Below are 56312 nucleotides of genomic sequence, written 5' to 3'. Positions count from 1 at the left end.
ACGTTGAAGGAGTACCAGTCGTAGGCCGGCGCCAGCGGCTTGGCGATGCGGGAGAATTCCAGCACCAGCAGCTTGCCGCCCGGCTTGAGCACGCGGGTCATCTCGGCCAGCGCGCGGTCCTTGTGGGTCATGTTGCGCAGGCCGAAGGCCACGCTGACGCGGTCGAAATACCCCGTCGGGAACGGCAGGCGCTCGGCGTCACAGACGGCCGTGGGCACCAGCAGGCCGGCGTCGGCCAGGCGGTCGCGGCCGACCCGCAGCATGGAATCGTTGATGTCGGTCAGCCAGACCTCGCCGGTGGGGCCGGCGCGCTTGGCGAAAGCCTTGGCCAGGTCGCCGGTGCCGCCGGCGATGTCCAGCACCTTCATGCCGGGGCGGATGGCGGCGCGGCCGATGGTGAAGGCCTTCCAGACGCGGTGCAGGCCGGCCGACATGAAATCGTTCATGATGTCGTAGCGCTGCGCCACCGAATGGAAGACTTCGGCGACTTTGCGGGCTTTTTCGCTTTCCGGCACCGATTGGAAGCCGAAATGCGTCGATTGGGACGCGGAATCCGCGGAATGTTGCGATTCGGAGGGGTTTTGCATGGTGAATTCCCGATATATCGTCCAATGGTAGCCTATCGGGGCCCGCCGGATGCCGCCCGCGGGCGGCGCAAGGCACCGTGCGGTCACATACCTGAAATATTGCGGCCATACTATCGCAATGTTCGCGCCGCGCCGGCGCTCCGAAGCGTGCCCTATCCGCCATGTCCAGCACCATCCTCGTCGTCGAAGACGAACCCGCAATCCAGGAACTGATCGCCGTCAACCTGTCCTTCGCCGGCCACAAAGTGCTGCGCGCCTTCGACGCCGACCAGGCCCAGACGCTGATCCGCGCCGAGCTGCCCGACCTGATCCTGCTGGACTGGATGCTGCCCGGCACCTCCGGCCTGGCCATGGCGCGCAAGCTGCGCAACGACGAGCGCACCCGCGCCGTGCCGGTCATCATGCTGACCGCCAAGGGTTCCGAGCAGGACAAGGTCGACGGCCTCGAAGCCGGCGCCGACGACTACATCACCAAGCCCTTCTCGCCCAAGGAGCTGATGGCCCGCATCAAGGCCGTGCTGCGCCGCCGCGCGCCGCAACTGACCGACGACGTGATCGACGTGGGCGGCCTCAAGCTGGACCCCGTCACGCACCGCCTGTCGGGCAACAGCCTGTCGCTGCAGATCGGCCCCACCGAATTCCGCCTGCTGCACTTCTTCATGACCCACCCGGAACGCGTGTTCTCGCGCTCGCAACTGCTGGACCAGGTCTGGGGCGATCATGTCTTCGTCGAGGAACGCACCGTCGACGTGCATATCCGCCGGCTGCGCAAGGCGCTGGAGCCCAGCGGCCACGACGCCCATGTGGAAACGGTGCGCGGCAGCGGCTACCGGTTTACGGCACAGGTCCCGGCGCGGTAAAACTCCCGCACGATGATCTGGCTGCGCACCCTTATCCTGGTCGCCCTGTGGGCGGCGATCGCGCTATTGGCGCAATGGCTCATTGGAGATCCGGCCGGTTGGGTGCTGTTCAGCGCCGCGCTGGCCACCATGCTGCTGTGGCGAAGTTGGCGCCTGCACCTGGTGTCGCACTGGGCCAGGCATCCCGACACCTCGCCGCCCGCCTCGGTCGGCCCCTGGGACGATATCCTCGCCCCCCTCTACCGCTACACCCGGGCCCGCGCCCGCGAGCTGGCCGAGACACGCGACACCATGCAGGGCATGCTGGCGGCCGCCCAGGCCCTGCCCGACGGCGCGGTCACGCTCAATGAAGACTTCCAGATCGACTGGTGCAACCGCATGGCGCGCCAGCACCTGGGCCTGCGCCTGCCGGCCGACCGCGGCCACAACCTGCTGAACCTGCTGCGCGCGCCGGAATTCGTCGAGTACGCCCACCGTTCCTCGTGGCCCGACCCGATCCTGGTGCGCCTGGGCCAGAACGGCCAGGAACGGCTGATGATGATGCAACTGACGGCCTACGCCAGCAACCAGCGCCTGCTCATCACCCGCGACGTCACCCAGATCGAGCGCCTGGAAACCACGCGCCGCGACTTCGTCGCCAACGTCTCGCACGAACTGCGCACGCCGCTGACGGTGCTGGCCGGCTTCCTGGAAACGCTGCGCGACATGCCCGCCGACGCCCTGCCGCCCGAGCAGCGCGCGCAGTACCTGGATATGATGCACGAGCAGGCCCAGCGCATGCAGGCCATCGTCGAGGATCTGCTGACGCTGTCGACGCTGGAATCGTCGCCGGGCAGCGACCCGCGCGCGGTCAACATGGGCGCGCTGCTGCAGAAGGCGCGCCAGCAGATCGAGGCCCTGTCCGGCGGGCGCCATGTCATCGAATGGCACATCGACGAAACGCTCGACGTGCTGGGCGCCGAGACCGAGCTGACCTCGGCGCTGTCGAACCTGTTGACCAACGCCGTGCGCTACACGCCCGACGGCGGCACCATCACCGTGCGCTGGGAACGCGAGGCCGATGGCAGCGGCCGCTACAGCGTGCAGGACACCGGCATCGGCATTCCCGCCCGCCATATCCCGCGCCTGACCGAACGCTTCTACCGCGTCGACCGCGGCCGCTCGCGCGCCGTCGGCGGCACCGGGCTGGGGCTGGCGATCACCAAGCACATCGCCATGCGCCACGACGCGGAACTGCTCATCACCAGCGAACCCGGCAAGGGCAGCGTGTTCGCGCTGCGCTTCCCGCCAGACCGCATCGCCGTCGATCCGTCCGCCTGAACGCTACACGCGCAACGCGCGCAGCGGGCAGGATCCGCGCCGCAATCGCGGCGCGGATGGTAAATTTCCCGCCATGCGCATCCTGGTCATCGAAGACGAACCCAAGCTGGCCGATTACCTCAAGAAAGGGTTGTCGGAGCAAAGCCACGTCGTCGACCTGGCGCGCGACGGCGTCAACGGCCTGCACCTGGCGCTGGAAGGCGCCCACGACCTGATCGTGCTGGACGTGATGCTGCCCGGCGTGGACGGCTTCGGCATCCTGGCCGCGGTGCGCGCCAACAAGGACACGCCGATCCTGATGCTGACCGCGCGCGACGCCGTCGAGGACCGCGTGCGCGGACTCGAAGGCGGCGCCGACGACTACCTGGTCAAGCCTTTCGCCTTCTCCGAGTTGCTGGCGCGCGTGCAGGCCCTGCTGCGGCGCGGCCGTTCGCAGGAGCCCACCGTGTTCCGCCTGGCCGACCTGGAACTGGACCTGGCGCGCCGCAAGGCCGCGCGCGGCGGCCGCCGCCTGGACCTGACCGCCAAGGAATTCAACCTGCTGGCCCTGCTGCTGCGGCGCCAGGGCCAGGTGCTGTCGCGCACCACGCTGGCCGAACAGGTCTGGGACATGAACTTCGACAGCGACACCAACGTCATCGACGTGGCCGTGCGGCGCCTGCGCAGCAAGCTGGACGACCCGTTCGAGGCCAAGCTGCTGCACACCGTGCGCGGCATGGGCTACGTGCTCGAATCGCGGCCGGAGCCGGCGCGCGAATGAAAGCGCCGCGCGTGCGCTCGATGCAGGCGCGCCTGACCCTGCTGCTGGGCGCCATCGCCCTGCTGGTCTCCAGCCTGGCCGGCGCCACCCTGTTCTGGGCCCTCAAGCGCGAGGTCGAACGCCAGGAGATCACCGAGGTCAGCGGCAAGCTGGAGCTCATCAACCACCTGATCGACATGCAGAACAACGCGCGCGGCCTGCACGACCTGGCCGCCACGTTCGACGACATGCGCACCGGCCAGAGCCAGCTAGGCATCTGGATCGTCGATGCGCAAGGCCATCCGGTCTACGGCGGCGATGCGCCCGAGACGCTGCAGACGCTGCCCGGCCGGCAGGTGCTGCTGCAACTGGCCGACGGCAGCCGCATGCGCGGCCTGCGCGTCGCGGTCGACGACCGCATCCTGCCGGGCGCGCACCTGACGGTGGCGGTCAGCACCCGCACCAGCTCGCAATTCCTGTACGCCTACGGCACGGCGCTGGCGTTGATCTGCGCGCTGTGGGTGGGCGCCACGGTGGTCCTGGCGGCCTGGGCCGTGCGCCGCAGCATGGCGCCCACCCGGCGGCTGTCGGAACAGGCCGCCCGCATCCAGCCCGACAACCTGGCCGTGCGCCTGCCGCTGCGCGACACCGACCGCGAGCTGCACGAGCTGGTGCTGTCGTTCAACCGCACGCTGGAGCGCCTGCAGGCCGCCTACCAGCAGATGGAAGGCTTCAACGCCGACGTCGCGCACGAGCTGCGCACGCCGCTGGCCACGCTGATCAACGGCACCCAGGTAACCCTGTCCAGCGGCCGCGACGCGGCCGAGCTGCGCGATGCGCTGGAATCCAACCTGGAGACGCTAGAAGACCTGAAGACGCTGGTCAACGACATGCTGTTCCTGGCGCGCGCCGACCGCGGCGAACGCGCCGCCGACCTGGCGCCGGTGTCGCTGGCCGCCGAGGCCCGGCGCGTCGCCGACTTCTACGAGGCGGCGCTGGAAGACAGGGGCGTCACGTTGCGTTGCGACGGCGACGCCGTCGTCGCCGCCAATCCCGGGCTGGTGCGCCGCGCGCTGGCCAACCTGATCTCCAACGCCATCAAGGCCACGCCGCGCGGCGGCGAGATCGTGCTGGCCTGCCAGCCGCAGCCGGCCGGCGCGCGGGTCGAGGTGCGCAACCCCGGCGCGCCGATCCCCGAGGCCGACCTGCCGCGCATCTTCGACCGCTTCTTCCGCTCGGGCCAGGCGCGCGCGCCGCGCAGCGAGGGCCACGGCCTGGGGCTGGCGATCGTGCGCGCCATCGCCCGCATGCACGGCGGCGAGGTCGATGCGGCCTCCGGCCCCGAGGGCACGGTGGTCGGCATCACCCTGCGCGGGCCCGCGCCCACGACCGTCGGCGCCAACATTACAAAGAAGTAATCTTCGCGACAGAACCGGGTCACCCCGGTTTTCCTAAAGTGCCTCCCATGGTCAACCCCCATCAAGGGAACAGCATGAACGGCACTTTGCTCCGCATCACCCAGATCACCGTCCTGGCCGCCCTGCTGGGCACCGGCACCGCCTTCGCGGCCGGCGCCCATGGCGAACACGCCGGCCACGCCATGCCGGCGGCCTCCGCCCCCATCGGCACGCCCGGCGACGCCGCCCGCGTCACCCGCAGCATCGACATCGACATGACCGACGCCATGCGCTTCACGCCCGCGCAGGTGCAGGTCAAGGCCGGCGAGACCGTGCGCTTCAACGTGCGCAACTCGGGCCGCATCCGCCATGAAATGGTGCTGGGCAGCGACGCCGACCTGCAGGCCCACTACGCCATGATGATGAAGGACCCCGGCATGCGCCACGAAGAGGCCAACGCCGTGTCGCTGGACGGCGGCAAGAGCGGCCAGATCGTCTGGAAGTTCGACCGCGCCGGCACCGTGTCCTTCGGCTGCCTGGAGCCCGGCCACTACGCCGCCGGCATGAAGGGCGCGGTGTCGGTCCAGTAATTCCGCCGCGGATCCGTCATGAAAGTCCTCCCCATTCCCGCCCGCCGCCGCTTCGTGCAGGGGCTGGCCGCCGGTGGCGCGCTCGCGGCGCTGGGCGGCTGGCGCGCCGCCGGCGCGGGCCAGCGCGCGGCGCAGGCCGCGGCCGCCGGGCCCGCCGAACTGCGCGGCACCGAATTCCACCTGGAGATCGGCGAGACGCCGGTCAACTACACCGGCGCGGCCCGCATCGCCACCACCGTCAATGGCCAGGTGCCGGCCCCGCTGCTGCGCTGGCGCGAGGGCGACACGGTCACGCTGCACGTCACCAACCGCCTGCGCGAACAGACCTCGATCCACTGGCACGGCATCCTGCTGCCCACGGAAATGGACGGCGTGCCGGGCCTGAGCTTCCCGGGCATCGATCCGGGCCAGACCTTCACCTACCGCTTCGACGTGCGCCAGAGCGGCACCTACTGGTATCACAGCCATTCGGGTTTCCAGGAGCAGACCGGCCTGTATGGCGCCATCGTCATCGACCCGAAGCGGCGCGACCCCATCGCCGCGGACCGCGACTACACCGTGCTGCTGTCGGACTGGACGGACGAAGACCCGATGCGGGTGTTCGACAAGCTCAAGGCCATGCCCGACTACTACAACCGCAACCAGCCCAGCGTCGAGAGCCTGATCCGCGAGGCCGGCGAGAAGGGGTGGCGGGCGGCGCTGTCCGAGCGCCTGATGTGGGAACGGATGCGCATGAACCCGTCCGACCTGGCGGACGTCTCCGGCGCCACGTACACCTTCCTGACCAACGGCGCGACGCCCGCCGGCAACTGGACCGGCCTGTTCAAGCCGGGTGAGCGCGTGCGGCTGCGCTTCATCAACGGCTCGGCCATGACGTACTTCGACGTGCGCATCCCCGGCCTGAAGATGACGGTGGTGGCGGCCGACGGCCAGGACGTGCGGCCGGTCGACGTGGAGGAATTCCGCATCGCCGTGGCCGAGACCTACGACGTGATCGTCGAACCCGCCGAAGACCGCGCCTACACCATCTTCTCGCAGGCCATGGACCGTTCCGGCTACGCCCGCGCCACCCTGGCGCCGCGCCCCGGCATGCAGGCCGAGGTGCCCGCGGTCGATCGCGCGCAGTTGCTCGGCATGATGGACATGGGCATGAAGCACGACATGGGCGGCATGGATCATGGCGCCGCGCCGAAGGCGACCACCGGCGCGATGGCCGGCATGAACCATGGCGCCATGCCCGGCATGGACCACGGCAGGTCCCACGGCGGCGGCGCGGACCAGGGCGGCATCGTCGAGGTCAGGCACCCCTATCCCGAGGAACGCGGCCCCGGCAATTCGATGCTGCCCGAAGTGGTCTCCACCCGCCTGGACGACCCCGGCATCGGCCTGCGCGACAACGGCCGCCGCGTGCTGACCTACGCCGACCTGCGCTCGATCCGCGAACCCGACGACAACCGCGCGCCGACCCGCGAGATCGAGCTGCACCTGACCTGCAACATGGAACGCTACATGTGGTCGTTCAACGGCGTGAAGTTCTCCGACGCCAGGCCCATCGTGCTGCGCCATGGCGAGCGCGTGCGCTTCGTGCTGGTCAACGACACCATGATGACCCACCCCATCCACCTGCACGGCCTGTGGAGCGACCTGGAATCGCCCGACGGCGCCTTCCAGGTGCGCAAGCACACCCTGTCGCTCAATCCGGCGCAGCGCCTGAGCTACCGCGTCAGCGCCGATGCGCGCGGCAACTGGGCCTACCACTGCCACCTGCTGTACCACATGGAGGCCGGCATGTTCAGGGCGGTCGTGGTGGAGTAGGCGATGAGAAACCGGACTATGCGCACTTCCCTTCCCCCGTTCCGCCATGCCGTGCTGGCCATCGCCCTGCTGGCGGCCCTGGCCAGCCAGCCGGCCCTCGGCCAGGCCACGGGCGACCACGCCGGCATGGATCATGGCTCGATGCCGGACATGAACCACGGCGGCGCCACGCCCCAGCCCGCGATGCCACCCGGCATGGACCATTCCTCCATGCCAGGCATGAATCACGACGGCGCCAAGCCACAGCCCGCGATGCCGCCCGCCATGGATCATTCCGCCATGCCCGGCATGGACCACGGCGCGCCCGCCGCCGCCCCGCCGGTCGGCAGCCTGCCGTCCAGCGACGGCGCCGGTCCGCGCGGCTACGACAGCTACGGCATCCATCCGCACATGATGGACAAGGACGCTTCATCGCGGCTGCTGTTCGACAAGTTCGGCCGGTCGCGCAACCGCGACGGCCAGAACGCGCTGGAATGGGATGGCCGCTTCTGGTGGGGCACCGCCACCGACCGGCTGGTGATCAAGAGCGAAGGCGCGCGCGAAAGCGGCGGCGGCTCCGAAGCCAAGGTCGAAGCCTTCTGGAGCCACGCCATCTCGCCGTTCTGGGACCTGCAACTGGGCGCGCGGCGCGACTTCGGCACCGGCCCCAAGCGCAACTGGGCCGCGCTCGGGATCGAGGGCGTGATGCCCTACAACATCGAGTTCGAGACCACCGCCTACGCCGGGCCGTCCGGCCGCACCGCGCTGGGCATGAAGGCCGAGTATGACCTGCTGCTTACCCAACGTCTGATTTTCACGCCCGAAATCGAGGCCAGCGCCTACGGCCGCAACGACCCCGAGCGCGGCATCGGCTCGGGCCTGTCCAGCGGTTCGCTGTCGCTGCGGCTGCGCTACGAGGTCACGCGCCAGTTCGCGCCCTACGTCGGGGTATCCTTTGAACGTAAGTTCGGCCGCACCGCGGACTATGCGTCCGCCGCCGGCCAAGGTCGCTCGCAGGCCGCCGTGCTGGCCGGCGTGAGCTTCTGGTTCTGATCTTTCTCGCGGAGACCCATGAAAACACCTCTCATCCCCGCCCGTCGCCTGCTGCTGGCGGCCGCGCTATCCCTGCCCCTGTACGCGCCGCTCCTCGCGCAGGCCCAGTCCGCGCCCAAGGTGCAGGTCTGGAAGACCCCCACCTGCGGCTGCTGTGAAGACTGGGTCAAGCACATGCGCGACAACGGCTTCGAGGTCACCACCCACGACGTGCAGGACACCGGCGCGGTGCGCCGCAACGCCGGCATGGCCGACTATGGCTCCTGCCACACGGCCGTGGTGGACGGCTATGCCATCGAGGGCCACGTGCCGGCCAGCGACGTGCGCCGCCTGCTGCTCGAAAAGCCCGATGCCGCCGGCCTGGCCGCCCCCGGCATGCCGCTGGGTTCACCCGGCATGGACGGCCCCGAATACGGCGGCCGCAAGACCCCGCATGATGTCCTGCTGGTGGACAAGCGCGGCGGCGCCAAGGTGTTCCAGGCGTATCGTTGAAGCACCGGGCCGGGGCAAGCCCCGGCCACCCGCCTGAAACAATTCATCCCCACCCGGGCAATGGGTACCTCTTGCACCGCAGCAAAAATGCGCCACAATAAATAAAACGCATTCTTCACCCGACCCCTGGCAGTCATGGCACACATCGTCCTGTTCGAGAACATCCACCCGAGCGCCCGCGCCGTCTTCGAAGCCGCCGGCTACACCGACATCGTCACGCATGCCGCGGCCCTGCCGCCGGCGCAGTTGCAGGACGCCCTGCGCGGCGCCCACGTCGCGGGCATCCGTTCTCGTACCCACCTGGATGCCGCCCTGCTGTCCGGCAGCCCCGACCTGCGCGTGGTCGGCTGCTTCTGCATCGGCACCAACCAGGTCGACCTCGACACCGCCATGCAGCGAGGCATCCCGGTGTTCAACGCGCCGTTCTCCAACACCCGCTCGGTCGCCGAGCTGGTGCTGGGCGAAGCCATCCTGCTGTTGCGCCGCATTCCCGAGAAGAACGCCCGCGTCCATCTCGGCCACTGGGACAAGAGCGCCGCCGGCGCCTTCGAGACCCGCGGCAAGACGCTCGGCATCGTCGGCTACGGCAACATCGGCTCGCAGATCAGCACGCTGGCCGAAAGCCTCGGCATGCGCGTCATCTACCACGACGTCGAAGCCAAGCTGCCGCTGGGCAACGCGCGTCCGGCCGGCTCGCTCAACGACCTGCTGGAACAGGCCGACGTGGTCACCCTGCACGTGCCCGGCGGCAAGTCGACCGAAAACATCATGAATGCGGAGACCATCGCGCGCATGCGCCGCGGCGCCATCCTCATCAACGCCTCGCGCGGCACCGTGGTCGACATCGACGCCCTGCACGCCGCGCTCAAGTCCGGCCACCTGGCGGGCGCCGCCCTCGATGTGTTCCCCACCGAACCCAAGGGCGCCGACGAACCCCTGGCCAGCCCGCTGATCGGCCTGCCCAACGTCATCCTGACTCCGCACATCGGCGGCAGCACGCAGGAATCGCAAGAGAACATCGGCCGCGAAGTGGCCGAGAAGCTGGTGCGCTTCCTGCAGGCCGGCACCACCAAGGGCGCGGTCAACTTCCCCGAGCTGCCCTACCTGGAGCCGGCCGGCGCCACCCGCATCCTGCACGTGCACCGCAACGCCCCCGGCGCGCTCGGCACGCTGGACAACCTGATGGCGCAGCACGGCCTGAACATCGTCAGCCAGACGCTGCAGACCAAGGGCCAGATCGGCTACGTGATCACCGACGTCGAAGGCCAGGTCGACGACCTGGTCATGACGACGCTGCGCGATCACCCGATCACGGTACGTTGCGACCGGCTGTAAAAGGCGCTCTGGACAAAAACAGGCCCGCTCGCGCGGGCCTTTTTCATGGGTCGCGGCGGCTGCGTCAGGCGGGCCGGGGTCTGCCGGCATTGCGCGACCTATCGGACTTCAGTTATAAACGATAACCATTCCTATCCATATTGAAATAGGCGTCCTCCCACGCCTGGGTCTGTCCGATGTCCGCCGCCGATCTCCCCGTGCAGCAAGACCTGTACGCTCTTTACAGCGATCATCACGGCTGGCTGCTGGGATGGCTGCGGCGCCGCCTCGGCAATGCGGCGGATGCCGCCGACCTGGCACACGACGCTTTCCTGCGCCTGATCGTCCGGCCCGCGCCCGATGGCTTCGCCAGCGCCGGCGCCGCCCGCGCCTACCTGCGCACCATGGCGCAGGGCCTGTGTACCGACCTCTGGCGCCGCCGACAGGTGGAACAGGCCTGGCTGGACAGCCTGGCCGCGCAGCCCGCTGCCTATGCGCCGTCGCCGGAGCACCAGGCGCTGGTCATCGAGACCCTGCTGGAAGTCGGCGAGTGGCTCGGCCGCCTGCCGGACAAAGCCCGCATGGCCTTTATCCAGGCACAGATACACGGGCTGTCCACCCGCGAGATCGCCGACCACATGAGCGTGTCACCGCGGATGGTGCAGAAGTACCTGGCCCAGGCCATGCTGCATCTGGCGCTGATCGACGCCGGGTTGAACTAGCCATGGCGGCAGCGATCCAGCCCGCACCGCCCCTTCCGGTCCGGGCGGATTATGAAAGCCTGAAGGTCGCGGCCGAATGGTACGCGCGCCTGCAGAACGCCGATACCAGCGCGCAACAACGCCTCGCCTGGCAGCATTGGCTCGACGCACGCCCCGAACACCGCAGTGCGTGGGCACACGTCGAGGCCGTGAGCCGCCGCTTCGCCGTGCTACGCCTGGATGGCGAGCGCGACGCCGCCGAGCAAGCCGTGCAGATCGCCTCGCGGCGGCCTTCCACCCGCCGCCGGGCGGCAGGCCGCATCCTCGCCCTGGGTGGCGTCGGCGTGCTGGGCTGGCTGGGTTGGCGCTTCACGCCCCTGCCCGGGGTCGTGACCGCTTGGCGCTCCGACTACGCCACGGGTATCGGCGAGCAACGCCAACTGGTCCTGGCCGACGACACCCGCGTCTGGCTCAACACCCGCAGCGCCATCAACGTACGCCTGGACCCGACGCAGCGCCTGGTGGCGCTGGCCGGCGGCGAGATCCTGATCGACACCGCCAAGGACGCGCGGCAACGCCCGTTCTTCGTCGACACCCGCCTCGGCCGGCTGCAGGCCCTCGGCACCCGCTTCACGGTCAGGCAGGCCGACGACGACATCCTGCTGGCGGTCTACGGGGGTCAGGTGCGGATCCACACCCTCTCCGGGCAGGAAGCGCTGGTACGCAGCGGCGAACAGGCGCGCTACCGCGCCGACGCGATCTCCGAGGCCGTGCCGGCCGATCCGGCCCGCGAGGCCTGGTCCCGCGGCGTGATCCTGGCCGAAAACCTGTCGCTGGCCGATCTGGTGGCGGAACTGGGCCGCTATCACCGCGGCTACACGGGCGTGGACCCCCGCATCGCCGGCCTGCGCGTGGTGGGCCGCTATCCCGCCAACGACCTGCCGCGCGCGCTGGCGATGCTCGAGCGCGAATTGCCGGTCCGCATCCAGCGCACCTTGCCATGGTGGGTGACGCTCGAACCGAAATAAGGTTCTCAAAAAAATTCACGCCAAGGTTCGCTTTTCCGCTGCTCGTCCGATCAACAGGGAAAGAGGACCGCGCAAACCCGTGCCGCGTCCCGGCCGCCCGGCCCGCCCCGGGCAGCCAGACGGCGCCCCGCGCGCGCAAGCCGCGGCCCTCTCCTTGCCCATCCCTGCTCCAAGGAAGACCGCTCCATGCGCCGCCCGCAACACCCCGCCCGTCCCGGGCCGTCCACTCCCTCATCGCCCCAGCCCGTTGCCCTCCAGCGCGTATTGCGCAAGACCGTGCTCGGCGCGCTCCTGATGACCGCGCTGGCCCCGGCGGCCCATGCCCAGGACGCGACCCGCGCCGTCAGCGCCACTCATGCGTATGACGTGCCCGCGGGCCCACTGGCGGGCGCCCTGAGCCGCTTTGCCGAACAGGCCAACATCCTACTCAGCGTGCCGGCCGACATGACCGCCGGCAAGACCAGCCCCGGCGTGCGCGGCGCCCACAACGTCGACAGCGCGTTCCGCGCCCTGCTCGCCAACACCGGCCTGGAAGCCGTGCGCCGGGCCGAGGGCGGCTACGCGCTGCGGCCCGCCCCGGCGACATCCGCCACCACCACCCTGCCCGCCGTGGTGGTGAGCGGCGCCAGTGCCTCGGCGCTGCCCGAGGCGTACGCGGGCGGCGACGTGGCGCGCGGCGCGCGCATCGGCCTGCTGGGCAACCGTGACTTCCTGGACACCCCGTTCAGCGCGACGTCGTACACGGCCAAGCTGATCGAAGACCAGCAGGCGCAGAACATTGGCGACGTACTGGTCAACGACCCTTCGGTCCGCAACACCTATTCGCGCGGCGCGGGTCGCGACGAATTCAATGTCCGCGGCTTCACGCTGTTCAACTACGACGTCGCCTACAACGGCCTGTACGGCATCTCGCCGCGCAACGCCACGTCATTGATCGGCATCGAACGCGTCGAGGTGCTGCGTGGACCCAATGCGCTGCTCAATGGCATGGCCCCGTTCGGCTCGATCGGCGGCTCCATCAACCTGGTGCCCAAGCGCGCGGGTGATGAACCGCTTAACCGCATGACGCTGTCGTACATCGAGAACAACCAGTTCGGCGCGCAGGCGGATATCGCCCGCCGCTTCGGCGAGGACGAGCGCACCGGCGTGCGGCTGAACGTGCTGCGCAGCGGCGGCGACATGAACATCTCCGGCGCCGGCGAAGACCTGGGTGCCGTCTCGCTCGGCCTAGACTATCGCGGCAACCGCTTGCGCATCGATGGCGACATCAACTACCAGAACCGCGTGACCGATGCCCGCAGCGGCCTGCTGTTCCCACCCGGCGGCGGCCAGGAAATCGGCCGGGCGCCGGACCCAAAGCGCAACTTCTTCCCCGACTGGACCTACTGGAAGGCCAAGGAATGGAGCGGCGACGTCCGCGCCGAGTATGACCTTTCCGATGACTGGACCGTCTATGGCGCGCTGGGCGCCCGCAAGCACGACTTCGAAAGCCTGCAAACCACCTGGCTGATGCTCGACTCGGCCGGCCGCATCGGATCCGTGCCCGCCCGCCTCAACGAACGGCTGCTAAGCAAGACCGGCGAGGTCGGCATCCGCGGCCGCTTCGATACCGGCCCGGTCAAGCACGAGCCGACGCTGTCCGCCAGCTTCCTCGACATCGACTATTCATCGGCGCGGGTGCGCTCGTCCACGGTGTTCTCGGACCTGTACGATCCCGTCGACCTGGCCAAGCCGAACATCGCCAGGCCCACCGACCTGGGCAAGACGAGCGAAACGCGGCTGTACAGCGTGGCGCTGGCCGATACGCTGTCCGTGATGGACGACGCGGTGCAATTGACCGCCGGCCTGCGCCAGCAGCGCGTCCAGTCGGTCAACTACAACCCGGCCACCGGCGACCGAACCTCGGACTACGGCAAGTCGGCCGTCACGCCAGCCATCGCGCTCGTGGTCAAACCGACCCGGCGCCTGTCGCTGTACGGCAACTACATCGAAGGCCTGAGCCAGGGCGGCACGGCGCCAGCGGAAGCCGTGAACGCCGGCGAGACCTTCAAGCCCGACGTCTCCAAGCAGTACGAGATCGGCGCCAAGTACGACTTCGGCACGGTCGCGGCGACCTTGAGCGCGTTCCAGATCGAGCAACCCAGCGCCTACGTCGACCCGGATACCCTGCGCTACCAGGCCGACGGCCGGCAGCGCAACCGCGGCGTCGAATTCCTGCTGCAGGGAGAACTGATGCCGCGCGTGCGCCTGCTGGGCGGCGTGGCGTACACCAATGGCGTGCTGACCAAGACCGAAGGCGGCCTGAACGATGGCCGCACCGCGCCAGCGGTGCCGCGCTGGCAGTTCAACGCGGCGGCGGAATGGGACACGCCGTTCGTACAGGGCCTTACCCTGACCGCACGCATGCTGCGCACCAGCACCCAGTACGTGGACGCGGCCAACACCCAGCAACTGCCCGGCTGGACCCGTTTCGACGTGGGCGCGCGCTACGCCATGAACATCAACCGCACGCCGGTGACGTTGCGGGCGACGGTGGAAAACGTGTTCAACAAGCACTACTGGCAATCGGCCGCGCGCGAAGGGCTGACGGTTGCCGCGCCGCGCACCCTGCTGCTGTCCGTGACCGCGGAATTCTAGTGCGGCCGCAAGCCCGCGCCACGCCCGGCGCGCGACCGCCGGCGTCCCCATCGCGGCGCGCGCCGGCGGGGCGCGGCAAAGCCTGGTATCGGATCCACAAATGGTCCAGCCTGGCCTGTACGCTGTTCCTGCTGGTGGTCTGCCTCTCGGGCCTGCCATTGATCTTCGATGAAGAGATCGTGACCTGGCTCGACCCCTCTCCGCCCTGGCCCACGCTCGCGCCGGGCACGCCGGCGCCATCGCTCGACGCCATCATCGATGCGGCGCGGGCGCGCCATCGCGCGCACCGGGTCGTCGACGTGGAAGTGTTGCGCGATCCGCCCCGCGTCACGCTCGGGCTCGCCCCCGGGCCACAGGCCGCCGCCGGGACGCCGTCGCTGCGCCTGGAGTTCGATGCGCGCGACGGCACCCCGCGAGCCGCCATCGCCGACTCGGACGAAGGGCTGGGCAGCCGCATCGTGACGCTCATGACGCGCCTGCACATCGATCTCTATGGCGGTTTGCCCGGTCAGTTGTTCCTGGGCGCCATGGCCCTGCTGTTCTCGCTGGCGGTGATATCGGGCGTGGCGCTGTATCACCCGTACATGAAAAAACTGCCCTTCGGCACCGTCCGCGCCCACCGCGCGCGCCGCCTGAAATGGCTGGACCTGCACAACCTGCTGGGCATCGTTACCGTGGCCTGGGCGCTGATGATGGGCCTGACCGGCGCCCTGCACGAACTGGCGGTTCCCTTCTTCCGCCATTGGCTGTCGAACGAGGTCCAGGTCGCGATTTCGCCCCGGATCGATACCCCCCCGGCCAGCGCCACGGCCTGGGCCTCGGTGCAGCAGGCCTATGCCACCGCGCGGGCCGCCGTGCCGGGCAGGCAGGTCGAATCGCTGCGCTTTCCCGATGCCAGCCTGGGCCTGCCCCGCCACTATCTGCTGTGGGCCAAAGGTGACACCGCTCTCGGCGCGCACCTGTTCGACGCCGTCCTGGTCGATGCCCCCACGGGCAAGCTGACTGCAGTCCTGGACATGCCCTGGTATCTGCGCGCCCTGCAGTTCTCGCGGCCGCTGCACTATGGCGACACCGCCGGCCTGCCGCTCAAACTGATCTGGGCCGCGCTCGACCTGATCATGATCGTGATCCTTGGAAGCGGCCTCTATCTCTGGCGCCGGCGCGCCGGGCAATAGCGACTTCCAGCCGTGGGCCCCGGCGGCCGGCTCAATCCGCCGCGTCGCGCGCCGCCGGCGCACTTCCCGCGAAATGCGCCGCCACCCATCGTTCACAGACGTCCCACAATCGCGGCGCGCCACGCTGGATCACCGGACCGTAGCGAGCCAGCACCTGCTCGCGCGACACGCCGTTCTCGGTCCAGGTACCGCCGCCCGTGAACACGTTGATCAGCAGCGGCTGGAAGCGGTCCAGCGCCTTGGCGAAGCGCGCGTCCTCGCTCTCGGCCTGCTCGAATTCGCGCCACAGCGCCAGGAACTCTTCGCCCTGTGGCGGGGGCAGCAAGCCGAACAGCCGTTCGGCCGCCTTGTCCTCCTGCTCGGCCTGCCACGCCGCCGACGAACCGCCATGGATCGGATGGTCGCCGACGTCGATCTCGACCACGTCGTGCAGCAGCAGCATCCGCATGACCCGCTGGGTATCCACCGGACCGCTGGCGTATTCACTCAGCACCAGCGCGTACAGCGCCAGGTGCCAGGAGTGCTCGGCGGAATTCTCCTTGCGGCTGCGGTCCAGCAGCGGCGATTGCCGGACGACGGTCTTGAGCCGGTCGATTTCGCGGAGGAATTGCAGCTGTTTTTCCAGTGAGGTCGATGCCATGGTGTCCTGCGTGGGTGGCGGTCCTGGCGCGAATGCCGATCGCGTTCCCGACACTGTACCCCCCTGACAGGCTCAGGGCGCCAACGTGGCCCCCGCCGCCCGCGCCAGGCACTCGGCCATCTTGCCGCGGACGCTGCCGGCGTCGAACGGCAACCGCCCGATGAGGCCGATCTCGCGATGAAACGCCGCATCGCCCAGCGACACCAGCCGCAGGCCATCCGTATCCAGGCCGCGCAAGCGCGGCAGCAGCGCCACGCCCAGTCCGTGGCGCACCATGTTGGCGATGGCCTCGATCTCGTCCAGCTCCACGGCCTCGTGCACCGTGATGCGCTGCTTCTTCAGGAACAGGTCCACCACGCGCCCGCCGAACGACGCGCGGTCGTAGCGGATGAAGGGCTGCGACGCCAACACCTCGCGCCACGGCGCCAACGCCATCGCGGCCGGCATGGCCAGCACCACTTCCTCGCGCAGCAACGGCTGCCAGCCCAATTCCGGCGGCAGCGCGAACGGCGGCCGGATCAGCAGCGCCATGTCGACCTCGCCGGCGTCGACCTGCCCCAGCAGCGACAGCGACACCCCTGGCACGATGCGCACCCGCACGTCGGGATAGCCGGCGCGGAACTCGCCCAGCGCCCGCACCAGCAGGTCCTGCTGCACCGACGCGATGGCGCCGATGCGCAGCGAGCCGCTGACATGGCCGGCCCCGGCCGAGGACGCCATGCGCTCGGCCATGGCCACCAGTTCCTCGGCCTGCGGCAGCATCTCGCGGCCATGGTCGTTCAGCACGGCGGCGCGCGCGCTGCGGTCGAACAGCGCCACGCCCAGGTAGTCTTCCAGGCGCTTGATCTGGGCGCTGACCGCGGACTGGGTCAGGCCCAACTGAGCGCCCGCCCCGGTGAAGGTGCCGTCGCGCGCCACGGCGATGAAGGTCTTGAATTCTTTGATCACGATCAATATTTTCGATGCTAAGACACAAAAAATATCGTTTTTCAATCAAAAAAACAATTCATAAACTATCGACTCCGGACACGCCCCGATGGTGACGGTCCGCATTCTGAATTACCTTTTCCGCCTTATCCGGAGCTTTTCATGACCGCTCAAACCAACCTGCCGCCGTTCCACCTGGCCTTCCCGGTCCGCGACCTGGCCGAAGCCCGCGCCTTCTACGGCGAAAAGCTGGGCTGTCCGGAGGGCCGCAGCTCGCCCGACTGGATCGACTTCAACTTCTACGGCCACCAGATCGTCGCCCACCTGGCCCCCAGCGAGTGCGGCCACAAGGCCACCAGCGCGGTCGATTCGCACAATGTGCCCGTGCGCCATTTCGGCGCGGTGCTTTCCATGGAACAATGGGAAGCCATGGCCAAGCGCCTGACCGATGCCGGCACCGAGTTCGTCATCGAGCCCTACATCCGCTTCAAGGGCGAAGTCGGCGAACAGGCCACCATGTTCTTCCTGGACCCGTCGGGCAACGCGCTGGAATTCAAGGCGTTCAAGAACCTGGATTCGTTGTTCGCCAAGTAATCCGTCTCTACAGGTTTCGTGCCGTTGAACGCTACATCAGACACTTCTTCTCCGGCCGAAACCGCCTGGCGCATCCAGCCCCAGGGCGACCGCTGCCTGATCGTCTCTTTCGGTGACCAGATCGACGCCGCCATCGGCCGCACCTGCCTGGCGGCGGCGCGCAAGCTGCGCGACGCCGGCCTGCCGGGCGTGACCGACGTGGTGCCATCGTTCGTGGCGGTGGCGGTGCATTACCGGCCCGACGGCCTGGGCAACGGTCCCACCTACGCCGACCTGGCCGCGCGCATCGAGGCACTGCTGGGCGACGGCATCCAGGCCGACGCCGCCGCCGGCCGCGAGGTCGACGTGCCGGTCTGCTACGGCGGCGAGCACGGGCCCGACCTCGACGACGTCGCCCGCGCCGCCGGCCTGACCCCCGACGACGTCATCGCGCTGCACAGCGGGCCGCGTAGCATGGTGTTCATGCTGGGCTTCGCCCCCGGCCACGCCTACCTGGGCGTGCACGACGAAAAACTGAACCTGCCGCGGCGCGCCTCGCCGCGCACCGCCGTGCCGCCCGGCGCGGTGGCCATCGCCAACCGCCAGACCGTGATCTACCCCAACCGCCTGCCCGGCGGCTGGCACATCATTGGCGCCACCCCGCTGACCATGTTCGACCCCGCGCGCGACCCCGCCGCCTATTTGCAACCGGGCGACTCGGTGCGCTTCGTGCCCATCACCCCCGATGAATTCGAACGCCTGCGGGAGGGCCGGCCGTGAGCCTCACCGTCATCAAGCCGGGCATGCTGTCCAGCTTCCAGAACCGCGGCCGCGAGGGCTACCAGCACCAGGGCATCCCGGCCGCCGGCGCCATGGACGAACGCGCCCATCGCCTGGCCAACGCGCTCGCCGGCAACACCGGCGATCCCGCCACGCTGGAAATGACCCTGACCGGCCCGACGCTGCGCTTCGACGCGCCGGCCTGCTTCGCGCTGGCGGGCGCCGACCTGGGCGCCACGCTCAACGGTCAGGACATCCCCCAGCACCGGCCGCTGGTCGCCCGCGCCGGCGACACGCTGGCCTTTGGCGCGCGGCCAGCCAACGGCGTGCGCGCCTATCTGGCGGTGCACGGCGGCTTTGCGTTGGCGCCGGTGATGGGCAGCGAAACCACCTATCTGCGCAGCGGCTTCGGCGGCTTCGAAGGCCGCGCGCTGGCCAAGGGCGACCAGGTCGGCCTGCGCCACACGCTTGCCGGCCGCGACCTCGATGCGTTGCAAAAGGCCCTGTGGGACCTGCGCATCTACCTGCCCGGCGCGCTCGGCAACAAGCAACGCGACACCATCCGCTTCCTGCCCGGCATGCAGTGGCAGGAATTCTCCGAAGCCTCCCGCCATGCCTTCGGCGGCGCGGAATTCCGCATCAGCCCGCAGTCCGACCGCATGGGCTACCGCCTGCAGGGCCCGGCGCTGTCCATGAGCCAGCCGCGCCAGATGCTGTCGGAGGCCGCCAGTTTCGGCACCGTGCAGGTGCCCTCTGGCGGCGAGGCCATCATTCTCATGGCCGACCGTCAGACCACCGGGGGCTACCCCAAGATCGCGCAGATCGCCACCGTCGACCTGCCCTTGCTAGCGCAGTATGCGCCGGGACGCGCGCTGCGGTTCGCCATGATCGAACTCGACGAGGCGCAACGCCTGGACGGCGAGCGCGAACGCGCCTTCGCCCAGTTGCTGGACGCGCTGGCGCCGCTGCGCGCGCTGCTGGGACCTGGCCACCCGTGAGGCCAGCTCGCACGCGCCCCCCGAATAACAGCCCGAACCTCCACAGGAACCTCATCATGAGCACAAGCATCGACCTGAACTGCGACATGGGCGAAAGCTATGGCGCCTGGAGCATGGGTAACGACGCCGCGGTGCTGGCCTTCGTCAGCTCGGCCAACATTGCCTGCGGCTTTCATGGCGGCGATCCCGCCACCATGCGCAAGACCGTGGCCGCCGCCCTCAAGCAAGGCGTGGCGCTGGGCGCGCACCCCAGCCTGCACGACCTGGTCGGCTTCGGCCGCCGCGCGATTCCGATCACGCCGGACGAGGCCTACGACATCACGGTCTACCAGATCGGTGCGCTGGCCGGCGTGGCCGCCTCGCAAGGCGCGCGGCTGCACCACGTCAAGGCGCATGGCGCGCTCTACAACATGGCCGCCAAGGACGAGGGCCTGGCGCGCGCCATCTGCCAGGCGGTCAAGGACGTCGACGCCTCGCTGCTCCTGTACGGGCTGGCCGGTAGCAAGCTGGTCGACGCCGCGCGCGCCATCGGGTTGGCGGCGGCCAACGAGGTCTTCGCCGACCGTTCCTACCAGGACGACGGCTCGCTCACGCCGCGCACCCGCGCCGGCGCCATGATCGAGGATGTCGACCAGGCGGTCGCGCAAGTGGTGCGCATGGTCCGGGAAGGCAAGGTGCGTTCGGTCGACGGCAAGGACGTGCCCGTGCAGGCCGACACGCTCTGTATCCACGGCGACCAGCCCAATGCGCTGGTGTTCGCCCGCGCCATCCGCGAAGCGCTAGAACGGGCCGGCATCGCCGTGCGCACGCCGGCGCGCGGCTAAGCCGCCCTAGCCGCGCCCGAAGCGCGGCGCCGACTCTTCCGCATCCTGCTGCGAGGCCTCGTGGTAGGCCCGCAGGATGCCTGGCAGCACATCGATCACGTAGTTGCGCGTCAGCTCGGCGGCGCGGTCGAAATCGCGCTTGTCCAGCGCCTGCGTGATGCCCTGGGTGTAGGTCTGCAGGTTGTTCGACGCCATCGTCTGCCGGGCCAGCAGGTAGCGCAGCGGCTCGACCTGCTCGTACAGCTTGGTCAGCACGTCCGCCAGCGGCGCATTGCCGGTGAAACGGGCGCCGGCCAGGTAGAACTCGCGCAGCGCGGCGATATAGGCGCGCACGTCGCGCTTGGCCATGGCGGCGGCGATCGCCTCGTCATAGCTGCGCAGCTCGGCCACCAGGGGCGAGATGTCGTCGATCTCGGCAACCTGGCGGATGCAATAGGCTTCCAGTTCCGCGCGCAACTTGTAGAGGTGGCGGATCTGGGTCTCGGAATACAGGGTGACCCGGAAGCCCTTGCGCTGGACATGCGTCACCAGGCCGCTCAGTTCCAGCAGACGCAGCGCTTCCCGGATGGGACTGCGGCTGGTGCCGAAACGCTGCTCCAGTTCCTGTTCCCGCAACGGCTGCCCGGGCCTGATAGTGCCATCCACTATCAACTCACGAATCTGTTCCTGTAGGAAGTACGGAATCGTGGCGGGCGCTTTGACGTCCAATCGGCTCCCCTTGTACTGCGTGATGCAAGTATTGCGACAGCGACAAGATACTAGAAATTTATTGAAACACAAATAGGAAAATTGTTGCAGGAAATCGCGCGCGGTCCGCTCAGTGCCAGTCGTCCCGATAGACAAACTTCGGCATCTGCCAATTGAAGCGCAGGGCCAGCAGGCGCAGCGCCAGACCGACCGCCAGCGCCACGGGCACTGCCGCGTTGGCCGGCATTCCCAGAGCCTGCGCGCCCAGGTAGAGCCCGCCGGTCACCACCGACACGCTGGCGTACAGTTCCTTGCGGAACAGCAGCGGCACCTCGTTGCAGAGCACGTCGCGCAATACCCCGCCGGCGCAGCCGGTGATCATGCCGCTGATCAGCACGACCGTGATCGGCAGTTGCATCAGTTGCGCCACCTGGCAGCCGATGACCGTGAACGCCACCAGGCCCAGCGCGTCCGCCAGCAGGAACACGCTGCGCAGACGCCGCATCACCGGCGCGATCAGGGCGGTCAGCAAGGCCGCGCCCGCCGTCATCCACAGGTATTCGGGATGCACCACCCAGGTCAGCGGATAGTGGCCCAGCAGCACGTCGCGCAGCGAGCCTCCGCCCAGCGCGGTGACGCAGGCGATGATGCAGACGCCCATCCAGTCCATGTCGCGCCGGCCGGCCGATAGCGCCGCCGTCATCGCTTCGGCCACGATGGCGACCAGGTACAGGGTGTGCAGCAGGGCAGGAGAAAGGTCGTAGAACATGAAACAGGTGGGCGATGGACGAAGCCGCGGCGCGGCAGGCCCCATTGTATTGACAGCCCACGGCCCGGGCGATTGCTCCCCGCCGGATCCTCCCTTACCCTGGAAGCGCGTTGATATCGGTCAAGCCCCTGTCCATGCCCCGGCGGGACAATGGGGATGTGCCCGCAAGGGCGATTTCGGCCACCGGCGGGCTAGCGGGAGCCACCGGCGGGCCCCATATCGGGAGAAACGTATGTCGCAACAACCTGGCCCCATCCTACTGGCCACGGACCTCAGCGCGCGGGGCGATCGCGCCCTCGATCGCGCGCTGCAACTGGCCAAGGAACTCGATACCAAGCTGGTCGTGCTGCACGTGATGGAAAGTCACGGCGTGTCGCCGCGCCTGACCACGCCGGTCTGGCGCCGCCTGGCCGCCGACCACAAGGCGGTGGCCGAACGCGAGCTGGCCGAGGACCTCGCCAACGCCGGCGTCGCCACCGAAGTCGTGGTGGTCTCGGGTGATCCGCTGGCGCGCATCATGGAAACCGCCGACAGCTTCGGCTGCTCGCTGATCATCGCCGGCATCGCCCGCGACGAGACCCTCGGCCGTCTGCTGCTGGGCACCACGGTAGAGAAGCTGGCGCGCCAGGCGCGCCAGCCGGTGCTGGTGGTCAAGAACCGGCCGCGCAAGCCGTACCGCGACGTGCTGGTGGCTACCGACTTCTCGGCCGGCTCGCGCCGGGCGCTGCGCGCCGCACTGCAACTGGTGCCCAACGCCGACCTGACGCTGTTCCATGCCTACGATGTGCCGTTCCAGGGCAAGAACGTGCCGGACGATGCGGTGACCCGCAGCTTTTATCACGCGGCCGAGCAGAGCTCGCGCGAATTCATCGCCGAAACGCCGGAACTGGCCAACGTGGCGCCGCCCAAGGTGGTGCTGGAATGCGGCCAGCCGGAGACGGTGCTGTCGGAATACTCGTTCAACCACCGTTCCGACCTGGTCGTCACGGGCACCCATGGCCGCACCGGCCTGCTGCGCACGGCCATCGGCAGCGTTGCCGAGCGCCTGCTGGAAGCCCTGCCGAGCGACGTGCTGATCGTGCGCCTGACCGAAGAGGCGTAACCCCCGCCCTGGCGCCGGGCCCAGGCGGGCCCGGCGTCAGGCGTCGCCGTCCTGCATCATGGCCTCGATGCGGCCGCGCAGCAGATACAGCAGCAACAGCCCCGGCAGCGCGATGACCACCGTCACCAGGAAGAACCCGGGCCAGCCCAGGTGCTCCACCAGTGGCGGCGTCAATGGCCCGGCCAGATAGGTCCGGCCCACGGCCGACAAGGCCGACAGCAGCGCGAACTGCGTGGCCGAGAAACGCTGACGGCACAGGGCCATCAGGAGCCCGACGAACGCCGCCGTGCCCAGGCCGCCGCACAGGTTTTCCAGCCCGACCGCCGCGCCCATCAGCCAGATGCTCTTGGGGCTGACCGCGATCAGCCAGTAGCCCAGGTTGGACACCGCCTGCAGCAGGCCGAACACCATCAGCGAGCGGTACAGCGTCCAGCGCGACATGATGAGTCCGCCGGCCAGCGCGCCGACCACGGTCGCGGCCATGCCCATGACCTTGTTGACCGCGCCGACCTCGGTGGGCGTGTAGCCGGCGCCGCGGATCAGGAAAGTGGTCGAGAGCGCGCCGGCAAAGGCGTCGCCCAGCTTGTACAGCACGATCAGCAGCAGCACCGCCAGGGCGCCGCGCCGGGTGAAGAATTCCTGCAAGGGCGCCGACACGGCCTCGCCCAGGCTGCGCGGCGGCTTGGCCACGTGCTCCGGCTCGGGCGCCCACAGCGTCGCCAGCGCGCACAGCAGCATCAGGCCGCCCATCACCACATAGGTATTGCCCCAGCCGATCCACTGGTCGGCCAGGATCAGCGCCAGACCGCCCGAGACGATCATCGCCACCCGGTAGCCCATGACCTTGATGGCGGCGCCGGCGCCGCGCTCTTCCTTGCGCAGCACGTCGGTGCAATAGGCGTCGAAGGCGATGTCCTGGGTGGCCGACAGGAACGCCACCAGCACCGCCAGCAGGGCCAGCGTCTGCAGCGCCGAAGACGGCGACAGCGTGCCCATGACCATGATCGCCAGCGCCAGCAGCACCTGTGTCACCAGCATCCAGCCGCGGCGCCGGCCCAGCAGCGGCGGCGCATAGCGGTCCACCAGCGGCGCCCACAGGAACTTGAGCGTGTAGGCGGTGCCCACCAGGGTCAGGAAACCGATCTGCTGCAAGGGCACGCCGGCCACCGTGGCCCAGGCCTGCAGGGTGCCGCTGGTCAGGGCCAGCGGCAATCCGCTGGCGAACCCCAGGACCAGCAGGGGCGCGACGCGGGGACTGGTGTAGACGTTGGATACAGCGGTAATGACGGTCTCCTGAAACGGCCCGGCCGGGCGCACGGGCGGGCACGGCGGGCTTGCGGCATTTTAGGCGCTGGCGCCCGGGCCGTCAGCCTGCGTTTCAGAATGTCAGGGCGAAGCGAAGCGGTACACCGCCAGCGTGCTGCGCCAGCTCGGAAAGGCCTTGATCTCGCGCCCCTCGTTGAAGGTGGCGCGCTCCAGGATGCGCAGGCCGAGTTCGCCGGCCAACTGCTCGAAATCGCGCAGCGTGCACAGGTGGATGTTGGGCGTGTTGTACCACTGGTACGGCATCTGGCCCGTCACCGGCATGCGCCCGCGCAGGATGGCCCAGCCGTGCGGCCAGTAGCCGAAGTTGGGAAACGACACCACGCCGTAGCGCGCCACCCGCGCCATTTCGCGCAGGATGTGCTCGGTGCGATGCATCGACTGCAGCGTCTGCGACAGCACCACGGTATCGAATTGCTTGTCGTCGAACAGCGCCAGGCCGTCTTCCAGGTTCTGCTGGATCACCTCGACACCGCGCCGCACGCAGGCGATGACGCAGGTGTCGTCCAGTTCGACGCCGGCGCCGCGCACCTGGCGATGGTCGCGCAGGTGCGCCAGCAGCGCGCCGTCGCCGCAGCCCAGGTCCAGCACCCGGCTGCCGGGTTCGATCCAACTGGCGATGCGCGCCAGGTCGGGACGCAGCGCAACGAGGGCCGGACGGGGAGTCACAGGAGTCATGCGGAGCGTCCTTCGGTCTGGGTGGCGCCGGTCAACGCCAGCTCGCGGGCGATGCGCTCGTAATAGCCGCGCACCACGGCATGGTAGCGCGCGTCGTCCAGCAGGAAGGCGTCGTGTCCGTGCGGCGCGTCGATCTCGGCATAGGTGACCGGGCTGCCGTTCTTGAGCAGGGCGCGCACGATCTCGCGCGAGCGCTCCGGCGGGAAACGCCAGTCGGTGCTGAACGACACCAGCAGGAAGTCGGCCTTGGCCGGCGCCAGCGCGCGCGCCAGGTCGCCGCCGGTCTTGCGCGCCGGATCGAAATAATCCAGCGCGCGGGTGATCAGCAGGTAGGTGTTGGCGTCGAAATAGCGGGTGAACTTCTCGCCCTGGTAACGCAGATACGACTCGACCTCGAACTCGACGTCGTAGCCGTAGCGGTAGGCGCCGTTGGCGGCGGGTTCGCGCTGGGCGCGGCCGAATTTCTCGGCCATGTCGTCGTCGGACAGGTAGGTGATGTGGCCGATCATGCGCGCCACCGACAGGCCGCGGCGCGGCACGGTTTCCTGCGCGTAATAGTCGCCGCCATGGAAATCCGGATCCGTGATGATGGCGCGCCGCGCCACTTCGTTAAAGCCGATGTTCTGCGCCGACAGGCGCGGCGTGCTGGCGATGACCACGCAATGGGCCACGCGCTCGGGCAGCGTGATGGCCCAGCTCAGGGCCTGCATGCCGCCCAGCGACCCGCCCATCACGGCGGCGAAGCGTTCGATGCCGAAGTGGTCCGCGACCCGCGCCTGCGCCTGCACCCAGTCCTCCACCGTCAGCACCGGAAAGGCGGCGCCCCAGGGCTTGCCGGTCTCCGGATTAATGCTGGCCGGGCCGGTCGAGCCGAAGCACGAGCCCAGGTTGTTGACGCCGATGACGAAGAACACGTTGGTGTCGACCGGCTTGCCGGGACCCACCATGTTGTCCCACCAGCCGACGTCGCTGGGGCTGTCGGCGGCCTGGCCGGCCACGTGGTGCGAGGCGTTCAGGGCGTGGCAGATCAGCACCGCATTGCTGCGCGCGGCGTTGAGCGTGCCATAGGTCTCGACCGCCAGCTCGTAGCTGGCCAGCGACTGGCCGCTGAGCAACGGCAGCGGCTCGTCGAAACGCAGGAAGACGGGAGCGACCAGTCCGACGGAACCGGGATCAGCGGCATCGGACTGCGTGAGAGTGGCGGCGGGCAGGGTCGCGAGCGCGGCGCTGGCCGAATCACCGGCCAAATGTTGGGCAGGAGTGGTCATACGGACCTCTTTAGCTGGATTTATTGGAAGGCGCCCGCAAGCGGATCAGGCAAATCGGCGCCGAAAATTGGATAGTGCGGCAGGAATTCTAGCACTGCTGGCGGCGGGGACGGCAAGCGCACGGCGCGGCGGCCGTCGGCGCCCCGATCGCATGGAGGCCGGCGCCGGCAAGCCAGCCCCTTGCCTGCCGCCCGGGCCGGCTCCGGAACGCGCTGGCCCTCAGGCCCCCGCCTCCCAGGGCTCATGGCCCAGGTATTCGTAGCGTTCGGTATTGACGCGCGAGATGCGCCATTCGACCGGCTGGCGGTTGTACGAATAAGCCACGCGCCGGATCTCCAGCAGCGCCGCGCCCTCGGCCACGCCCAGCCAGCGCGCATGGGCGCGGTCCGCCAGGCAGGTGCGCAGGCGTTCGTCGGTGGCGATGACGTTGACGCCGAACACATCCTGGTACAGCGCATACAGCGTGCTGGCGCGCTCGCGCAGGTGCGCCTCGGTCATGCCGGGAAAGCGCGATTCCGGCAGGCAGATGTCATCGACCATGACCACGTCGCCGTTCAGCGACAGCATGTTGAGGAACTCGAACACGTAGGCGCCGGCCGGCAGCCCCAGCTTGTCGCGCGCCTCGGCCGAGGCCTTGACGCGACGAAAGCGCAGCAGCTCGGTGGTCGGGTACGACTTGTGGCCGTCCTGGCGCAGGATGCGGAAGAACTTGAAGAAGTGGTGGTTGCGGGTGTGCACCGCCACATAGGTGCCGCGGCCCTGATGGCGCACCAGGATGTTCTCGGCGGCCAGTTCGTCGATCGCCTTGCGCAGCGTGCCGATCGACACGCCGAAACGCTCGGCCAGGTTCTTTTCCGGCGGAATCGCCTCGCCCTGCTTCCATTCGCCTTGGGCCAGCGCGGCAAGCACGGCCTGCTTGACCTGCTCGTACAAGGGACTGCCCAAAGGCACAGTCGATGACAGGCTGGTGTTCATGGGTGCATCGCAATAAATCCGGGCCTCCAGTGTAGCGGCGCGAGCGGGCCTCGCTCAAGTCATACAATTCATATATATGATTTAGTTGACATGCAAAAAAGCCCGCCCTAAGATTTGCCGGACGTTGTGATCCGAAGCGCCCGCGGCACTCCGCCGCGGCGCTCACCCAGGAGAGGAAGACGATGATTCACGCCGTATTGCACGATGCCAAGGACACGGTGGCGGTCGCCGTGGTGGAAGGACTGACCGCCGGAACGGAGCTCAATGCCTGGATCATGGACGAGGACAAGATCATCCATGTGCGGGCCTCGCAGGACATCCCCATCGGCCACAAGGTCGCGATGAAGGACATGGCCGTGGGCGACACGGTCTACAAGTACGGCGTGGACATCGGCCGCGTGGTCGCGCCGATCCAGGCCGGCCAGCACGCCCACGTGCACAACATCAAGACCAAGCGCTGGTAAGCCGATCCTTCGCCCACACAGGAAACCATCATGTCCGTCATCAATGCTCAGACCACCTTCCAGGGCTACCGCCGCGACAACGGCCGGGTCGGCGTGCGCAACCACGTCATCGTGCTGCCCGTGGACGACATCTCCAACGCCGCGGCCGAGGCCGTCGCCAACAACATCAAGGGCACGCTGGCCCTGCCCCACCCCTACGGCCGCCTGCAATTCGGCGAAGACCTGGAACTGCACTTCCGCACCCTCATCGGCACCGGCTGCAACCCCAACGTCGCGGCGGTGGTGGTGATCGGCATCGAGGAAGGCTGGACCAAGCGCGTGGTCGATGGCATTGCCGCCACCGGCAAGCCGGTCATGGGCTTCAGCATCGAACTGCACGGCGACCACGACACCATCATGCGCGCCTCGCGCTGCGCCAAGGAATTCGTGCACTACGCCACCGCCCTGACCCGCAGCACGTGTCCGATTTCGGACCTGTGGGTCTCGACCAAGTGCGGCGAGTCCGACACCACCTCGGGCTGTGGCGCCAACCCCACCGTGGGCAACGCCTTCGACAAACTCTACGCGCTGGGCTCGACGCTGGTGTTCGGCGAAACCTCGGAGCTGACCGGCGGCGAGCACATCGTGGCCGAGCGCTGCGCCAACGACGCCGTGCGCGAACGCTTCATGTTCATGTTCGACCGCTACCAGGCCATGATCGACCGCTGGAAGACCAGCGACCTGTCCGAATCGCAGCCGACCAAGGGCAACATCGCCGGCGGCCTGACCACCATCGAGGAAAAGGCGCTGGGCAACATCCAGAAGATCGGCAAGCAGTGCCGGGTCGACGGCGTGATCGACAAGGCCGAGATTCCCGACGGCCCGGGCCTGTGGTTCATGGACTCGTCCTCGGCCGCGGCAGAGATGGTGACGCTGTGCGCGGCCTCGGGCTACGCCGTGCACTTCTTCCCCACCGGCCAGGGCAACGTCATCGGCAACCCGATCCTGCCGGTCATCAAGATCTGCGCCAATCCGCGCACGGTGCGGACCATGTCGGAACACATCGACGTCGACACCAGCGGCCTGCTGCAGCGCGAGATCGACCTGAACCAGGCCGGCGACAAGCTGCTCGAATGCATGCTGGCCACCGCCAACGGCCGCTGGACCGCGGCCGAGGCCCTGGGACACCGCGAGTTCGTCCTGACCCGCATCTTCGAAAGCGCCTGACGGCGCCGGCGCGGCGCGCTCCGCTATGCGCGCCTGCCGCAGCGGTTTCATCGCGGCGCGCGCCGACCGTGCGCGCCGCGGCAGCACACGGCGCCCGCGCCGTGCCGCAGTTCCCTCGCAGCACACGCACAAAAGCATGCAGACCCGGGCGCAAGCCGCCACGGCAGCACAGGCGTAAGCATTCCTACCCGGGCGCCACCCCCAAGGAGGAAGACAGATGAATCGCGAGCAACACCCCCCGATCGACGACGCGCAGCGCCGCCGCGCGCTGGCCGCCCTGGGCGCGGCCGGCCTCTGTGCGCTGGCCCCTTGGCGCCAGGCCCTGGCGCAGAAAGGCGCCTGGCCGGAACGGCCCATCAATTACGTCGTGCCGTTTCCCCCGGGAGGCCTGACCGACGTGGCAGCGCGCCAGGTCGGCAAGGCGCTGAACGATGCCGAACGCTGGAACATCGTGGTCGAGAACCGCCCGGGCGGCAGCGCCAACATTGGCGCTGCCCACGTCTCGCACGCCGCGCCCGACGGCTACACCTGGCTGGCCATCACCCTGTCGCACGCCGCCAACGCCACGCTGTTCGCCGGCAAGGCCGGCTACGACCTGACCCGCGACCTGGCGCCGGTGGCCGGCCTGGCTTCGTCGCCCATCATGGTGGTGGTCAACGCCAAGAGCCCGATCAAAACCATGGACGACCTGGCCCGCGCGGCTGCCGCCAAGCCGCTGGCCGCCGGCTCCAGCGGCAATGGCACGCCGCCGCACCTGACGCTGGCGCTGTACCAGAAGCTGACCGGCGCGCCGCTGATGCACGTGCCCTACAAGGGCGGCGCGCCGTCGCTGACCGACCTCATCGGCGGCCACCTGGACGTGGTGTTTTCCAATTACCCCGAATCGCTCGCGCATGTGAAGAACGGCTCGCTGCGCGCCCTGGCCATCACCACCCGCGCGCGCAGCGCCGACCTGCCCGACGTGCCCACGGTGGCGCAGGCCGGACTGCCGGACTTGATCGTGGAGAACTTCACCGGCGTGATGGCACCGGCCAGCACGCCGCCGGAGCTGGTGCAGCGCATCGGCGAAGCCATCGTCAAGCAGGTGTCGCAGCCCGCGATGCAGCAGGCGCTGCTGCAGTTGGGATTCGTGCCGCAGCCGCGCGGACCGGCCGAGTTCGGCAGCTACCTGCGGTCGGAGGTCGACCGCTGGGCCAGGATCATCCGCGACGCCAACATCCAGATCGCCTGACGCCGGAGCCGCCATGCACGTGCTTATCTCGGAATTCATGGACGCGCCCGCGGTCGACGCGCTGCGCCAGCGCTTCGACGTGCGCTACGCCCCCGACCTGGTGGACCAGCGCGACGCCCTGCTGCGCGCCGCCGGCCAGGCCGACGCCCTCATCGTGCGCAACCGCAGCCAGGTGGACGCGGCCTTGTTGGCGGCCGCGCCGCGGCTGCGGGCGGTCGGCCGGCTGGGCGTGGGGCTGGACAACATCGACCTGCCCGGCTGCGCGGCGCGCGGCATCCAGGTGGTGCCGGCCACCGGCGCCAACGCGCGCGCGGTGGCCGAGTACGTCATCGGCACGTTGCTGGCGCTGCTGCGCGGCGCCTACGGCGCCAGCGCCGCCGTGGCCGACGGCCAATGGCCCCGGGCCGCCCTATCGCAGGGGCTGGAGGCGCACGGGCGCACCCTGGGCGTGGTGGGTTTCGGCGGCATCGGCCAGTTGACCGCGCGGCTGGCGGCCGGCCTGGGCATGCGCATCGTCGCCTGCGACGCCGCCCTGCCGGCGACCCATCCCGCCTGGGCCGAAACCTGCGCCACGCGGCTGGAACTGGACGACCTGCTGGCGCAGGCCGACGCCGTCACCCTGCACGTGCCCCTGACCGCCGGCACCCGCCATCTGCTGGACGCGGCCCGCATCGCTCGAATGCGGCCGGGCGCGGTGCTGATCAACACGTCGCGCGGCGGCATCGTCGACGAGGCCGCGCTGGCGGCGGCCTTGCGCGGCGGCCGCCTGGGCGGCGCGGCCCTGGACGTGTTCGAACAGGAGCCGCTGCCGGCCGGCGGCCCGCTGGCCGGGGCGCCCAACCTGATCCTGACCCCGCATATTGCCGGCTTGACGCAGGAAGCCAACACCCGCGTTTCCGACATGGTGGCCGCCGGTGTGACAATAGCGCTTACCGGCGGCGCCCAATGAAACGCGGCGCGCCTCGCTGACAGGAAGGATATGGCTCACATCTATCTGGACGAACTTCAACACCTGGCCGCGGCCAGCCTGGCCGCCGCGGGCGCCAACCCGGCCATGGCCGACAGCACCGCCCGCGCGCTGGTCTTCGCCGAAAGCCAGGGGCTCAGTTCCCACGGCCTGTCGCGCGTGCCGTTCTACGCCGGCCACCTGCGCACCGGCCGCGCCATCGGCAACGCCGTGCCGCGCATCGTGCACGAGCGCGGCGGCGCGGCGCTGATCGACGCCGGCTCGGGCCTGGCGTTCCCGGCATGCGCGCTGGCGGTGGCCGAAGCCGGCCGCCGCGCGCGCGAACACGGCGTGGCCTTCATCGGCGTGGCCAACAGCCACCATTTCGGCGAGGCCGGCTACCATCTGGAAGCGCTGGCCGATGCCGGCCTGGTGGCGCTGGCGCTGAGCAACTCGCCCGCCGCCATGCCGGCCTGGGGCGGAAAGCGTCCGCTATTTGGCACCAACCCCATCGCCGCCGTCTTTCCGCGTCGCGGCGGCGGCCGCATCGTCATCGACCTGTCCTTGTCGCAGGTGGCGCGCGGCAAGCTCATGATCGCGGCGCGCGACAACCAGCCGATCCCGCTGGGCTGGGCGCTGGACGCCGACGGCCAGCCCACCACCGATCCCAAGGCCGGCCTGGCCGGCAGCATGCTGCCCGCCGGCGGCGTGAAGGGCGCGATGCTGGCGCTGATCATCGAGCTGCTGGCCTGCGCCCTGACCGGCTCGCACTTCGGTTTCGAGACCGAGTCGTTCTTCGTCGACGCGGGCGGCCCCGCGCGGCTTGGGCAGGCCTTCATGGCCATCGACCCGGGCGCGCTGGCGGGCAACGAGGCCTACCTCGAACGCGTCGAGACGCTGGTGGCAGCCATGCTGGAAGACGACGGCGTGCGCCTGCCCGGCGACCGCCGCCGCAAGCTGCGCGACGAGGCGCTCAAGCACGGCGTGGAAGTCCCAGAAGCGCTGATGGCACAGTTGCGCGCCATGTCGGGCGTGGCCTGAATATTCCCCGGCGGTGGCTTGCCCGGCGGCCGGACGGGCCCCGCCCACTGCCGACCCGACGCACTTCGACCTGCTCGCCCTTCGCTATGACCGATGACGATCTGGCCGGCCTATATGCCGGCGGCGCCACCCACCTGGACGCGGCCACGCTGGCGACAGCGGGCCTCGATCCCTCCAGCCGCGCCTGGCTCGCCGACCACGGCCTGCCGTTGCGGCCCGAGCCCGCCATCCCCCTGCTGGAGTTCGTGCCGCCCCGCATGCACGCCGGCGGCAACGCCGCCGTCCTCGTGATCGCGCGCGAACCGTGGGCCGACGCGCTGTGGATAGGAATCGCGGCGGATGGCCGCGTGGTGACGGCAGGCGCGGACGGGCCACCGATCCTCATCAACAGCCGCATCACGCATTTCCTGCATTTCCTGGCCGCGTTCCAACGCTTCCAACGCGCGGCCAGCCGTGACGATGCGGGGCCCCGCGTGTACACCCAGGCCGAGATGCAGGCCCGACTCGACGCGTTGCGCCAGGGCCAGGGCCGGCGCGCGAGCCCGCCCGCCTCACGAGCACCCGCCACGCCGGCCCTTGACCGCCCTGCCGCGCTGCGCCGGCTCGAGCAGGCCTGGCGCGACTGTGATGCCGCCGCCCTGGCCCGCGGCGGTTGGTGGCTCCGTATCCGGGAACAACTGCGCGACGGCCTGCTGTAGCCTGCCGCACCCCGCCGCCGGTCGAACTCCCGGGGCAAATGGCCCTACCTCTACGGAGTCAACCGCTCAAGGCCAGGTGACCGTGAAAATCTTGTTCACCGCATGCCCGGCCGCATCGGTCACGGTCACTTTTATCGCCGACGACATGCCCGGCGCAGCGCCGGGTCGGACCCGCAGGTTCCGCGGAGCGCGGCTGTCCGTTCCGGCTTTCGTGAATTCCAGCAGGTCGGCAACGCCCAATGCTGCCGTCATGGCGACATCGCCGACCCCGCCAGATACCGTCACGAAAGAATCGAGCGTCACGTCGGGCTCTCCCACGGCAGGTCCAGCCAGGGCGTCCGAGGTGAGTTGCACGGCCAGCGCCGGCGCGATCTCCAGGTTGAAGAAGGCCGAGGTCGGCACCGCCTCCACCAAGGGGTCCGAGATCGCGACGGCAAAGGTATTGGAGGGCGACACTTCGAGCGCCGTACCGGTTATCTCGCCGGTCGTGGAATCCATCGTCAAGCCGGCCGGCAAGCCGCCATGGAGCATGCGGTACTCAAGCTTCCGTCCGCCCGCGCCCCCTCCCTGCACAGGGCTGTAGCTGACGGCGTCGCCAATCATGTAAGCCTTGACAGGCACCCGCACGTTCGCGGTGGGCCGCTCGAACGCCAGCAGGCCGAAGCGCTCCTGCACCGTGTGCGCCGGCGAGGCGGTATCGCTGATAGTGACGGTGTAGCGCGCAATGTTGGTGTCCAACTGCTCGACCGTCGGGGTGCCCGAAATGACGCCGGTCGCCCGATCCATCGTCAAGCCATCCGGCAGGGGCGGCGCCACGTCGTACGATAGCGGCCCGACGCCGCCCGACGCCGTCACTGGCGCATAGGCCGTCAGCGGTTCGTTCAAGGCCTGCGTGGTGTACGGCTGGTTGAGCGCGGCCGCCAGGTTGCCATGCACCGCGAGCGTGAAGGTGGCGGTGACGGTCTGCAAGGGATCGGCGCTGTCGGTCACCGTGACCGTGTATTCCGTGGCAGGCGACACCGCGATCGGCGTTCCGGGGACATTCTTGATCTTGCCGTTCCGCTCTTCCATTTGCAGCCCGTCCGGCAAAGGGGGCTGCACGCTGAAGTGGAGCAGGCCCAGGCCGCCCACGGCATTGACCGGGGCCTCGTCGACGATTGCGGCGTCGACCATGATGGAAACGGCCGGCTTCACCGTGGCCGCCGTCAGCGCCGGTACGACCAGCAGGGAAAAGGTGCCCGTCGCCGAATGCTCCGGCATGGCGCTGTCCGTCACGGTGTAGGTATATGTGGCGAGCAAAGACGGCGTGGTCGTGACCCCGGTGATCGCGCCGGTTCCCGCGTTCAGGGCCAGGCCCGCCGGCAGTGCCGGCGTCACGCTGTAGCGATACGGAGGCACGCCGCCCCAGGTGAGGGCCGGCGTATAGGAAACCGTGTCATGTACCCGATGTACTTCGCCGGCGTTGGGTACATTGGTCTGGAGGATCGGAAAAACCCGGAGCGAGAAGGCCGAGCTGGCCCTCTGCCCAACGCTGTCGCTGACAGTGACGGTGTAGACGGTCTCGGCAGACTCGCCCACGGCGGAACCCGAGATGCCGCCGTCGCTTGCATCCAGGGCCAAGCCTGCCGGCAAGGCAGGTGAAATCTCGAAATGGCGCGCGCCGACACCCCCGGAGGCCTCGACGGGAGCCGCGACCGTCACGGGGTCCCCCGCCGTCACGGAGATCGCATCGACCCGGCTCGTCACCGAGATCGTCTCACCAACCTCCATCATGAAAGAGGCCGTGACCGTATGCGCCGGCGAATCGCTATCGGTGACCGTGACCGCGTACGTAGTCAGAGGCGCTACCGCGACGGCGGACCCCGTCAGCATGCCAGTCGCCTCGTCCAGCGCCAGCCCTGCCGGCAATGCGGGGGAAACGGAATAATGAAGCGCTCCCACGCCGCCCGCGGCGGTCACCGGCTGATAGCTGAGCTCGCGGCCGACGACGGCGTCCGTCGTCCCCGAGGGAGTGGCGACCGCTGTCAGCAAGCCCCTGATCTCCAGCGTGAAATTGGCGCTGACCTCATGCGAGGGCGAGGCCCCGTCAGTGACCGTCACGGTGTACTCGGTCCGGGGCGATGCCATCGCGGCGGATCCCGTGATGGCGCCGGTCGACGCATCCATTGTCAATCCGGCCGGCAGCGCCGGGGCGACCGCATACCCGAGCGTACCGATTCCCCCCACGGCCGACACCGGCGTGTCATTGAGCGGATCACCCGCCTGCGCCACCCAGGTGGCACGATTGACGGTGGAGAGCAAGGCTGCCCCGATCGCCAGGCTGAACCGGGCCGTGGCGGCCCCCGGCGGCGTGCCGCTGTCGGTCACTGTCACCGTATAGTCGGTCAGTGGCGACGGGACGAGGGCGCTACCCGTCACGGCGCCGGTTTCCACGGAAAATTCCAACCCCGCGGGCAAGGCGGGAGTGACGGCGTAGTGCAACTTGCCAATACCTCCGCCGCCGCTCACCGGAACCACATCGGCGCCGACCGCTACGCCGACCAGCCAGCTTCGCGACGTGAAATTGGCGCTGGCCGACAGCGGCCCGGCCACCGTCACCTGATAGCTGCCGGCGCCTGCCTCGAACCCGGGCAGGTCGGCCGCCTGCGTGGCGGAGATGGTGGCGGAGCCCGCCGCCACCGCGGTGACCGTGCCATCGGCGGCAACGCGCGCGATGGCGTCGTCGCTCGAACGATAGGTGATGGCGCCTTTGCTGGCCGGCTGGTCGCTGAGTGCCGGGTTGCCGACGGCATCCCCGACCGTCAGCGTGACGGACGCCTGCGCGAAGCCCAGCCGCGGCGTGACGGAGACCTTTTGCACGACCACGCTGATCACGCTCAACCGCGACTGCGCGACGGCGAGGTCGACCCAGGCCAGGGCGAGGACCAGGCAGGCCCCCGTCAGGGTGTAGAGCGCCAGGTAGAACGGCGTCTTGAGAAATTGGACGATCTTCTTGCGGTTTGTCATTTCCGGCCCACCGTGATCTTGACGTTGTAGGCGGACGTGGTGGCGTCGGTGACGCGCACCAGGTATTCATCCGTTGCCGTGGGAACCGGCAGCCTGGGCAGGTCCACCACGAGCTGCTCGGGCGCCACCGAAAACTGCGGCGAAATGCCGATGTCGGCGCCGTTCTTCTGCACCGACGCCAGGACCAGCGCGCCGCTGCCGACGGCGATGGTGAGTCGTTGGCCATCGGCGCTGACCTCGGCGCCGGGCGGCAAGCCGGCCTTTTCGACGAAGACTTCCCGCACCCCGGTACGGTCGACCTTGGCCAGGAAGGTCTGTGGAATGCGGTCCGGACGCGTGATGGCCTTGTCGAGCAAGCGGGCGCCGGTGTATTGCTGCATCGACTCGCGCAGCGCCAGCGAGGTATCGTCGGCCGTATGGCGTGACGGCGAAATCAGTTTCATCAGGTCGACGTAAACCATGACCGTCTTGCTGTTGAGCGCGCCATCGCGGCCGCGCGACATGCCGAACGACAGGCGCGCCTTGTCGCCCGACAAGCTGGCGATCAGATCGCGCGACACGCCGGTGGATACGCGCATGTCGAACAGGTAGTCCTTGTAGAGCGCGAACTTCACGCCGCCGGAGAGATAGGGACGATGGCGGCTCTCGACCGAGCCGTCGCCCATCGGGTAGCGTTCGTGTTCCAGGCCGAGCGACGAGCTGAGCACCAGCGAGGAGGACGGCGCGTATTGCAGGTCCACGCTGGCGCCGTACAGCCGGCCGGTGGAGATGCGGCGCGGGTCGTAGAGCACGCGGGTGTAGTTGGCGTAGTCCTCGAGCACCGTGCGGCTCGACAGGTCGTTCCGGCTGTGCGCCCGCGCGCCCCAAGCGGACGCGCCCAACGCATGCAGGCCAAGGCCAGACTCGGGCGTGAACAGGCGGCGCGCCGACAGCACGCCCGCCAGTTGCGTGACCGGCACGCGCGCGCTGCCGGAATCGAAATCGAACGACGGCCGGCCTTTCATCAGCGACACCGCGGCGTCGAATTCGTATTGCTTGCTGGCGTCGACGAAAATGCCGCGGCCAATCAGTTCGCGCTGGTATTCACCGAGCTGCATGCTCGCGCCGAGGGCGAAACGATCGGTGATGAGCCGGGCGTATTCGATGCGGCCGATCGGCGCGTTGTCCATGGCGCCGCCGCCGACCCGGAACCGCGAATCGGGCGTGGACAGCGCGAAGGAATCCCGCCCCAGCGACACGGTGCCGTCGCCCACGGGCACGGTCAGGTTTGGATTCGACGCGCCCATGCGCGTGCCGGTCGCCGCGGCCATCATGGGATTGCCCCGGGCATCGCGCCGCGCCTGCTCGGCCCGCGCGGATTCCTGCAGGAACGACGCGAAGGCCCGTTCGAGTTCGCGCTTGTCGCCGGCTTGCGGCGCCGGCAGGTCGGGCAACCCGCCCGCCGCGGCAGGCGTGGTCAAGGCGAAGGCCGCGGCCAACGCCAAGAGGACCCGCACGTAGTGGCGGGACCGAAGCCCGTCACAGTCGACGGAGATCTTGCGAGGAGACGATTCCGTATTGGGATGGGGCGCCCGAGGGGCGATGGGCTTCCGCAAGGAAACGGACTGAGGCATCTTGATATTTCCAACATCGGCCGTGGCGATGTCGCCGGAACCTGAATCACGAGGAATGCGTTGATTCTAGGTATCTGGAAGGGGCGAAATGACCGCGCGGCCGACACACAAAATTAATTGAGTGAATCGACCATCACGGTCAATTGGACTAGCAAAATATCCGAATGCCTGCGGCGAAAGAAGCGCGCGCCCTCTAGAATCGGACGGCCAGAATGCGCAATCGTCAAAGGGCGAAAATCAGCGCCGGAAAATGACACCAGGGGTCACATTCCGGCGGCGCGGCTGAACCAGAGCATCAGCGGCGCCAACAGCAGGAACACCACGGTGGACACCAGCACCGCGCCGGCGGCGGTGTCGCCCATGTCCGTGTAGCGCTTGGCGTACATGTAGCTGACCACCGCGCACGGCATGGCCATCTGCAGCGTCAGCGCGCCGGCCAGCACCGGCTCCAGATCGAGGATCCACACGATCGCCAGGCCCGCGCCCAACCCGGTCACCAGCCGCATCGCCGCCACCTTGGCGCCGTCGCGCACGCCGTTGGCGGGGATCAGCGCCAGCGCGTGGCCCAGGCTCAGCAGCATCAGCGGCACCGTCACCGCGCCCAGCATGCGGGCGGTCTCGATCAGCCAGGCCGGCACCGGGATGTGCAGCGTGCGCATGGCGACAGCCACCACCGAGGCCAGCAGGATCGGACTTTTCCAACTGCCCTTGGTGTTGACGCCAGGCAGCAGCCGCACCGCGATGGTGTGCATGACGAAGGAATTGACGGCGAAGAACGCCACCGCCACCGACAGGCCGGCATCGCCGAACGCCAGTTGCGAGATCGGCAGGCCCAGGTTGCCTGCATTGGGCAGGAACGCCGTCGGCAACAGGGTGCGCACCGGCAGGCGGCCCAGCTTGAGGAGCAGGGCGCAAACCAGCGCGCACAGCAGCAGCGCCAGCAGCGTGGCGGCCGCCACGTCGGCCAGCGCGCGGTCGTCCAGGTGGGTCGTGACGAAGGTGTGGAACACCAGCGCCGGCGTGGTGACGGACGTGACCAGCGTGGTGATGAAGGCGCCGCCGAACGGCAGGTCGCGCTTGCCCCAGAAGACGCCGATGCCGACGCACGACAGGAGCGGCAACATCAGCACGATGGCCGACAAATAGAACTGCGCGATGGCCAGCATCCGTTTATTCCGTCAGAGATTCAAAGGGCGATACGCAATGGCATCATCGCTTGTCCACGGCCGATGGCCGGCCGGAACATGGGTTGTCTTTTGCCAGGAACCCGCGTCCCCGCCGCCATGTCCGCCGACCCCATTCTCGTCGCCCCGCTTGCACCGCTCAGCGTCCGGCTGTCGCCGCGCGAATCGGCTTCGCTGCTCTGGAGCGCCGCCGGCAAGACCAGTTGGGAAACCGCCCGCATCCTGGACATCAGCGAAAGCACCGTCAATTTCCATTTGCGCAACGCCTGCCGCAAGCTGCAGGTGCGCGGCCGCCGCGCCGCGGTGGCGGCGGCGATCCGGCGGGGATTGGTGTGAGCCGTCACGGCTTGACCACGACCGACCTCAGGAATTCACGCGCCCGCTCCTGCGGCAGGCTGGCCTCGGTGCCCGCCGCCACCGCCTCGATCAGCATGGTGTCGGTCACCCACACCCGCGCCCGCAGCCAGCCGGGCTTGCCCATGGCCTTGCCCTGCACGTCGATGTCCTGCCCGTAGGGCGGCCACTCGGTGGGCGGCGGCGCCTGCATGTTGACGTACAGCGAACGCATCAGGGCCATGCCCAGCGCCTGCCTGGCCACGGGATCCGCCGCGATCTCCGGCGGCAGGGGCGCCGATCCGATCGCGAACACCGCCTCGCCAACGGTGGCCGTGGCCAGCGTGAATGACAGCGTATGGGTGTCCAGCCGCAACTGGCGGGTCTCGGTCTGCACCCGGTTCGGGAACGCCGCCCGCACCCGGCCGTCCGCCACGTCCACTTCGCGCCAGTTGTAACGGGGCGAGCAGGCGCTGACCAGCAGGGCCAACACAACAATCGGCCCGGCTTTCTTGAACATGAAACGAAACAGCGATGAAATCGTCATTACCGTAAAGACCCCACGGTCTTTTCATTTCGAGGACAGCCCCAAATTGTCGCCGATTTCGATGACCCCAGCGCCCGACGGCACGCCCCTGGCCAATTACGTGTGGTCCGCCGCCCCGAATGTGCCCTCGCCCGTGATCGGCGCGGGCACGCCCGGCATCTACCTGCTGCATGGCCTGAGCGAGCATGCCGGGCGCTATGACCGGCTGGCGCGCTGGCTGGCCGCCCGCGGCTGGACCGTGGGCGCCCATGACCATCGCGGCCATGGCCGCTCCGGCGGCCGGCCCGCCACGCTGGCGCGCCAGGAGGACCTGGTGACCGACGCCGTCGCACGCCTGGCCGACTGGACCGCCGCCCACGGTCGCCCGCCGATCCTCCTGGGCCACAGCCTGGGCGCCCTGGTGGCGGTGCGGATCGCGCTGCAGCGGCTGGCGCCGATCGACGCCCTGGTGCTCAGTTCGCCGCCGTTCGTGGTCAACGTGCCGCTGTGGGTGCGCCGCACCCTGACCTGGATGTCCCTGCACGCGCCCGACCTGCGCGTGCCCCACGGCCTGGCGCCCGCCCGGATTTCGCACGACCGGGCGGTGGTCAAGGCCTACCGGTCCGATCCGCTGGTGCGGCGCAGCATGACCGGCCGGCTGGCCCGCTTCGTCGATGACGGCGGCCGCGATTCCCTGCGGGAAGCCCACCTGCTGGCCTGCCGCACCCTGCTGATGGTGGCCGGCGACGACTCCATCGTGGCGGCCGAGGGCAGCCGCCAGTTCGCCCAGCGCGCGCCCGCCGAATTGCTGACATTGCGCTGGTACGACACCGCCTGGCACGAGATTTTCAACGAAACCGCCCCTATTGCCGACCCGGTCTACGCCGACCTGGACGAGTGGCTGGCGCGCACCGCCGCGCAATTGTCCCTGTCCCCAGTACTGGCTCCCTCGGCAGAGGAGGCCAGCACCCCGTAAAATCCGGCGACAGACCCCATCGAGAAGATTCCGTGACTGATACCGCCGCCCAACGCCTCTCCCGCCTGGAGGCCAACCGCTCGCTCCTGACCCAGACCCTGAGGGGCATCGAGAAAGAAGGCCTGCGCGTCGACGAGCAAGGCATCCTGGCCCGCACGCCGCACCCGGCCGGGCTCGGTTCCGCGCTGACCAACGAACACGTCACCACCGACTATTCGGAATCGCTGCTCGAACTGATCACCGGCACCCACGACAACGTCGACGCCCTGCTGGCCGAGCTGACCGCCACGCATCGTCACGTCTACAGCGTGCTCGACCACGAGCTGATCTGGAACCAGTCGATGCCGGCCACCCTGCCGCCCGAGGCCGACATTCCCATCGCCTGGTATGGCACGTCCAACACCGGCATGCTCAAGCACGTCTACCGCCGCGGCCTGGCCGAGCGCTACGGCAAGACCATGCAATGCATCGCCGGCGTCCACTACAACTTCTCGCTGCCCGAAACGCTGTGGTCCGTGCTGGACACGCAGCCCGGCACCGACCAGGACCGTCGCTCGCGCGGCTACATCGGCCTGATCCGCAATTTCACGCGCTACTCCTGGCTGCTGATGTACCTGTTCGGCGCGGCGCCGGCGCTGGCGCGTGATTTCCTGCGCGATGGCGAACACGGCCTTCAGCGCCTGGGCGACCACACCCTGTACCTGCCCTACGCCACCAGCCTGCGCATGAGCGACCTGGGCTACCAGAACAAGGCGCAGTCGCAGCTCAAGCTCTGCTACAACGATCTCGACACCTTCCTCGGCCGCCTGTACGACGCGGTCACCCAGCCCTGGCCCGACTACCAGAAGCTCGGCACGCATCGCAACGGCGAATGGATCCAGCTCAACACCAATGTGCTGCAGATCGAAAACGAGTACTACTCCAGCATCCGCCCCAAGCGCGCCACCGGCCGCTGCGAGCGCCCCATCACCGCGCTGGCCGAACGCGGCGTGCAGTACGTGGAAGTGCGCTGCCTGGACATCAACCCCGAATCGCCGGTGGGCATCGACGCCGACACCAGCCGCTTCGTGGATGCCTTCCTGCTGTTCTGCGCCGCCTCCGACAGCCCGTTCTTCCCCGCCAACGGCTACTGTCAGCGCAGCGCCGACAACTTCGCCACCGTGGTCAAGGAAGGCCGCAAGCCCGGCCTGCAACTGGACCGCGACGGCAAGGCCATCGGCCTGGCGCAATGGGGCCAGGAACTGCTGGACCAGATCGCGCCGTACGCGGCCCTGTACGACTCGGCCCTGGGCGGCAGCGCCTATGCCGACAGCCTGGCCGCGCAGCGCGCCAAGCTGGGCCAGCCCGACGCCACGCCGTCCGCGCGCCTGCTGGCCGCGCTGACCGACAGCGGCGAATCGTTCCACGACTATTCGCTGCGCCAGAGCCGCGCGCATGCGCAGGCGCTGCGCGCCCAGCCGCTGCCGGCGGACGTGGCGGCCGAATACCGCCAGGCCGCGCTCGACTCCAGCGCCGAACAGCGGCGCATCGAGCAAGCCGACGACGTCGATTTCGACACCTACGTGGCGCGCTATCACGCCGCGCTCAAGGCGCCGCGCAAATAAGGCGTATCGTTAGGGTTTTGGATCAGGAGGCTTTCCCATGCGCCGCATTGCAACATTACTGTTGGCCGTCGCCGCCAGCGCGGCCGGAATCGCCCACGCCGCGCCGCCGCCCATGCAGACCGTGGAGTCGGTCGACCTGAAGCGCTATGCCGGCATGTGGTACGAGATCGCCAACTTCCCGATGTTCTTCCAGCGCAACTGCGTGGGCGACACCACCGCGGAATACACGCTGCATCCGGACGGCACCGTGGGAGTCAACAACCGCTGCCGCACCAAGGACGGCGACATCGACTCGGCCACGGGCACCGCCACGGTGGTCGAAGGCAGCAACAACGCCAAGCTCGAAGTCTCGTTCTTCAAGCCGTTCAAGGGCGACTATTGGGTCATCGGGCTGGACCCGGACTACCGCTGGGCCGTGGTCGGCACGCCCGACCGCAAGTACCTGTGGATCCTGTCGCGCTCGCCGCAACTGCCCAAGGAAGACCTGGATCGCGCCCTGGCCGCCGCCACCGCGCAGGGCTACCAGCTCGACGAATTGCGCTACACGCCGCAGAAGTAGTGCGCGGCCGGCCCGGCGGCGATACGGCCAGGGCCCGGCCACCCGGCCTGAGACAGGCGATACGCGCGGCGTTCAGGCCGCGCCCACCGCTCGCGTGGTCAGCCCGCGTAGTCGCGCGCCAATCGCACCACCGTCACGCCCGGCTTGAGCTGACGCAGCGACGGCATCACCAGCGTGCAGCGGTCATAAGGCGAAACGATCGCCCGGCCGTCGGCCCAGCCGATCACCGATCCCGCCTTTTCCAGCGTCTCCAGGCCCTGCCAGGGCTGCGCGAAGCTCACGTCCATCGACGGCGCCACCACCGCGTCGGTCACTTCCAACACCCGCTGCGCGGCGTCGGGCTGCCGCCAGCCGGCCGGGATGTCGGCGGCATCCACCACATCCGCCGCGACCAGCATGCGCGCCACCATGTCGCGCGCCACGTCGCGGGCCGCCGGATCGCCGTGAAAGCCGCATTCGATCAACAGCGCGCAGGCGTCGCCGCGCGCCGGATCCCCGAACTGCGCGAAGTCGCGCATGCGCACGCCGTCCTTGTGGCCGGCGTCCACGATGACGTGCCGCGGCGCCTTCAGGCGCCGCGCCAGCGCGATATTGCGCGGCAGGACGCCCGTCAACAAGAGCGGCGCGCCCGGCTCGTGCATGGAATGCAGGTCCAGCAGCCAATCGGCGCGCTCGACCCACGGCCGCAATTGCGCCGCTCGCTGGCGGTCGCGGGTCGTGGGGTTGTCCAGGCGCTCGGCGCTCCAGACCCGGTTCATGTCCTCGTCGACGAAACGCGAGGCGTCATGGCGCGCCAGATCGAAACGGTCGAAGGCTGGCAGGTTGCAGAACGCCAGCGTCAGGCGGCCGCGGCGCGGCCGCAGGCCCGCGGCCAGCAGGTCCTTCAGCGCCCAGGCGCCGCACAGCTCGTTGCCGTGCACCAGCGCGGACAGCATCAGCGCGCGGCCGGGCAGGCCCGAGTCGAAGTGCCAGACGCCCGGCGTATCGGTATTGCCCAGCCGCTCGGCGGCGAGATCGGGAACGGGCAGCGTGAAATCCATGATTACTGCGCCTCGATCTTGGCCGCCTTGACCAGCGCCCCGTACTTGCGCGCCTCGGCGGCCTGCGAGGCCACCGGATCCAGATCCGGCTGCGCCAGCACGCCGCCGGCCTCCAGCATCTTGGCGCGGAATTGTTCCGACTTGAGCGTATCGGCCAGGGCCTCGCGCAGCTTGGCGGCCACCGGCTCGGGCAGGCCGGCCGGGCCGTACAGCGAGAACGTGATGCTGAGGTCGACCGCCTCGAACCCCGGGGTCTCGGCCAGCGCCGGAATGTCAGGCGCCACCGCCGAACGCTCGGGCTGCGTCACGCCCAGCGCCACGATCTTGTCGGCGCGCACTTGCGGCAGGCCCGAGGACAGCACCAGCACGCCGAAATCCAGTTGGCCGCTCATCAGGTCGGTCACCAGCGGCGACACGCCCCGGTAAGGAACATGTTCAGCGCGCGTATTGGTTTCCTGGTTGATCATCTCGCCGGCCAGGTGCAGCGTGGTGCCGACGCCGGACGAGCCGTAGTTGAAGCTGCCCGGCGCGGCGGCGCGCAGCTTCTGCAGGTATTCGGCGGCGGTCTTCACGCCGGAATTCTTGCTGGCCGCCAGCATCATGGGCTGCGTGGCGATCACGCCCAGGGCGGTGAAGTCCTTGGCGCCGTCGTACTTGACGGCGCTGTTGATCATGCGGGCGACCACCATTTCATTGGTCGAGCCCAGCAACAGCGTGTAGCCGTCCGGCGTGGCGCGGGCCACGCGCTGCGCGCCGATGGTGCCGCCGGCCCCGCCGGCGTTCTCGACCACCACGCTCTGGCCGATGCGCTTGGCCAGCTCCTCGCCGAACAGACGCGCGGTCAGGTCGACGCTGCCGCCTGCCGGATAGCCGACGATCAACGAGACCGGGTGGTCGGGGTAACCGGCGGCGATGGCCGGCGAGACGATCAACGAAACGGCGGCACAGAGCGCGACCGACGCGCCGCGCAAGGCGTACGGAACGAATTTCATGAATTTCTCCCTGGGGTGCTGAGGTGGACGGCGGCGCCGTCTCGTTCGAGTTTCGGGAGACATTCTGCGCGTGGGCCGGCGGCATGATGTGCCAAGTCGGCACATTTCCGTGCTAATTCAGATTGCCGCCGGCCTGCCCCTGCGAGCAATGACGCGCCGCTTCAGGCCTTGCGATTGGCGGTGGCTTCCCAAGCCGCCTCGGCGAGGTCGGCCAGGCGCGCCCGCGAGCGGTACAGCCGCACCTCGAAGGCGATCTCGTCGCTGCGGCCGCCCAGCGACACCAGGACGCCGCGGCGACAGTCGGCCGCCACCATCGACCAGGGCAGCCAGGCCACGCCCAATCCCTTGAGCGCCGCGCCATGCGCGGCATCGAGCGAATCGATGCGCACGAACGGCGTCAGCGCATAGGGCGTGGATTCGAGCCTGTCGCCCAGGATGCGCTCCATCGACAGGCCGCCGGCGTAGGTAATCAGCGGCGCCGGCTGACCGCCCTCGCTCAGCACATAGCGGGCGCGGCCGCGGCCATCGGCCTGGCTGACCGGCACCAGCTTGTCGGTGCCCAGCGTCATGTAGCGATAGCGCACCGGGTTGAGCTGCATGGACAGGGCCGGATGCTCGTAGCAGCACAGCAGGTCGACCTTGCCCTGCTCCAGACGCATCGCCATGTCTTCCATCTTGCCGGTGGAAATCTCCAGTTGCGTGCCTTCGGTCAGCACCTTGGGCGCGCGATGGCGCAGCCGCGCGATCCAGTCGCCCACCACGGTGCGCGACAGGCTGCGGCCGGTGGCGATGCGCAGCACCGCCTCGCCGCCCGCGCCGGAACTGCGGATGCGATGGCGCACCAGGCCCATCTGCTCGACCACCTGGGTGGCGGTCTTGAGCAGCGCCTCGCCCTCGGCGGTCAGCGTCACCGGCACGCGCTGGCGCTCCACCAGCGGCGCGCCGGCCCAGGCCTCCAGCGCGCGGATCCGGCGCCCGAAGGCCGGATGCGTGACGTGCCGCGCCTCGGCGGCGCGCACGAAACTGCCGCTCTGCGCCAGCGCGATCAGGTCTTCGAGCAGTTTCAGGTCGGCCATGGCGCGCCCGTGTCCGTGAACGCGCTCAGGCTTGCGCCAGGCCCATCATCGCCAGGGTGGCGCGGGTCAGATCGCTGGCCGGGTCCTCCAGCTCGTTCACCAGGTCGAAGTGGTTGCAATGCGGCGTCGGGATGCGCGTGGCCTGCAGGCCGGCGCCGGTCCAGGCGCGCTCGAAGGCTTCGGTCTGGTTCTTGAACCCTTGCGTCTCCAGGCCGCCGACGGCCAGCAACATGGGGCCGGCGCGCTCGGGCAGGTTGAAGATCGGGCTGTGTCGCGCGGCCTGCTCCGGCGTCAACTGCAACCAGGTGTTGGGCAGCACGTCGCACAGCGGTCGCAGGTCGAACAGGCCGCTGAGCGCCAGCGTGCCCTTGACCACGTCATCCGGCACGCCGTAGCGCGCCGGCCAGGCGGGCGCGGCCAGCATCGCCGCCAGATGCCCCCCGGCCGAACTGCCGCCGACGTAGATACGCTCGGGATCGACGCCGTACGTCGCCGCGTTGTGGTACAGCCAGGCCAGCGCCGAGCGCATCTCGCGCACGATTTCCGGCAGCGTCGCTTCGGGCGCCAGGGTGTATTCCGGCACCGCCACCGCCGCGCCGGCCGCGTTGAAGGCCTCTGCCATCACAGGCGCGTCTTCCTTGCGCTGCGCGCGCCAGTAGCCGCCGTGGATGAACACGAACAGCGGCGCCGGGCCGCGGTTCGCCGCCGGCAGGAACAGGTCCAGCCGCTCGTCCTGGCCCATGCCGTAACGCAGGTTCAGCAGGCCGGGGCGGCGCGATTTCACCGCGGCGGCCGACTCGGCGTAGCGGCGCACGCAGGCGTCGAAGTCCGCCACCGACTCGCGGGCGTTGTATTGCACCTCGCGCTCGGCGATGGTGGGGAAAAAGAGATCGATGTCCGCGTCACGCATGAATGGCCTGCCTGTCGTCCTGGGAAATGATGTGTTCGATGAATTGCGCCGTCTTGCGGTAATGCGCCGCCAGCATCGCCACCGAGCCTTCGACGTCGCGCGAGAGCGCGGCATCGAGCAACTGGCGGTGCTCGTCGTCGACATTGCGTTCGGGGCCGTAGGCGGTGGCGCCGGCGCGCGCCGGACGCCGGTAGCGTTCGGTCTGCGCATACAGTTGTGTGGACAGGTCCAGCAGCCAGTGCGAGCGGCAGGCGCCGATCAGCGCGTGGTGGAAGTCCAGGTGGCGCGCCTCGAGCGATTCCTCCAGCTCCTGGCTGGGCGGCACGGCCTCGCCGGCGCGCTGCGCGGCCAGCGTCAGCGCGTGGTAGGCGCCGACCAGCCGCGCCTCCCAGGCGTCATCGGCGTTGGCCAGCGAGCGCCGCAGAGCGTCGCAATCGATCAGGATGCGGGTCTCGCAGGCGTCCCACATTTCCTCGACCGACAGCGGCGCGATGCGAAAACCGCGCGAGGTGGTGGTGATCACCATGCGTTCGCTGCGCAGCCGGTTCAGGGCTTCGCGGATCGGGGAAAAGCTGCTGCCGTAGCGTTGCTTGAGCAATTCCAGGCGCAGCGACTGGCCCGGCGCGAACGCCCCGCTCATGATGTCGCGCCGGAGCAGGCGGTAGACCTGCTCGGACAGCGTGATTTCCTCTACCTCGGCGTTCCCGTCGGCGCCGGGCTCGTCCTGGCGGGAAGCTTTGATTCTTGGCTTCAACGTGCTCTCCAGATGTCAGCGGCCTTGAGGCCGGGGCCGGCGGGCGCTCAGGCGGCCCATTCTACCCGCGGCCCGGTCGCCCCTAGCCGCGCGCCTCGGGCAACGGCTCGAAGTCTCCGTCCAGGTCGGCGGCGCCCGATTCGGCCAGGTCGTCATAGCGCGCCGCCTGCAGCGGCCGCCGGTTCACGCGCAGGTCGAACACGTCGAAGCGGTTGTAGTGGCCGACGATGTCGTGCATCTGGCGCGGCTGGATGCAGCGCGACAGGTCGATGTCGGCGTAGACGATGCCTTCGTCGTCGATCAGCGGCTCGCCGATGACGCGGCCGTCCGGCCCCAATATTCCCGAAAACGCGCTGTTGCGGCGCGCCAGCATCTCGCGCGCTTCCGGATGGCTGGCGCTGATGGCGTCCTGGATCTCGGTGGAAATGGTCGAGCACGACACCACCGTGAACACCTTGCCCTCGAATGAATGCGCCGCCGCCCGCAGGCGGATGGCCTCGGCCATGTCGTAGTCGGGCGGCGCCACCGGCAGCGAGATATAGCTGGCGACGTGCACCATCTCGCCCTGCGCCAGCAGCGAGAAGCGCGCCAGCGTGTTGGTGTTCTCGCCGCAGGCCAGGCCGCCGAGCTTGCCGACGGACGTGTCATACACGCGCAGTGACTCGCCGTCGCCGTGGGCCCAGGTCAGCTTCTCGGCCCAGGTCGGCACCAGCTTGCGGTGGCGGCCCAGGACGCGGCCCTCTTCGTTGATGAAGACCATGGTGTTGTAGATCGTGCCGACGCCATGCCGGCTGCGCTCGTTCACCCCCACCACCACGTTGACGCGGTGCTGGCGCGCGGCCTGGGCGATGCGGCGGATCTCCGGCCCCGGCAGCTCGATGGCGCTCTTGCAGAGCTTTTCGAACCACGGGCTGCCCTGCACCGGGTTCATCACCCAGCTCCAGTAGGGATAGGCCGAGACGAACACTTCGGGAAAGGCCACCAGGCTGGCGCCGTTGCCGGCGGCCTCGGCGATCAGCGCGCAGGTCTTGTCGACGGTGGCGTCGGTGTCCAGGAACACCGGGGCGGCCTGGACGGCGGCGGCCTTGAAAACGGGCAGGTTCAACATGCGTGTGCTCCTATTGCGGTCAGATGCCGAGATAACGTTGCGCCAGGTCGGGCTGCGCGGACAGTTCCGCGGGCGCGCCCGACCAGGCCACGCGGCCCTTGTCGACGATGTAGTGACGGTCCACCAGCGTCGCCATCTCGGGCAGGTTCTTGTCGATCACCAGGATGGTCTGGCCCTCGGCCTTCAGCGCCCGCAGGCAACGCCAGATTTCCTGGCGGATCAGCGGGGCAAGCCCTTCGGTGGCCTCGTCCAGGATCAGCAGCTTGGGATTGGTCATGAGCGCGCGGCCGACCACCAGCATCTGCTGCTCGCCGCCCGACAGCGTGCGCGACGACTGCGCGCGGCGTTCCTTCAGGCGCGGGAACAGCGCGTAGACCCGCGCCAGGTCCCAGCCACCGGGCGCGGCGCGCGAGGTCGCCACCAGGTTCTCTTCCACCGACAGCGAGCCGAACACGCGCCGCCCTTCCGGCACCAGCCCCACGCCCAGCCGCGCCACCGCGCTCGGCGCGGGCCGCGCCAGCGTCTGGCCGCGGAACTGGACCTGTCCGCCGGTGGCCGGCAGCATGCCCATCAGCGTCTTGATGGTGGTGGTCTTGCCCATGCCGTTGCGGCCAATCAACGAGATCACCTCGCCCTCGGCGGCCTCGAAGGCCATGCCGAACAGCACCTTGCTCGATCCGTAGCCGCCGGTCAGGCCCTCAACCTTCAACATGTTCTTCTCCCAGGTAGGCGGCGCGCACTTCCGGATGGCGCCGCACCTCGTCGGGCGCGCCGCTGAACACCACCTTGCCGTAGACCAGCACGCTGATGCGGTCGGCCAGCGCGAACACGGCGTCCATGTCGTGCTCCACCAGCAGGATGCCGTAGTCGCCCTTCATGCCCAGCAGCAGGCGCGTCATGCGCGCGGATTCTTCCGGCCCCATGCCGGCCATGGGCTCGTCCAGCAGCAACAGGCGCGGCGAACGCGCCAGCGCCACCGCCAGTTCGAGCTGGCGCTTCTCGCCGTGCGCCAGGTCGGCGGTGCGCACGTGGCGCCGGTCCGCCAGGCCGACGTGGGTCAGCCATTGCATCGCCTGCGCCTTCAGGCCGGCATCGCGGCGCGGATCCGACCAGGCGCCAAAGGCGCGGCCGCCCTTGAGCATGCTGGACAGGATGACGTTTTCCAGCGCGGTGTATTCCTGGCACAGCTCGGTGATCTGGAACGAGCGGCCCAGTCCCAGGCGGGCCCGCTCGAAGGCGCGCAGCGCCGTCACGTCGCGTCCGTCCAGCTCGATGGTGCCCGAGTCCGGCCGGATCTCGCCGCAGATCTGCGCGATCAGCGTCGACTTGCCGGCGCCGTTCGGGCCGATGATGGCGTGGATCTCGCCGGCGCGCACGTCCAGGTCCACGCCGTTGGTGGCGACGACCGCGTCGAAGGCCTTGCGTAGCTGCGTCAGGCGCAGCAGGGTTTTCGTCTCGTTCATTCCTGGTGTCGGCTTACTATCGGGATGCCACGGATCCGGCTCCGCCGGTCCGTCGGCATGCCCCCTGGAGGGGGAAGCGCGAAGCGCCTCGGGGGTGGGCTCAATCCGCATGGCGCGTCTCCAGCAAGCGACCGAACAGCCCTTTCTGCCCCCACAGCACGACCAGCACCAGCACCGGCCCCATGTACAGCAGCCAATGCTCGGTCAGCGACGACAGCATCTGCTCCAGTCCCAGGAACACCGCCGCGCCCGCGATCGGACCCAGCAGCGTGCCCACGCCGCCGAGGATGACGATGGCCATCAGCTCGCCCGACTTGGTCCAGGCCGCCATGTCCGGCGTCACCAGCCCGGCATAGTTGGCCCACAGCACCCCCGCCAGACCGGTGCCCACCGCCGACAGCACGAAGGCGCTCAGGCGGTACGGCGTGGGCGCCACGCCCAGGTTGATGGCGCGCCGCTCGCTCTGGCGCAGCGCCTGCAGCACCATGCCAAAGCGCGAGTTGGTGACGCGGATGCACAGCAGCGTCCAGAGGGTCAGCAGCGCCAGGCAGACGTAGTAGAACGTCAGCGGGTTCTCCAGGTTCAGGCCGGGCAGCACGTTGCGCTGCGAGATCATCAGCCCGTCGTCGCCGCCGTAGAACTGCAGCGACACCAGGATGAAGTACACCATCTGCCCGAACGCCAGCGTGATCATGATGAACTGCACGCCGCGCGTGCGCAGCGCCAGGTAGCCGAACAGCCAGCCCGCCAGCGCGCACACCGCCAGCGCGATCGGCCACACCACCAGCGCGGCGTTGCTGCCGGCCCAGCCGAACAACGGGCCGGCTTCGGTGGTGTGGAAGGCGATGATGCCCACCGCATAGCCGCCCAGCCCGAAGAACATCGCGTGGCCGAAGCTGACCATCGCGCCGTAGCCGATCACCAGGTCCAGGCTGACCGCGGCCAGGCCGTAGATCAGGAAGCGCGTCACCACGCCGATCAGGAAGGGCGTGTCGGTGGCCGCCGCCGCGCCCGGCAGCGCCAGCAGCAGGATCAGACCAGCCAGCCCCCAGCGCGCGCGATTCGAAAGTGTCTTTGCCATCATCATCCTCGCGCCGGGAACAGCCCGCCCGGCTTGGCGATCAGCACGATCGCCATCAACACATAGATACTGGCCGAGGCCAGGCCCGCCGCCAGCGGATCGGCCGTGGCCGGCGAGAACATCGCGCCCAGCAGTTGCGGCAGGAACGCCCGCCCCATGCTGTCGACCATGCCGACCAGCAGCGCCCCCGCCAGCGCGCCGCGCACCGAGCCCACGCCGCCGATCACGATGACCACGAAGGTGGTAATGAGGATGCGTTCGCCCATGCCGATCTCGACGGCCAGGAGCGGCGCCGCCATCACGCCCGCCAGCCCGCACAGCAGCGCGCCCAGGCCGAACACCAGGGTGTAGAGCTTCTTGATGTCCACGCCCAGCGCATCGACCATTTCACGGTCGTCGGCGCCGGCGCGGATCAGCATGCCGATGCGGGTGCGGTTTACCAGCCACCACAAGCCCACCGCCACCAGCGCGCCGACCGCGATGAACGACAGCCGGATCAGCGGATACTGGAACCCCGGCGCCAGCGTCACCGCGCCTTCCAGGAACGACGGGATGCCCACCAGCGGCGGCCGCCGGCCGAAGATCAGGCTGACCGCCTCGTTCGAGAACAACAGCAGGCCGAAGGTGGCCAGCACCTGGTACAGGTGGTCGCGCTTGTACAGCTTGCGGATCACCAGCACCTCCACCGACAGGCCGTACAGCCCCGCCCCCAGCAGCGCCGCCAGCACGCCCGCCAGGAACGAGCCGGTGGTGCCGATGGCGTAGGCCGCGCAGTACGCGCCCACCATGTAGAACGAGCCGTGGGTCAGGTTCACCACGCCCATGATCCCGAAGATCAGGGTCAGCCCGGCGGCGAGCAGGAACAGCATCGCGCCGAACTGCAGCCCGTTGAGCAACTGTTCGAAGAGCAATGTCATGACGGCATCTTGCAGAATTGGGCGTAGGCGTCCTTGTCATCGGACACCAGCTTGCGCACCAGGCGCGGCGACAGGCCGCCGTCGGCGTCCTTCTCGATGCGCATCAGGTACAGGTCCTGCACCGGATGCTGGTTGGTGTTCATGCTGAACTTGCCGCGCAGCGAGGCGAACTCGGGCTTGCGCAGCGCGGCGCGGAACTCGGCCTGGCGCGACAGGTCGCCGCCGGTGGCCTTCAGGCCGACGCCGATCAGTTGGGCCGTGTCGTAGGCCTGCATGGCGTAATCGGTGGGCACGCGGCCGTAGGCCTCCTTGAACGCCTGCACGAAGGCCTTGGATTGCGGATTGTCGAAGTCCTGCGACCAGATGCCGGTGATGTAGGCGCCCTGCGCCGCGTCGCCGGTGGCCTTGATCATGCGCGCATCCATCGAGAAGCTCGGCATCAGCATCGGCACGGTCTTGTTCAGGCCGGCCGCGGCGTATTGCTTGACGAAGTTGATGCCGGTGCCGCCCGGATGGAACTGGTAGACGGCGTCGGGCGCCAGCGACCGCACCCGCGCCAGTTCGACCGAGAAGTCCGACTGGTCCAGCTTGGTGTAGATCTCGGCCACCACCTCGCCCTTGTAGGTGCGCTTGAAGCCTTCGATGGCATCGCGCCCGGCCTGGTAGTTCGGCGCCAGCAGCGCCACGCGCTTGTAGCCCAGCTCATTGGCGGCCACGCCGCCCGCCGTGTGGAAGGCATCGTTCTGGTACGAGGCCACGAAATAGTTCGGGTCGCACTTCTCGCCGGCGAAGCTCGACGGGCCGGGGTTCAGGCTGACGTAGAACGCGCCCGACTTGACCACGCCCGGCGCCACCGCCGCCAGCACATTCGAAAAGTTCACGCCCGTGAACAGCTTGACGCCCGACTGCAGCATGCGGTCGGCCGCCTGCTTGGCGTTGGCGGGCTTGAGGCCATCGTCCTCGATCACCAGCTGCACCGGCACCCCGCCCAGCTTGCCGCCGCCCTGCTTGATCGCCAGATTGAAGGCGTCGCGCTCGTCCTCGCCGATGTAGCCGGCCGGCGTCGACAGCGTGGCGATGAAGCCGATCTTGACTGGCTCCGCGGCGTGCGCGATGCCCCCCAGCGTCCAGGCCAGGCCCGCCGCCAACATGGTTTGCTTGATCATTGTTTTCCCCTTGGAGACCGCCGCGCCCGCCGTCTCGTGGCGGGCGCTGGAATTTCGCCTAGACCGCCACCACCGGATGCCGCAACGTGCCGATGCCTTCCACGCACGCCACCACCACGTCGCCCGGCCACAGCCACTCCTGCGGCTTGCGGCCCGCGCCCACGCCCTCGGGCGTGCCGGTGGCAATGATGTCGCCCGGCTCCAGCGTGATGCCGGCGCTGATGTCCGAGATCAGGAAGGGCACCTTGAACAGCATGTGGCGCGTGTTCGAGCCCTGCTTCTTCTCGCCGTTGACCGTCAGCCACAGGTCCAGCACCTGCGGATCGGGAATCTCGTCGGCCGTGACGATGCAGGGGCCGAACGGCGCGTAGGTGTCCTGGCCCTTGGAATAGATCCACTGGCCGGCGCGGCGGCAGTCGCGCGCGCTCATGTCCAGCATCACGCTGTAGCCGAACACGTACGACAGCGCGTCGGCCTCGGCCACGCGCGTGGCGCGGCGGCCCATGATTACCGCCAGCTCGACTTCCCAGTCCAGTTGCTGCGTGATCTTGGCGTTGTGCTCGATGGCGTCGCCCGGGCCGATCACGGTGGTGGGCGGCTTGGAGAAGATCACCGGCTGCTTGGGCAGGTCGGCCGAGGTATCGAGCGTGCGGCTCGACTCGGCCACGTGCTCGACATAGTTCAGGCCGATGCCGAAGATGTTCTTGCGCGGACGCGGAATCGGCGCCAGCAGCTTGACGTTCTCCTGCGGCAGCGCGGTGCCCACGGGCCAGGCGCCGCGGTACGACTCCGTCAGCTTCGAGGCCTGCGCCACGGCCACCGGGCCCAGGTCGATGAAGGCCAGCATGTCGTCCGGCAGCGCCACGCCGCCGGCCTGCCCCAGCAGGGCCAGGTCGATCACATAGCCTTCGGCCAGCGCGCCCAGGCGGGCGGCGGCGGTGGGATGGGCGCGAAAAGTTACCAAGCGCATAGGAACTCCAGGAAATTCAAGACGAGTTGAGACAGGCGCCCGGCCTGCGCCGGGCGGCGGATGAAAATTCAGTGGGGGTTGGCGCCAGCCGCTAGATCAGTTTCTGGTGACCGTCGTTGTCCTTGACCGCTTCCTCGCGGTAGAGCGCCAGCGATCGCATCACCGGCAGGTCGTTGAAGCAGAACAGGCAGGCGTCGTCGCTGGACGACAAGTTGGCGTGCTCGTGCACGGCCCACGAGGGCACACAGAAGATGTCGCGCTCGGTCCAGTCGTAGCGCTTGCCGTCGATGACCGAAAAGCCGCTGCCCTTGGCCACCTGGTAGAGAAAGCTGCCGGTGTGGCGGTGGGCCTTGGTGTGCTCGCCCGGGCGCAGCAACTGCATGCTGGCGCCGATGGTCGGCATGACCGGGCCGCCGGTGGCCGGGTTGACGTACTCCATCAGGATGCCGTCATAGGGACTGCCCGCCGACACCCGCGCGTGGCGGCGCAGCGCCTCGTAGGTGGGTTCCCATTCGTACTTGAACAGCGGCGAATACGGCTTGGTCCAGCCCGTCGTCTGCGGCCGCAGCGCCGCGCTGCCCCACAGCGCGCTGGTGTCGTCCACCGGGTGCGTCACGGTCTGGTTCAGGTCGGGATGCACCGCGTAGAAGCCGGCCTCGAACGCGTTGACCAGCGGAATGTCCAGGCCGTCCTGCCAGATGCAGGTGGTGCCGTCCTCGGCCACGCCGTGCTCGTGCCAGGTGCCGTTGGGCGTGAGCACGAAGTCGTTCGCGCCCAGCGTCATCTTGTGGCCGTCCACGACCGTGAACGCGCCCTTGCCTTCCATGATGAAGCGCAGCGCCGAATGCGAATGCTTGTGCGCCGACGCCAGCTCGCCCGGCCGCATCACCTGCAGGCCCGAATACAGCCAGCCGACCGCGGCGGCGACGTCGCGCCGGCCCGGGTTGTTCAGGTAGATCACGCGGCGGCCCGCTTCCTCGGGCGACACCAGTTCGGCCGAGCGCAGCACGTGGCCGCGCAGGTCCTGGTAGCGCCAGACCACCGGCACCGACGCCGAACGCGGCGCCCAGGGCTCGATCTTGTTGGCCACCGTCCAGAGCGCGCCCGTCTCGAGCCGGGCCAGATCCTGGTAATAGGCGATGCGCTCCGGTGAATCCGCCACGTTGGCGCGACCGGCGGTGTCTTCCCGATAGGCGTCGTACCTGTTCGCTTCCATCCCTTGCCTCTTTTTTATAAAAATCAAAAGATTTTCGAAAATATTAGAGGCGAGCCGGCATTTGGGCAATCGTTGCGCGCTAGGGGTTTTCCTGGGGCGGCTGCCCCGTCCCGAAAATATTTGTGGAGCGACGAAAAACACTGTACAAAAACACAGTTCAACATGCTACATTTCGCTCGCCCGCACAACGTCGTCCAGGAGACTCCTGTGTCCGAAGCCGCTCAAATCGCCCAGACCCACGTCGTCCAATACATCGTCGTCCCTTACCGCGCCGCCGCCAATGGTGTCGCCCCCGGGGAAATCCGCCCCGCCAGCAGCGAGTTCGGCGCCATCCGCATCGCCAACTCCATGGCCGGCAAGTTCGCCGGCGTCGCCGCCTACGAGGTCATGATCGACAAGGAAACCGGCGACATGGAATCGCCGCGCATCCTGGCGCAGATCGGCACGGTGCCGTCGCTGGACGACTGACCCTCGACCGCAAAGCACTTGAAGTCCTTGGCCACGACGTTGGAGTTGTTGAGCGACTGGCCGTTGGACATGCCAACCTTCGATTCCTTGTAGCCGTCGTCCTTGTAGCCGTCGTTATCCTTGATGCGTTGGAAACCAACGCCAGTACCGATCTGTCGTGCAACGACTACACGCGACGTTATCTGCGTCGAGCGTCCCCGCCCCTCACATCCTTGCGGCAAGACAGCAATTACCTGCCGCGGGATGCAAAGCGCCAGCAGGCGGTCTGCGCCTTGCTACCCGCGGAGATCTGGCTCGAATCGAACGATTCGATCAACGGCTGCCCATCGATGCAGGCCACGATGAACGTGGACTGCGTCGCGTAGCGGTACGCCAGCCGATGCGTGGCGCCCGGCTCAAGGCCCAGGCCTTGCGTGACGTATGTGCGCTTCGTGCGCGAGAACTCGCTGCCGCGCGATTGGCAGACCGTGCCATCGCGCTGCCCATTGGCGGCATAGACGTTGCAATAGCCGACCGCCACGGGCACCTTGCAG

The 56312-nt window shown here is 68.9% G+C and carries 56 protein-coding genes and 1 riboswitch (2 of these 57 only partly in view); of the genes, 29 read left to right on the top strand and 27 right to left on the bottom strand.

Annotated elements, in window-relative coordinates; genetic code table 11:
- On the bottom strand, positions 1-587 hold the 5' portion of the coding sequence (ubiE, locus tag AAID08_RS02385; RefSeq protein WP_049070942.1) for a bifunctional demethylmenaquinone methyltransferase/2-methoxy-6-polyprenyl-1,4-benzoquinol methylase UbiE. The gene continues 190 nt to the left of window position 1, outside the view; only the first 587 of its 777 coding nucleotides appear in the window; it begins with the start codon at positions 585-587; its stop codon lies beyond the left edge, outside the window.
- A 161-nt stretch (positions 588-748) separates the two neighbouring features.
- Between ubiE and phoB the strand changes: the two genes are divergently transcribed.
- The 13 genes from phoB (at position 749) to AAID08_RS02320 (ending at position 15687) form a co-directional block, all read left to right on the top strand.
- Entirely contained in the window at positions 749-1447 is a 699-nt protein-coding gene (phoB, locus tag AAID08_RS02380) for a phosphate regulon transcriptional regulator PhoB (RefSeq protein WP_054503330.1), read from the top strand.
- 12 nt (positions 1448-1459) lie between these two features.
- Positions 1460-2767 carry a phosphate regulon sensor histidine kinase PhoR gene (gene phoR, locus AAID08_RS02375; RefSeq protein ID WP_054503329.1) on the top strand — a complete coding sequence of 436 codons (1308 nt, stop codon included), beginning with the start codon at positions 1460-1462 and terminating at the stop codon, positions 2765-2767.
- A 73-nt stretch (positions 2768-2840) separates the two neighbouring features.
- On the top strand, positions 2841-3527 hold the full coding sequence (locus AAID08_RS02370; RefSeq protein WP_064524889.1) for a heavy metal response regulator transcription factor: 687 nt from the start codon (positions 2841-2843) through the stop codon (positions 3525-3527).
- Positions 3524-4924 carry a heavy metal sensor histidine kinase gene (locus AAID08_RS02365; protein WP_395757320.1) on the top strand — a complete coding sequence of 467 codons (1401 nt, stop codon included), beginning with the start codon at positions 3524-3526 and terminating at the stop codon, positions 4922-4924. The genes AAID08_RS02370 and AAID08_RS02365 overlap by 4 nt, the downstream gene beginning before the upstream one ends.
- 74 nt (positions 4925-4998) lie before the next feature.
- The gene (locus AAID08_RS02360) at positions 4999-5493 is read left to right on the top strand and encodes a plastocyanin/azurin family copper-binding protein (protein ID WP_054503326.1); all 495 of its coding nucleotides are present in this window, start codon (positions 4999-5001) and stop codon (positions 5491-5493) included.
- Between the two features lie 18 nt (positions 5494-5511).
- Complete coding sequence (locus AAID08_RS02355; RefSeq protein ID WP_395757319.1) at positions 5512-7308, top strand: copper resistance system multicopper oxidase; 1797 nt, start codon at positions 5512-5514, stop codon at positions 7306-7308.
- 18 nt (positions 7309-7326) lie between these two features.
- On the top strand, positions 7327-8340 hold the full coding sequence (locus tag AAID08_RS02350) for a copper resistance protein B (protein ID WP_395757318.1): 1014 nt from the start codon (positions 7327-7329) through the stop codon (positions 8338-8340).
- 18 nt (positions 8341-8358) lie between these two features.
- Positions 8359-8832: a DUF411 domain-containing protein gene (locus AAID08_RS02345; protein WP_064524897.1), complete on the top strand. Its 474-nt coding sequence runs from the start codon at positions 8359-8361 to the stop codon at positions 8830-8832.
- Positions 8833-8967: 135 nt separating this feature from the next.
- Positions 8968-10167: a phosphoglycerate dehydrogenase gene (gene serA / locus AAID08_RS02340; RefSeq protein ID WP_054503557.1), complete on the top strand. Its 1200-nt coding sequence runs from the start codon at positions 8968-8970 to the stop codon at positions 10165-10167.
- A gap of 176 nt (positions 10168-10343) precedes the next feature.
- Positions 10344-10868: a sigma-70 family RNA polymerase sigma factor gene (locus tag AAID08_RS02335; protein WP_054503558.1), complete on the top strand. Its 525-nt coding sequence runs from the start codon at positions 10344-10346 to the stop codon at positions 10866-10868.
- A gap of 2 nt (positions 10869-10870) precedes the next feature.
- Complete coding sequence (locus AAID08_RS02330) at positions 10871-11875, top strand: FecR domain-containing protein (protein WP_054503559.1); 1005 nt, start codon at positions 10871-10873, stop codon at positions 11873-11875.
- 186 nt (positions 11876-12061) lie between these two features.
- Positions 12062-14512, top strand: a complete 2451-nt coding sequence (locus tag AAID08_RS02325) for a TonB-dependent receptor (protein ID WP_081273473.1) — start codon at positions 12062-12064, stop codon at positions 14510-14512.
- Positions 14512-15687, top strand: coding sequence for a PepSY domain-containing protein (locus AAID08_RS02320; protein WP_064524900.1), 1176 nt, complete (start codon positions 14512-14514; stop codon positions 15685-15687). The genes AAID08_RS02325 and AAID08_RS02320 overlap by 1 nt, the downstream gene beginning before the upstream one ends.
- Positions 15688-15718: 31 nt before the next feature.
- On the opposite strand, the gene AAID08_RS02315 is transcribed toward AAID08_RS02320, so the two are convergent.
- Together AAID08_RS02315 and AAID08_RS02310 are read right to left on the bottom strand one after the other, a co-directional pair.
- On the bottom strand, positions 15719-16327 hold the full coding sequence (locus AAID08_RS02315; RefSeq protein ID WP_064524903.1) for an HD domain-containing protein: 609 nt from the start codon (positions 16325-16327) through the stop codon (positions 15719-15721).
- Positions 16328-16399: 72 nt separating this feature from the next.
- Positions 16400-17275, bottom strand: coding sequence for a LysR substrate-binding domain-containing protein (locus AAID08_RS02310; protein ID WP_054503768.1), 876 nt, complete (start codon positions 17273-17275; stop codon positions 16400-16402).
- Between the two features lie 141 nt (positions 17276-17416).
- Here AAID08_RS02310 and AAID08_RS02305 point away from each other — a divergent pair, with 141 nt between their 5' ends.
- Genes AAID08_RS02305 through AAID08_RS02290 form a run of 4 tightly spaced genes read left to right on the top strand, consistent with a single transcriptional unit; the run spans position 17417 to position 20429 of the window.
- Entirely contained in the window at positions 17417-17848 is a 432-nt protein-coding gene (locus tag AAID08_RS02305; protein ID WP_054503561.1) for a VOC family protein, read from the top strand.
- A gap of 24 nt (positions 17849-17872) precedes the next feature.
- Positions 17873-18607, top strand: coding sequence for a 5-oxoprolinase subunit PxpB (gene pxpB / locus AAID08_RS02300; protein WP_064524906.1), 735 nt, complete (start codon positions 17873-17875; stop codon positions 18605-18607).
- A complete protein-coding gene (locus tag AAID08_RS02295; protein WP_175143727.1) occupies positions 18604-19605 on the top strand; it encodes a biotin-dependent carboxyltransferase family protein in 1002 nt (333 codons plus the stop codon). Before pxpB ends, AAID08_RS02295 begins: the two co-directional genes overlap by 4 nt.
- Before the next feature lie 56 nt (positions 19606-19661).
- A complete protein-coding gene (locus AAID08_RS02290; protein ID WP_064524919.1) occupies positions 19662-20429 on the top strand; it encodes a LamB/YcsF family protein in 768 nt (255 codons plus the stop codon).
- Positions 20430-20435: 6 nt separating this feature from the next.
- Here AAID08_RS02290 and AAID08_RS02285 read toward each other — a convergent pair whose 3' ends face one another.
- Both AAID08_RS02285 and AAID08_RS02280 read right to left on the bottom strand, forming a co-directional pair.
- The gene (locus tag AAID08_RS02285) at positions 20436-21137 is read right to left on the bottom strand and encodes a GntR family transcriptional regulator (protein ID WP_081273474.1); all 702 of its coding nucleotides are present in this window, start codon (positions 21135-21137) and stop codon (positions 20436-20438) included.
- Between the two features lie 109 nt (positions 21138-21246).
- On the bottom strand, positions 21247-21885 hold the full coding sequence (locus tag AAID08_RS02280) for a trimeric intracellular cation channel family protein (protein WP_054503565.1): 639 nt from the start codon (positions 21883-21885) through the stop codon (positions 21247-21249).
- Positions 21886-22117: 232 nt separating this feature from the next.
- Between AAID08_RS02280 and AAID08_RS02275 the strand changes: the two genes are divergently transcribed.
- Complete coding sequence (locus AAID08_RS02275) at positions 22118-22987, top strand: universal stress protein (RefSeq protein WP_395757317.1); 870 nt, start codon at positions 22118-22120, stop codon at positions 22985-22987.
- Between the two features lie 36 nt (positions 22988-23023).
- Here AAID08_RS02275 and AAID08_RS02270 read toward each other — a convergent pair whose 3' ends face one another.
- The 4 genes from AAID08_RS02270 to AAID08_RS02255 form a co-directional block, all read right to left on the bottom strand.
- Positions 23024-24304, bottom strand: a complete 1281-nt coding sequence (locus AAID08_RS02270; RefSeq protein ID WP_081273475.1) for a muropeptide transporter — start codon at positions 24302-24304, stop codon at positions 23024-23026.
- A gap of 69 nt (positions 24305-24373) precedes the next feature.
- Positions 24374-24988: a methionine biosynthesis protein MetW gene (gene metW, locus AAID08_RS02265; RefSeq protein ID WP_054503567.1), complete on the bottom strand. Its 615-nt coding sequence runs from the start codon at positions 24986-24988 to the stop codon at positions 24374-24376.
- Complete coding sequence (locus tag AAID08_RS02260; RefSeq protein ID WP_054503568.1) at positions 24985-26256, bottom strand: homoserine O-acetyltransferase; 1272 nt, start codon at positions 26254-26256, stop codon at positions 24985-24987. Before AAID08_RS02260 ends, metW begins: the two co-directional genes overlap by 4 nt.
- Positions 26246-26327, bottom strand: a riboswitch (SAM riboswitch). (Overlaps the previous gene by 11 nt.)
- A 148-nt stretch (positions 26328-26475) precedes the next feature.
- Entirely contained in the window at positions 26476-27231 is a 756-nt protein-coding gene (locus AAID08_RS02255; RefSeq protein ID WP_054503569.1) for a GntR family transcriptional regulator, read from the bottom strand.
- 182 nt (positions 27232-27413) lie between these two features.
- Between AAID08_RS02255 and AAID08_RS02250 the strand changes: the two genes are divergently transcribed.
- From AAID08_RS02250 to AAID08_RS02225, 6 genes are all read left to right on the top strand, one after another.
- Positions 27414-27695 carry a UxaA family hydrolase gene (locus tag AAID08_RS02250; RefSeq protein WP_026385179.1) on the top strand — a complete coding sequence of 94 codons (282 nt, stop codon included), beginning with the start codon at positions 27414-27416 and terminating at the stop codon, positions 27693-27695.
- 30 nt (positions 27696-27725) lie between these two features.
- The gene (locus AAID08_RS02245) at positions 27726-28901 is read left to right on the top strand and encodes a UxaA family hydrolase (RefSeq protein WP_006386837.1); all 1176 of its coding nucleotides are present in this window, start codon (positions 27726-27728) and stop codon (positions 28899-28901) included.
- 217 nt (positions 28902-29118) lie between these two features.
- Positions 29119-30132: a tripartite tricarboxylate transporter substrate binding protein gene (locus tag AAID08_RS02240; protein WP_054503570.1), complete on the top strand. Its 1014-nt coding sequence runs from the start codon at positions 29119-29121 to the stop codon at positions 30130-30132.
- A gap of 13 nt (positions 30133-30145) precedes the next feature.
- On the top strand, positions 30146-31081 hold the full coding sequence (locus tag AAID08_RS02235) for a hydroxyacid dehydrogenase (RefSeq protein WP_054503571.1): 936 nt from the start codon (positions 30146-30148) through the stop codon (positions 31079-31081).
- A 30-nt stretch (positions 31082-31111) separates the two neighbouring features.
- On the top strand, positions 31112-32119 hold the full coding sequence (locus tag AAID08_RS02230; protein ID WP_116792610.1) for an Ldh family oxidoreductase: 1008 nt from the start codon (positions 31112-31114) through the stop codon (positions 32117-32119).
- Positions 32120-32205: 86 nt separating this feature from the next.
- Positions 32206-32817 (top strand): SUKH-4 family immunity protein, encoded by a 612-nt coding sequence (locus tag AAID08_RS02225; RefSeq protein ID WP_054503573.1) that lies wholly within the window; start codon positions 32206-32208, stop codon positions 32815-32817.
- Between the two features lie 66 nt (positions 32818-32883).
- Here the strand turns inward: AAID08_RS02225 and AAID08_RS02220 are convergent, their stop codons facing one another.
- The 3 genes from AAID08_RS02220 to AAID08_RS02210 form a co-directional block, all read right to left on the bottom strand.
- Positions 32884-35823 (bottom strand): putative Ig domain-containing protein, encoded by a 2940-nt coding sequence (locus tag AAID08_RS02220; protein WP_395757316.1) that lies wholly within the window; start codon positions 35821-35823, stop codon positions 32884-32886.
- Positions 35820-37283, bottom strand: a complete 1464-nt coding sequence (locus AAID08_RS02215; RefSeq protein WP_156330788.1) for a hypothetical protein — start codon at positions 37281-37283, stop codon at positions 35820-35822. Before AAID08_RS02215 ends, AAID08_RS02220 begins: the two co-directional genes overlap by 4 nt.
- A 416-nt stretch (positions 37284-37699) precedes the next feature.
- Complete coding sequence (locus AAID08_RS02210) at positions 37700-38602, bottom strand: AEC family transporter (protein ID WP_175143724.1); 903 nt, start codon at positions 38600-38602, stop codon at positions 37700-37702.
- A gap of 117 nt (positions 38603-38719) precedes the next feature.
- On the opposite strand from AAID08_RS02210, the gene AAID08_RS02205 reads away from it, so the two are divergent.
- The gene (locus AAID08_RS02205) at positions 38720-38956 is read left to right on the top strand and encodes a helix-turn-helix domain-containing protein (RefSeq protein ID WP_054503577.1); all 237 of its coding nucleotides are present in this window, start codon (positions 38720-38722) and stop codon (positions 38954-38956) included.
- Between the two features lie 4 nt (positions 38957-38960).
- Here AAID08_RS02205 and AAID08_RS02200 read toward each other — a convergent pair whose 3' ends face one another.
- Positions 38961-39500, bottom strand: coding sequence for a hypothetical protein (locus AAID08_RS02200; RefSeq protein WP_054503578.1), 540 nt, complete (start codon positions 39498-39500; stop codon positions 38961-38963).
- Positions 39501-39561: 61 nt separating this feature from the next.
- Here AAID08_RS02200 and AAID08_RS02195 point away from each other — a divergent pair, with 61 nt between their 5' ends.
- Genes AAID08_RS02195 through AAID08_RS02185 form a run of 3 tightly spaced genes read left to right on the top strand, consistent with a single transcriptional unit; the run spans position 39562 to position 42618 of the window.
- Positions 39562-40455, top strand: coding sequence for an alpha/beta hydrolase (locus AAID08_RS02195; RefSeq protein ID WP_175143723.1), 894 nt, complete (start codon positions 39562-39564; stop codon positions 40453-40455).
- A gap of 32 nt (positions 40456-40487) precedes the next feature.
- A complete protein-coding gene (gshA, locus tag AAID08_RS02190; protein WP_343718674.1) occupies positions 40488-42059 on the top strand; it encodes a glutamate--cysteine ligase in 1572 nt (523 codons plus the stop codon).
- Between the two features lie 37 nt (positions 42060-42096).
- Positions 42097-42618: a lipocalin family protein gene (locus AAID08_RS02185; RefSeq protein ID WP_054503581.1), complete on the top strand. Its 522-nt coding sequence runs from the start codon at positions 42097-42099 to the stop codon at positions 42616-42618.
- A 98-nt stretch (positions 42619-42716) separates the two neighbouring features.
- Here AAID08_RS02185 and AAID08_RS02180 read toward each other — a convergent pair whose 3' ends face one another.
- The 13 genes from AAID08_RS02180 to AAID08_RS02120 all read right to left on the bottom strand — a co-directional run bounded on the left by AAID08_RS02180 (position 42717) and on the right by AAID08_RS02120 (position 55311).
- Positions 42717-43658, bottom strand: a complete 942-nt coding sequence (locus AAID08_RS02180) for a succinylglutamate desuccinylase/aspartoacylase family protein (RefSeq protein ID WP_054503582.1) — start codon at positions 43656-43658, stop codon at positions 42717-42719.
- Positions 43659-43660: 2 nt separating this feature from the next.
- On the bottom strand, positions 43661-44650 hold the full coding sequence (locus AAID08_RS02175) for a tripartite tricarboxylate transporter substrate binding protein (protein WP_343718673.1): 990 nt from the start codon (positions 44648-44650) through the stop codon (positions 43661-43663).
- A 161-nt stretch (positions 44651-44811) separates the two neighbouring features.
- Positions 44812-45726 carry a LysR family transcriptional regulator gene (locus AAID08_RS02170; protein ID WP_054503584.1) on the bottom strand — a complete coding sequence of 305 codons (915 nt, stop codon included), beginning with the start codon at positions 45724-45726 and terminating at the stop codon, positions 44812-44814.
- A 25-nt stretch (positions 45727-45751) separates the two neighbouring features.
- The gene (locus AAID08_RS02165) at positions 45752-46636 is read right to left on the bottom strand and encodes an alpha/beta hydrolase (RefSeq protein WP_175167208.1); all 885 of its coding nucleotides are present in this window, start codon (positions 46634-46636) and stop codon (positions 45752-45754) included.
- On the bottom strand, positions 46629-47390 hold the full coding sequence (locus AAID08_RS02160) for a GntR family transcriptional regulator (RefSeq protein ID WP_049070888.1): 762 nt from the start codon (positions 47388-47390) through the stop codon (positions 46629-46631). Before AAID08_RS02160 ends, AAID08_RS02165 begins: the two co-directional genes overlap by 8 nt.
- An 82-nt stretch (positions 47391-47472) precedes the next feature.
- Positions 47473-48498, bottom strand: a complete 1026-nt coding sequence (locus AAID08_RS02155; protein ID WP_326339807.1) for a carbon-nitrogen hydrolase family protein — start codon at positions 48496-48498, stop codon at positions 47473-47475.
- 19 nt (positions 48499-48517) lie between these two features.
- The gene (locus AAID08_RS02150; RefSeq protein ID WP_054503587.1) at positions 48518-49210 is read right to left on the bottom strand and encodes an ABC transporter ATP-binding protein; all 693 of its coding nucleotides are present in this window, start codon (positions 49208-49210) and stop codon (positions 48518-48520) included.
- Positions 49197-49961 (bottom strand): ABC transporter ATP-binding protein, encoded by a 765-nt coding sequence (locus AAID08_RS02145; RefSeq protein ID WP_064524954.1) that lies wholly within the window; start codon positions 49959-49961, stop codon positions 49197-49199. Before AAID08_RS02145 ends, AAID08_RS02150 begins: the two co-directional genes overlap by 14 nt.
- A 100-nt stretch (positions 49962-50061) precedes the next feature.
- On the bottom strand, positions 50062-51048 hold the full coding sequence (locus AAID08_RS02140; RefSeq protein ID WP_049070885.1) for a branched-chain amino acid ABC transporter permease: 987 nt from the start codon (positions 51046-51048) through the stop codon (positions 50062-50064).
- Positions 51045-51959, bottom strand: a complete 915-nt coding sequence (locus tag AAID08_RS02135; RefSeq protein WP_064524957.1) for a branched-chain amino acid ABC transporter permease — start codon at positions 51957-51959, stop codon at positions 51045-51047. The genes AAID08_RS02140 and AAID08_RS02135 overlap by 4 nt, the downstream gene beginning before the upstream one ends.
- The gene (locus AAID08_RS02130) at positions 51956-53125 is read right to left on the bottom strand and encodes an ABC transporter substrate-binding protein (RefSeq protein WP_063579951.1); all 1170 of its coding nucleotides are present in this window, start codon (positions 53123-53125) and stop codon (positions 51956-51958) included. The genes AAID08_RS02135 and AAID08_RS02130 overlap by 4 nt, the downstream gene beginning before the upstream one ends.
- 58 nt (positions 53126-53183) lie before the next feature.
- The gene (locus AAID08_RS02125) at positions 53184-54095 is read right to left on the bottom strand and encodes a fumarylacetoacetate hydrolase family protein (protein WP_395757315.1); all 912 of its coding nucleotides are present in this window, start codon (positions 54093-54095) and stop codon (positions 53184-53186) included.
- 91 nt (positions 54096-54186) lie between these two features.
- Positions 54187-55311, bottom strand: a complete 1125-nt coding sequence (locus AAID08_RS02120; RefSeq protein ID WP_175143715.1) for a cupin domain-containing protein — start codon at positions 55309-55311, stop codon at positions 54187-54189.
- A gap of 207 nt (positions 55312-55518) precedes the next feature.
- On the opposite strand from AAID08_RS02120, the gene AAID08_RS02115 reads away from it, so the two are divergent.
- Positions 55519-55779, top strand: coding sequence for a hypothetical protein (locus tag AAID08_RS02115; protein WP_049070880.1), 261 nt, complete (start codon positions 55519-55521; stop codon positions 55777-55779).
- A gap of 229 nt (positions 55780-56008) precedes the next feature.
- Here the strand turns inward: AAID08_RS02115 and AAID08_RS02110 are convergent, their stop codons facing one another.
- A protein-coding gene (locus AAID08_RS02110) for a hypothetical protein (protein WP_395757314.1) crosses the window boundary here: on the bottom strand, positions 56009-56312 show its 3' end. 854 nt of this gene lie beyond the right edge of the window; only the last 304 of its 1158 coding nucleotides appear in the window; its start codon lies off the right edge, out of view — the gene reads right to left on this strand; the stop codon is at positions 56009-56011.

The sequence above is a fragment of the Achromobacter sp. EB05 genome (genome assembly GCF_044232075.1).
GTDB lineage: Bacteria > Pseudomonadota > Gammaproteobacteria > Burkholderiales > Burkholderiaceae_B > Achromobacter > Achromobacter dolens.
The sequence above is the reverse complement of the archived record's forward strand: the minus strand, read 5'-3'. Positions and strand labels throughout refer to the sequence as shown.

Bases quoted from the DNA above. Each gene is read 5' to 3' on its own strand.
- phoR (WP_054503329.1), top strand. From the start codon at position 1,460: ATGATCTGGCTGCGCACCCTTATCCTGGTCGCCCTGTGGGCGGCGATC.
- AAID08_RS02220 (WP_395757316.1), bottom strand. From the start codon at position 35,823: ATGACAAACCGCAAGAAGATCGTCCAATTTCTCAAGACGCCGTTCTAC.
- AAID08_RS02180 (WP_054503582.1), bottom strand. From the start codon at position 43,658: ATGGATTTCACGCTGCCCGTTCCCGATCTCGCCGCCGAGCGGCTGGGC.
- AAID08_RS02330 (WP_054503559.1), top strand. From the start codon at position 10,871: ATGGCGGCAGCGATCCAGCCCGCACCGCCCCTTCCGGTCCGGGCGGAT.
- AAID08_RS02230 (WP_116792610.1), top strand. From the start codon at position 31,112: ATGGCTCACATCTATCTGGACGAACTTCAACACCTGGCCGCGGCCAGC.
- AAID08_RS02205 (WP_054503577.1), top strand. From the start codon at position 38,720: ATGTCCGCCGACCCCATTCTCGTCGCCCCGCTTGCACCGCTCAGCGTC.
- AAID08_RS02175 (WP_343718673.1), bottom strand. From the start codon at position 44,650: ATGAAATTCGTTCCGTACGCCTTGCGCGGCGCGTCGGTCGCGCTCTGT.
- AAID08_RS02345 (WP_064524897.1), top strand. From the start codon at position 8,359: ATGAAAACACCTCTCATCCCCGCCCGTCGCCTGCTGCTGGCGGCCGCG.
- AAID08_RS02235 (WP_054503571.1), top strand. From the start codon at position 30,146: ATGCACGTGCTTATCTCGGAATTCATGGACGCGCCCGCGGTCGACGCG.
- AAID08_RS02150 (WP_054503587.1), bottom strand. From the start codon at position 49,210: ATGTTGAAGGTTGAGGGCCTGACCGGCGGCTACGGATCGAGCAAGGTG.
- metW (WP_054503567.1), bottom strand. From the start codon at position 24,988: ATGACTCCTGTGACTCCCCGTCCGGCCCTCGTTGCGCTGCGTCCCGAC.
- AAID08_RS02155 (WP_326339807.1), bottom strand. From the start codon at position 48,498: ATGTTGAACCTGCCCGTTTTCAAGGCCGCCGCCGTCCAGGCCGCCCCG.
- AAID08_RS02240 (WP_054503570.1), top strand. From the start codon at position 29,119: ATGAATCGCGAGCAACACCCCCCGATCGACGACGCGCAGCGCCGCCGC.
- serA (WP_054503557.1), top strand. From the start codon at position 8,968: ATGGCACACATCGTCCTGTTCGAGAACATCCACCCGAGCGCCCGCGCC.
- AAID08_RS02365 (WP_395757320.1), top strand. From the start codon at position 3,524: ATGAAAGCGCCGCGCGTGCGCTCGATGCAGGCGCGCCTGACCCTGCTG.
- AAID08_RS02210 (WP_175143724.1), bottom strand. From the start codon at position 38,602: ATGCTGGCCATCGCGCAGTTCTATTTGTCGGCCATCGTGCTGATGTTG.
- AAID08_RS02185 (WP_054503581.1), top strand. From the start codon at position 42,097: ATGCGCCGCATTGCAACATTACTGTTGGCCGTCGCCGCCAGCGCGGCC.
- AAID08_RS02290 (WP_064524919.1), top strand. From the start codon at position 19,662: ATGAGCACAAGCATCGACCTGAACTGCGACATGGGCGAAAGCTATGGC.
- AAID08_RS02125 (WP_395757315.1), bottom strand. From the start codon at position 54,095: ATGCGCTTGGTAACTTTTCGCGCCCATCCCACCGCCGCCGCCCGCCTG.
- AAID08_RS02225 (WP_054503573.1), top strand. From the start codon at position 32,206: ATGACCGATGACGATCTGGCCGGCCTATATGCCGGCGGCGCCACCCAC.
- AAID08_RS02135 (WP_064524957.1), bottom strand. From the start codon at position 51,959: ATGACATTGCTCTTCGAACAGTTGCTCAACGGGCTGCAGTTCGGCGCG.
- AAID08_RS02250 (WP_026385179.1), top strand. From the start codon at position 27,414: ATGATTCACGCCGTATTGCACGATGCCAAGGACACGGTGGCGGTCGCC.
- AAID08_RS02360 (WP_054503326.1), top strand. From the start codon at position 4,999: ATGAACGGCACTTTGCTCCGCATCACCCAGATCACCGTCCTGGCCGCC.
- AAID08_RS02325 (WP_081273473.1), top strand. From the start codon at position 12,062: ATGCGCCGCCCGCAACACCCCGCCCGTCCCGGGCCGTCCACTCCCTCA.
- AAID08_RS02195 (WP_175143723.1), top strand. From the start codon at position 39,562: ATGACCCCAGCGCCCGACGGCACGCCCCTGGCCAATTACGTGTGGTCC.
- AAID08_RS02260 (WP_054503568.1), bottom strand. From the start codon at position 26,256: ATGACCACTCCTGCCCAACATTTGGCCGGTGATTCGGCCAGCGCCGCG.
- AAID08_RS02165 (WP_175167208.1), bottom strand. From the start codon at position 46,636: ATGCGTGACGCGGACATCGATCTCTTTTTCCCCACCATCGCCGAGCGC.
- AAID08_RS02145 (WP_064524954.1), bottom strand. From the start codon at position 49,961: ATGAACGAGACGAAAACCCTGCTGCGCCTGACGCAGCTACGCAAGGCC.
- AAID08_RS02275 (WP_395757317.1), top strand. From the start codon at position 22,118: ATGTCGCAACAACCTGGCCCCATCCTACTGGCCACGGACCTCAGCGCG.
- AAID08_RS02335 (WP_054503558.1), top strand. From the start codon at position 10,344: ATGTCCGCCGCCGATCTCCCCGTGCAGCAAGACCTGTACGCTCTTTAC.
- AAID08_RS02140 (WP_049070885.1), bottom strand. From the start codon at position 51,048: ATGATGATGGCAAAGACACTTTCGAATCGCGCGCGCTGGGGGCTGGCT.
- AAID08_RS02130 (WP_063579951.1), bottom strand. From the start codon at position 53,125: ATGATCAAGCAAACCATGTTGGCGGCGGGCCTGGCCTGGACGCTGGGG.
- AAID08_RS02120 (WP_175143715.1), bottom strand. From the start codon at position 55,311: ATGGAAGCGAACAGGTACGACGCCTATCGGGAAGACACCGCCGGTCGC.
- AAID08_RS02305 (WP_054503561.1), top strand. From the start codon at position 17,417: ATGACCGCTCAAACCAACCTGCCGCCGTTCCACCTGGCCTTCCCGGTC.
- AAID08_RS02170 (WP_054503584.1), bottom strand. From the start codon at position 45,726: ATGGCCGACCTGAAACTGCTCGAAGACCTGATCGCGCTGGCGCAGAGC.
- AAID08_RS02245 (WP_006386837.1), top strand. From the start codon at position 27,726: ATGTCCGTCATCAATGCTCAGACCACCTTCCAGGGCTACCGCCGCGAC.
- AAID08_RS02350 (WP_395757318.1), top strand. From the start codon at position 7,327: ATGCGCACTTCCCTTCCCCCGTTCCGCCATGCCGTGCTGGCCATCGCC.
- AAID08_RS02315 (WP_064524903.1), bottom strand. From the start codon at position 16,327: ATGGCATCGACCTCACTGGAAAAACAGCTGCAATTCCTCCGCGAAATC.
- AAID08_RS02255 (WP_054503569.1), bottom strand. From the start codon at position 27,231: ATGAACACCAGCCTGTCATCGACTGTGCCTTTGGGCAGTCCCTTGTAC.
- AAID08_RS02355 (WP_395757319.1), top strand. From the start codon at position 5,512: ATGAAAGTCCTCCCCATTCCCGCCCGCCGCCGCTTCGTGCAGGGGCTG.
- AAID08_RS02280 (WP_054503565.1), bottom strand. From the start codon at position 21,885: ATGTTCTACGACCTTTCTCCTGCCCTGCTGCACACCCTGTACCTGGTC.
- AAID08_RS02200 (WP_054503578.1), bottom strand. From the start codon at position 39,500: ATGACGATTTCATCGCTGTTTCGTTTCATGTTCAAGAAAGCCGGGCCG.
- AAID08_RS02370 (WP_064524889.1), top strand. From the start codon at position 2,841: ATGCGCATCCTGGTCATCGAAGACGAACCCAAGCTGGCCGATTACCTC.
- phoB (WP_054503330.1), top strand. From the start codon at position 749: ATGTCCAGCACCATCCTCGTCGTCGAAGACGAACCCGCAATCCAGGAA.